This window comes from Lachnoanaerobaculum gingivalis (genome assembly GCF_003862475.1).
GTDB lineage: Bacteria > Bacillota > Clostridia > Lachnospirales > Lachnospiraceae > Lachnoanaerobaculum > Lachnoanaerobaculum gingivalis.
Window position 1 is genome coordinate 57,672 of the sequence record NZ_RRCO01000003.1, and the last position, 57,671, is coordinate 115,342.

Sequence of the window (57,671 nt, forward strand, 5' to 3'; positions counted from 1 at the left end):
ACAGTCAGGAACTATTCTATCCTTTGCAAAATCTCCGCCACCTATTACATTTCCGGCTCTTGCTGTAGATACAGGTAAGACATTTAAAAAACTCTTCTTATAACTATGTGTTACAAGTTCCGAGCAAGACTTTGAATTGGAATACGGATCATAACCGTCAAGGAAGTCGGTTTCAACATATCCCTTATCCTGTTCCTTGTTGTCATATACCTTGTCTGTTGTAACATTAAGGAAACTCTTTACACTTTTAGAGAGTCTTACACATTCCATAATATTTACAGTACCCATAACATTGGTTTCGTATGTATAAACAGGTCTCTCATAAGAATCTCTGACTATCGGCTGTGCCGCCATATGAATTACATATTCCGGCTCCACCTCATCAAATACCCTCTTTAAATGTTCAAGGTCCCTTATATCTCCGATAACAGAGTTCATTTCTGTTTCCAAACCTAAAATATCAAAAATATTTGTGTCTGTAGGCGGATTCAGCGCATAACCTGTTAGTTTAGCACCACACATTATAAGTATCTTAGAAAGCCAGGAGCCTTTAAAACCTGTATGTCCTGTAAGAAGTACCTTTTTACCGCCATAAAATTTTTTCAATTCTTCAAAATTCATTTATTCAGTCCACCTCATCCATGGAGCCTTTCCGCTTGCCCAAAGATTTTCCAATTTTTCTTTTTCTCTTTGTGTGTCCATACACTGCCAGAAACCGTCATGCTCAAATCCCATAAGTTCTCCGTCTGAAGCGAGCTTCAACATTGGTCCTTGTTCGAATATAGTAGCATCACCCTCTGTAATATAATCAAAGATATTTGGGTTCAATACCATAAATCCACCATTTATAATGGCAGAATCATCTTCACTCTTTTCTCTAAATGATGTAATAAGACCTGTTTCATTCTTTTGTAGTACGCCCTTTTGCTGCGCAAGGCTTACCGTGGTTATTGTAGCCGTCTTTCCATGACTTTTGTGGAACTTAAGAAGAGCATCTATATCAACATCAGCAACTCCGTCACCGTATGTAAGCATAAAAGGCTCATCTTTCAAATGCTCTTTTGCTCTTAAAATTCTTCCACCTGTCATTGTATTCAGTCCTGTATCAAGTACTGTAACTTTCCAATCTTCCGCATTCCTTCTATGTACTTCCATCTTGTTGTTCTTCATATCGAAAGTAACATCAGAGTTATATACAAAATAATTTGCAAAATATTCTTTTATCTTATTCTGCTTATATCCTGCCAAAATAACAAATTCATTAACTCCAAATGTCGAATAATACTTCATTATATGCCATAAAATCGGCTGACTGCCAATCTCAATCATTGGCTTCGGTTTCAAATGGCTTTCTTCAGAAATTCTTGTTCCAAGTCCGCCTGCTAATAATACAACTTTCATCTTGATCTCCACGTTTATCAATCTGTATTTTCTGTAAAAGTTATTTTCATTCAGCCATATCCTCTAACTCGTCTATTGTTTTAACAACAATTCTCCCCTCTTCAAGCTGTTTTATTGATGCATCTATCTTTGCCAGATACTCATTATTCTTTTCCGCTTTTTCAAGCTTGTTATATTCGCTCTCACTTAATATGACAATATTCTTATTACTTGGACATGAAATCAAAACCCTTTCACCTGTGCAAACAAGATTACTAATTTTTTTAAAGTTGTTTCTAATATCTGTTGTCTTCAATGCTATCATAACAAATACTCCCTTGTAAAATCCGTACACATTTATGTACTAATATTAATATCTAAATATGTCTGTGTCAATGTGCAAAAAATGGGTTGAAAAATCAACCCACTACAATATTTGACATATAACCAAGATCATAATAATTTAGATCACATCTAACCATATATTACAAATAATTAATATCCTCGATAATATAATTATGTGATTGGTGATACCTTCACTACTACTGTATCACCATCTATAAAAATACTACCTTCTTCAGGATAGCATGGTGCATCAATAAACTGCTGACTATGCCCAATCTCTCCAGCCCTATCTCTGCCATCAGCTTCAATTACAATACCTAATTCTTCCGATATAAGTCTATTCCATGTTTCTACACTAGATTTGTCGCTCCACATTGCACCTACCTTCATAAGATAATTTGCATTCTTTAAAAGATACTCCGGAACTTTATAATTTCCAAGTGTAGGTACACCTAAAATGTCCAATTTATATTCCTTTGGATAATTTCCTGCTTCATAATCTTTAATGATTCTTCTTCCAACTTCTATAGCTTGTTTATTTTGATACTGCATTGCAAAAGCATCTGCATTAGTTATTAATGTATTCTTAAAAGAGATAATAAACAAAATCGCAATAGATACACCCCAACAAATCCTAAATATTCTTTGGCTATTCCCCTCCAATCTAATTACTGTAAACTCAACAATTTTTATAAACAGCGGAAAAATTAGCATTAATCCATCTGATTGTAGTATTTCTACCGGTGTATTAACTATTAACTCCATAGAAGTAGCTGCAACCGGTAATAGCAGTATTGCCACTATTACAACAACTTTTCTCCAAGTCTCCTTCATTAAGCGCATTAATAAAATTAAACTTAATATTGTAATGATAGTAATACATACATTCCACTTAATAATACCAAAACTATTAGAATAAATATTATGTCCAAAGAAAAAGTTTAATCCATGTTCATAACAATTTACTACACTATGCGGTAAATTATAAATTATGTTTATAATACTGAAATTTTCAATTCCCTTATAATTACCAAGCGGTATATTAAAAATCTTTAATACAGACTTCATCATAATATAGTAAAGAATTACCGCCAGTATATCCATCATAATTATATTAGCAATTTTTTTTATCCACGCTATATCATTATTTATGCAATAAACTATTAACATTAATAGCGTTAATGCTGCCATTTCATTAATTCCTGATTGATATATTCCTAGAGATAGTGCTATTATAAATGCACAGCATAGTGTTTTTATCAATTGATTTCTTCGATTATCACAAGCTTTTCGCATAAAATAAAACATCAGCATGATAGCAAAGAAAGCTATTGAATACACGTCTGAGCAACTATAACATATTATCGTAGACATGACCTTAGGTGCTGCAACAGTCATTAAGATAATGGCAAAAGCAGTAACACTTCTCTCTATTTCTAATATCTCACATAATACCATACCACTTAACGCAAATACAAAAACAGCTACCATACTCAAAAATATAGGCATATTCATCCCATATCGCATTTTCTGAGTAATTGGCAGGAAAAATCTTCCAAGAGATAATTCCCATCCACCTCCAATTACATACTCACCAAAAAAATATTTATCAGGATTACCTATCTTATTTATAAATACATATCCATAAATACATGCTCCCAGCATGGTTGCTACAATAATCATAACCTTGTATTTATCATACAATTTTTTAAATTTCGTAGTCATAATACACTATTTCCTCCACTTATTATAACTAAACATTAAATCAGCTTTAAAATTATAGTTAAAAATAAGTTTTAAGCAAAAAATCTCTCCTCAAGCATCAAACATAACGCATGATATACAGGTAAATGTAACTCCTGAATCTTAAAAGTCTCCCTCTCAGGAACAATGATAATCTCATCACAAAATTCCTTCATCTTACCGCCGTCTCTTCCTGACAGCCCTATAGTCTTCATACCTTTTGCCTTGGCAGTTACCAAAGCATATAGAATATTTTCAGAATTACCTGAAGTAGATATACCAAGGAATACATCTCCCTCATTACCGAAGCCGTTCACCTGCTGTGCAAATGACAGTAATGGATTGCAGTCATTTAAGTATGCAGTTGAAAGCCCTACATGACCTGTAACTGCAATCGACGGCAATGCTCCCTGCAGATTGTCAGCTAAAACCGTACCGAGCTTTTCATCTACAGATTTTAACTTGTTTTGTAAATCATCTTGTAACTTTCTAGGCTTTATAAAAGCCTTCATAAGTTCACCAACAATATGCTCCGAATCAGCTGCACTTCCACCATTGCCGGCTACCAACAGCTTACCGTCCTTAGAGTAAGACTCTTCTAAAACCTTATATACCCCAATGATATTGTCTCTTTGTCCTGTAAGACTCGGATATCTTTCAATCAGTTCGTCCAATATCTTTAAAATACTTTCTTTCATATATTCTCCTATATCTAATACTTTATGATTATACTATGAAGTATAACTGTCCATACCACCGTCAGCCAGTTCTACACCTTTATCATACATTGCAACAAGTGTAGTATTTTCCAAATAATCAAAACTATGCATGACATATGGAAGTACTTCAAACATATCTCCATCTTTAAAATCATACTCTTCTACTACGCCGTCCTTTTCAGCAGTAAACTTAAAATGTCCGGAAATAATATAAAAGACTTCTCTATTTATCTTGTGATAATGTCCACCACGAAACACACCTTTTTTTGATGTCACAACATTTATCTGATTATATCCTTCATGTACCAATTGTACAAGAGTTCCTCTGTCATCGTTAAATGTAAAATCAGGCTTTAAAATATTAATTAACATATTTACACTTTCCATATGATAAAAGGTGCTTTCATTATCAGAATACACCTTTTATCTTATTCTTTTTTAAAAATAAAAAACTTACTTGCAATATAATTTATAATGATAACCAAAATATTTATAATTATCTTTGATAATGTATCGTCTAAGCTTATTACGCTAACAAAAAGCCACATCAAAACTGTATCTAAAATACCTGTTGCAAGTCTTGCTGATAAAAAGCCGACAAACTCTTTCATTGCTATTTGAGCTTCCCAGCTCTTGCTTTCAAATACAAAAAGCTTATTTGTAATAAAAGCAAAAATAAAAGCCAAAATCCACGCGATAATATTGGCTATCAAAAAATATTTCTTTCCAAATGTATTTGCTAAAATACGGTAAGATACTATATTGATAGCTGTAGCTCCTACACCAAATACACCATAAAAAAATAATTCTTTATATTTCAACCACAAATTTTTAATCATTAATCAACTCACTTCTCTTTTCAAATTTTACTTTGAAAGCAATCTTTAAATATTTAAAAGTTTGAAGAAGTGAATTTTGTGATTCACCTTCCTGTCTTGCTGCCCAATTGGAAGGAATCTCATGTATCTTAACCTTTAATCGTATAGGCTTTAATGCCGTTTCCAAAAAGAAAGGATGTTTTAACTCCTCCCATTTTATTCTCTGCATAAGCTTAGTAGGAGCAAGCCTATAACCAAATGTAATATCTGTAAGTTTTACACCATAAAAAACAGCAAACATCTTTTGAAAAAAGAAATTAAGGATAAGTTTTATCTTACTATACCCTGCAAAGCTTCCCTTATGTAACCACCTTGATGCTGTAACCATATCGTTTGGAAATCTTTTACCCATTGCAATAAAATCTTTTACATTATGAGGATCCGTTTCCAAATCAGGAGCCATCATAAGTATATGACTTCCTGTAGATTTCATGAATCCGTCAGCAACTGCACCTCCTGCAAAAGGCCTCTTCTGATATAGAATATGAAGTGGTAATCCGGCTTCTTCGCACACCTTTTGGGATTTCTTTATAGCCTCTATACTCTCAGGTAGCGTACGGTCACAAACTACTGCAATAAACTCTTTAATATCATTATGTTCACACTCTTCCAATATTATATCAACTGTTTGATTGAACGAAAAAGATTCATTCAATGTCGGAAGAATGATTGAGACATTTTTAAATTCTTTTGTTTCCACAATTCCTCCTAAATTTCCAAACTTATTTCTTCCAATTTGAATATAGACTTCAGCAACTTATTATCCATTATTGTTGAACTTGCTCTCTTTGCCACAAAAATCCCTTCCGAGTCCTCTACTTTTATAGCTCTAACCAAGTTCTTATCTACTCCAAGTTTCTCGGCAATTATTATACCTACATCATACTTTGACAGAGCCTTATCAGATGAAATATTAACTATCGGATGCTTATCTCCCATTTCAATCAAATCCACAAGATAATCTGCAGCCTGTTTAAATGAAATAGTGGAGCGGTATGAATCACTGAACATGTCCATTCCGTCTCCGAACTTTAAATTCTCCACGATAGAATCGTAAAAATGTTTTTTAGCTGACAACAGACTTGTTCCTATCAAAAAAGGATAACGAACCACTTGATATCCATATGTATTTACTATTTTTTCTGCCAAAGCTTTTTGCTTTCCATATGTATTTACAGGATTTGTTTTATCATCTTCTTTAAATACTTTTCCATCTATACTGTTGCCATAAACACTGTCAGATGACGGATAATAAAATGCACTAACATTTTCCATTGCATTAAGGAAGAAAGATAATGCGGTAACATTAGTATTCCAAGCTGTCCTTGGATTTTTTTCAACCAAGTCCGGATTATGATATGCTGCAAGATATACAATCTTTTTATCTTCACTTTTATACTCATTACAAAAACTATTCACAGCATCAAAATCACAAATATCTAAATTCTTCCATGTGATTCTTTCATCCTTTAATGTATCTCCTACTAAAGAAATATCTCTACAACAAGCTACAACTCTTTCCTGTGTTTTATTCAAAATGGATTTTAGGATATATGATCCTAAAAATCCATTTGCACCAATTATACAATACATAACAACCTCTACAGATCCTTAGTAAGTTCCATTGCATCAAGCATACATAGATCCATATTTTTATAATTCCATGTCGCCCATCTTCCAAGAAGATTAAATGTGGAATCACCCTTAAAGTACTCTTTAATTCCGTTTACATTTGTATCATATCCTTTATCATGAATAACATATGCATACTCGGAGAACTGATGATCGAGAATCTTTTCAAAACCAAGTTCCTTTGGAAGTGTATTGTCATTTACTATATCATCAGTCACCTTAAAACTTGTACCTATCACTTCGAGTGCACCACAGCCTCTGGTTGTATCCGGATTGGCATATGGTGTTAATGCACTTTGATATCCTACTCTATGGCACTTATAATCATGTGACGGTATATATAACCAAGTAATATCTGTCTTTGGACAATCAAACAGTACCGTTGTCAAGCTGTTGTATTTTAGTCCTTTAATCAAGTTTACTACCTTTTCCGGAAGTTCCATTACACCGGGTAGCTCCGGGAGCGGAATTGTACTGATAATCTTATCATATTCTCCTTCACCATTTACATTCCACTTGCCGTTTACCTTTTTAATTGATTTAATTGTAAAATCAGTATGTATATTTAGGCCCTCACCAATTGCATTTACCATAGACTGAATGCCACCGTGAAGCGGATAGTAGAATGATGAATGTGGCATCTTTCTTTCTTTCGGATCTTTCAAAATTACTGAACGAATAATTTCTTTTTTAGTTGGAAGGGGCATCTTCCCTCTCATCCATCCTGTTCCCATATCTTCAAGCGGGTAAGCCCATATCTTTTCGTTATAAGGAATCATATAGAAATCTGCAATGCTTTTTCCAAAGTTCCAAGTCAGCCAATCTTTAAAGTTATCAGGTTCAGGTCCCATCTGTGACAATACAAAGTCATGAACACAATCTACTGCATCATCTGCATCCAATTCGCAAAGTGAAAGTTCAAAAGGATATGATACATACTTACCTGAAAAGAAAATCTTAGCATTACGATCGGTATACTGCCAATTCTCCTTTGGATATATAGAAAAAACCCAATCCATCACTTCCTTATGTTTAGAATTTAAAATATGTCCTCCATGCGGATCATAGAGCATTCCATTTACATAACGGCTCCTTGCAAGACCACCTATAGTGGGATTCTTCTCGTATACAACGACCTCATGTCCTTTATCTTTTAACATTCTTGCAGCACTCAATCCTGATACACCGGCACCTAAAACAGCTATTTTCATTATTACTCCTATCTAGTTACGAAATCAATATTCTTATATTACTCTCTTTATGCAAACAAAGGAAATGTATCAGTACACTACCAATACATTTCCATATTTTTATCTTGTTAAGAATTCATGTCCACCTTTTACTCTATCTCTCCAATAGTTCAAAAGATCTTCCATAGTCTGCTCAAATGGAATCACCGGCTCCCAACCTGTATGAGCAGTAAACTTTCTACAATCCGGAACCTGTAAATCCGCATCAATAGGACGAAGTCTTTCCGGGTCTTCCTCAACTTTAATTTGATCTTTCATAGGTGACATATTAATAAGTGCCTCTAAAGTATCACCTACTTCACATGTATACCTTCCACCAATATTGTAATACTCTCCCGCAACAGGATTCTTTGTTACAAGTATATAGTAAGCTCTAACAGCATCTCTTACATCCGCATATGTACGAAGTGATTTTAGATTTCCAACTTTTACAACCGGTGGAAGCATACCTGCCTCAATCATAGCAATCTGCTTTGCAAATGTAGACTCATGGAAAACATCTCCTCTTCTAGGTCCCGTATGAGTAAACATTCTTGTAGTCATTACAGTCATGCCGAATGCTTCTGCATAATATCTTCCAACAAGATCTGTTCCTACCTTTGAAATGGCATATGGTGAAGCCGGATGGAAAGGACAATCCTCATTTATTCCATCCTCAGGTTTCTTATCTGCCGGAATCTTTCCAAAAACTTCTGAAGATGCACAAACATGAATCACCGGCTTATAACTCTCATCAGCAACCATTGCCGCATGTACGGCTTCAAGCAATCTGCATGTTCCAAGTATATTTGTATTTAATGTATCTATAGGAGCTGTAAAGCTGGTCTGTGGATAACTCTGTGCAGCCAGATGAAAAATATAATTTGGCTTGATTTCTGTAACAACACGATATAGTGACATCTGGTCATTTAAGTCTGCATACTCAAAGAATACTCTATCCTTCTTATTTACTCTATCCAACAGATGATCTACATTGTCAAGCGGACTTCTCCATCTACATACTCCATAAATCTCCCAGTCTGTCTCTTCCAAAAGGAAATCAGCAAGATGAGAGCCAACCATTCCTGTAATTCCTGTAATTAACGCTTTTGTAGACATACTACTCCTTTCTTATGAACCTTCCTTAACAGATTCCAAATCAAAATACTCAGGTCTAAAATACATAATTCTCGTTCCCTCATTTTCAAATTCAAAAGGGACATAGACCAAGTCCTCAAGTGCTTTTTTTACATTTTCTTGATATTCCGGTTCTACATAGAATAACAAGAAACCGCCACCACCGGCACCAAGTAACTTACCACCTGTTGCACCGGCATCTATTGCCTTTTTGTATAAAATATCAATATCATTATTACTGATATCTGATGTAATACCTCTTTTAAGTTTCCAAGTATAATCCAGTAACTTGCCGAATTCCTTCAAATCCGCTTTAGAAACAAGCAACTTTTGAACGTCATCAACCAATGCCTTCATCTCTAAAAGCTCAGCTGTCTTATCCTTTGTAGCTTTCACCTGATTCTTGGCGATATCACTTGAGAATCTTGAAAAACCTGTAAAGAATAACATCAACCTGTTATTCAAATCTTTCTTTCTGTCTGTAGAAAACACCAGTGGTGTAACAGTATATCCGTCATCTCTAAAATCTATTCTGTTAAAACCACCAAACGATGCCGCTATCTGATCTTGGATACCTCCTGCTTCATTACATAGAACTCTTTCTATATAAATTGCATCGTCTGCAAGCTTTCTTTTATCAGCATATTTCCCTTTTAATGCATAGCAGGCATTCAACATACCAACTGCAAATGAAGAACTTGTACCAAGTCCGGATCTTGCCGGAAGATCAGCCTCATACACTACTCTGAGTTCGTGCATATCCAAATATTTCATAATATTTCTAACAGCCGGATGCTGAATTTCATCAATTGTCTTAGTTCTTTCAATTATTCCATATGTTATTTGATTTGAATAATCAAAAAACCTTGGGAGATGACGAACAGTAGTGTAACAATACTTATCAAAAGTCGTTGAAATAACCGCTCCTCCGTGTTCCCTATAAAAGCCTTCGTAATCTGTTCCTCCACCGAAGAAGGACATTCTAAATGGTGTCTGCGCAATAATCATAGTCTCTCCTGCATAACAATATGCACTCCTTTTTTATTTTTTTAACTCCGTGTTCTAATATTAATCTTTACCAACAATAAACTATCATAAAAAACAATAATAATCAAGTTTAGCCAATAAATAATTGAGATTTTCAAGTTTTATTAGTTAGGAATATATGTCGTAACAGTTGATTTTTCATCTTTATATACTTGATGAAAATTATCTTCTAAAATTCTTCTATCACTATCATCTAGATGTATATGTATATCCAACAAATATATTTTTTATATAGCTATAATACTACTATATTTAAATAATACCAGATTTAACGCACTCAAAGAAAAACCTAATACTAAATAACATTCATTATTACTCTTCTCAATGATTTTAATTAAGCAACAACACTTTTAGTATAGCTAAAAGTAAATCTCAACTGTTGTAATTGCATAATTCGTAAACCTTACATTATCTTACAATCAATCCACCACTTGACTACCACACTAATAATGTTCTTACCTTAATCAACTCTGCACTTTCTTAGCAACAATATAAAAATCTTTTTCAGGATCATAACTCTCCGCAGGTAGCTCATAACAATGAGGAGGATTATATGTTCCCCTAGCCATATCATATGGAGAAAATTTCTCAGTAATAATTTCAAAACCAAATTTCTTAAACTTTTCTGACCACCACTCATATGGATGTAAATTTACATGCCAGTTTATACCTGTCTTTTCATCTATATCATCCCAATTTGCAATTGATCCGACAAAAATTCCGCCTATTTTTAAATGATCTCTTATGTTTTTCAAAAGAGTATCTAAGTCAATTTCTCTAATATGTTCCAGCATCTCCCATGCAGAAATGACATCGAATTCTTTCCTTATCCCATCCTTTTTCAAAGTAAAAGGTTTAGTAACATCACATGTAAATAAATTCTTTGGTATAACTCTCCAGTGTGCTCTCTGTTGCTTGAAAGACTCGTCACTACCCTCAAGTCCCACCGCCTCATGCCCACGTAAAAGAGCATCTAATACAATTCCTCCACTTGAGCATCCAAAGTCTGCAAATGCTAATTTATCAATATCTTTGAAATACATCTCACATGCATGAATAAACCTTGGGTATCGTGTATCATCTCTAATTGTACCATGTGGAACAATATGATCATTACTCTCATAGGCTACAGGATATTCAGTTTCCAACTTAATTGCTCCTGAAGTATTCTCTATATGTTTATCTAATAATACAAATATGTCTGAATAGCAAAAATCTATATGCTTATGTACCATAGTGAATCCGTCAACTACTTTATCTGTTATGTTACTTTCCGCTTTCCAAATTCTACCATCAAATATTTGACTCAGATTCTTTTCTGATTCATATGTCCTACTGTCAAATGTTTGGCTCAAATTCTTTTCTGCTTTCCAAATTCTACTATCAAATGATTGATTTATAATCTGTTCAGCCTTATAAATCCTACTATCAAATGTTTGACTTAGATTTTTTTCTATTTCATATATTCTACTTTCAATTATAGAATCAATAGCACTTCTTTGAGAATTTACACTATTCTTCAAAGTCTCAATCTGTTTGTCTAGTTTTTTGAAGGAATATTCAGCTTCCTCTAATAAATCAGTATTGTTATTTTCTTGAATCTGATACAAATACTGCTTTAGCCTGACCTCCAAATCTCTCATATGATTCAAGACATCATTTTTGCTGTCATTCAAATGACCATCTAAATCCCAAATCTGTTTTCTGATTCTATATTTCATCCCATGTTTGAATGGGGAATAAAGCAGTTTTAGAATTTTCTTAACACCTTCTTTGAAAGAAAATGACCTTGCATTTTTAACTTCTTCTATAGGATATTTTTTAAATAGTTCATCAACAGTTAAAATCTCTTCTAGATCGTGACCATATGAGTAATTTCCCAAAACCCATCTCCATCTTCTATTGATAGCCATTAATAAACTCGAGTCTTTATACGCTTTATACTCTATGTTATTCTTTACCATCTCTCTTAAAATGGACTCTTCTACCTTTAGCGCCGACTTTCTTTCATCACTATCCACTTCTTCAAACCTATTTTCCCATCCGGTTAAAAAAGGTATATGCATCTTAGGTACTTCGACGTGTAGATACCTTAATAAATTATTTGATGCAATTTCTGCAGACTCAGCTGATAGAGCATCAAACTTATTTTTCGTAATATTGTCGGCTCCAATTCTGTACTCTCCAAGGACTTCTTTCAAATTATGAAATTTAAATTTATTTATTGCCCTTGTCCATAATTCATAGTCTTCCGCTTTTTTTGTGTTGTCATAGAACAAATTATTATTAAGGAATAAATCTTTCCTAATCATGATAGTAGAATGGCAAACTTCACACCCATATATTAATGCAGCTTTAATGTCTTCATGTTCTATTGCAACCTCATGTACAAAATCATTATCTACCCCGAAATGATGTTGTCTGCTTCCACATAGCCCGTACTCTCTGTTTTTCTCTAAAAAATCTGCTTGTAGCTCAAAGCGATCTTCTCTAGCCAAATCATCTGCATCAATTCTTGCAATATATTTTCCTCTTGCAGTCCTTATACCTTCATTTAAGGATTCTGCTAACCCCAACCTTCTCTCATTTCTAACCAATCTTATTCGATCATCTTCAAATAAGCTGATCACTTCTGCAGTTTCAGGACTGCTCCCTGCTTCATCCATAATAAGCACTTCAAAGTCAGGACAGGTCTGATCAAATACAGACCATAATGTCTCAGCTATGTAGTTTTCACTGTTAAAAGTTGGCATCAATACGGTTATAAGAGGATTTTCTGAAGCAAATTTACTTTGTATGTAAAACTCTTCATGATGAAAAAGAGAATTCTTATATATTATATTTAATTTATTTCTTTCATAATCATTACTGCATGCCGGCAAAAGAAACTCATACTTTTTTTTCATCCTCTGATGACAATTTCTAAAAAATTCTCTTCCTTCATATTTTGATTTTCTCATTATTGAAAAGAAAAAACGCTTCATAATTAAATCCAAATCAACTAATGTCTGTAGGATTTCTTTATCTGATTTTCCAACACAATATGCCGAAAAAGACATAATCTCCCATTCTTCCGGTTTTACTTCCAAACCACTATCTTTAATTTGTCTAATTATCTTATCATCACTATTGTACATATCTCACTCCTAATGCATTTTAAGTACCAATCTTCTTACACTTCTGATAATATTTAAAACATATGCCGATGGTGCTATACCAACTTTTAAAAGTATTCTTTTTAAAATTCCTATATGTTTCATTGATAAATACATTTTCTTATTTTTAACAATATATTCTTTTGATTTGTTTTTATCTTCCATGTCAACATCATAAATCATAACAAATGATAAAATATATTGTAAACTTAATTTGTTTATCAAAATATCATTGTACAAGAAGTCTGCCTTTAATATTCTTCTTATACTAATACTTAGCATATTCATCAAGTCAACCACATGTTTTAATGTGACCCTATTGGCCAACGAACCTTCTCTACCAATCCTATAGTAATAATACGGTTTACCATAGAAAGCAAACCTCTTTGCCGTCAAAATGACTCCGGTGGCAAACTCAATGTCTTCACTGTAAGTTCCTTCCAAAAACAACAATTTATTTTCAAGAAGAAAATTTCTTCTTAAAACATACTGCCATGCATTCCAGTAGTTTCTCCTCTTTTTAAGGAATACCTCAAGATATCCGTTATCACATATTAGCTCTTCACCCTCAATAGTATCAACCTGTGAGATGTTATCGGAATTTCCAACTATATAATAATCTGAGATTACCACATCTAAAGGCATCCTACTCTCCAAGCTTTTCATAAGATTGGAAAACGCTGTAGCATCTATATAGTCATCACTGTCAAAAAAAGCCACATAATCACCAATTGCATATCTTAATCCGACATTTCTTGCATTTGAAAGTCCGTCTCCGTCTTGATTAACTATCCTTACCCTGTCACAATGCTCTCTTTGTATGTCATTTGCAATGTACTCACTTTTATCACATGAAGTTTTTACTACAAGTATTATTTCATAAGAAAAGCCATGACAATCAAGCATTGACTTGATGCAAGTTTTCAGATATTTCTCTACCTGATATACCGGCACAATAATACTTAACAGCATGGCTTTCTCCCTTCTAAAATAATTCTTTTATTTTCTTACAAACTTTTTTTAACTTTGCCTTTACTCCCTTGTTTTCTTTCCAAAAATAATAAAAGCGATTTATATATGGATTCGGATATTTTGTTCTAAAAATAGATTCAATACCACCATCAACATCAACCATTCTATTGAACGGCTCTCCTCCTCTTGCCCATGCCCATTTCGCACGAATAGACTTAAGCAATGCATAGTCATCAAAAAAATTTACTTCTCGATTTCTTTCATAAATTTTTATAAGCACATTTTTCAACAATCCATAGGCTTCTTTCTTCTTATTTTTATCTTTTATTTCAAAATAATCATTCTTCCAGTTATCAAAGAGTACACTCTCATTATCTGAAAGATCAAGCCCTATAGTTCGTTTCAGTGTCTTTGCTACTATTCTACCACTTTCAATGTGAAGTCTTGACTTCTTCTCTAAGGTGATATTATATTCACCTACACGATACTCTCCAAGTACTTCCGAAATATTTGCAATATCACCAAAGTCAATCACCCTGCTCCACAGTTCAAAGTCTTCTGCCAAATATGTATTATCATAATACAAGTCATTTTCTATGAAAGTACTCTTTCTTAACATCAATGTGGAATGACATAAATCACAAAAGAACACCATGTTACTTTTACACTGTTCTACATTTGTAGCAGGTGCATGTATCCAGTCTATATCTACTCCGAAGTGATGCTGATACGAACCTACTACAGCCACATTCATATGACTGTCAAGAAATTCAACCTCTTTTTGAAATCTGTCTTTTCTTGATATATCATCCGCATCCATTCTCGCTATATACTCACCTTTTGCCTCTCTCATACCAAGATTCAGTGACTCTGCCAGACCCAAACGCTTAGCATTTTGAATAACTCTTATCCTAGCGTCTTTTTTTTCATATTCTTTTACTATCTCTGTACATTTCTCACTTGAACCATATTCATTCAATATAAGCATATCCCAATCTGTAAAACTTTGTGCGATTATACTGTCTATACTTTCTCGAATATATTTCTCACTATTATATACAGGCAAAAGTACCGTAACCTTAGGCATGTTCACCTCTCATATATGCTTCATAGGCATCACACATCTCTTGTGTTTCACCATATCCCCTCATATGTCCTTTTTCCAGCCATAATACTTTTGTACACATTTCTCTGATCTGCTCTATAGCGTGTGATACCAAAATAGTAGTCACACCACTGTCAAAAAGTTCCTTCATTCTCTGTTCCGACTTTGCCCTAAAAGACATATCTCCTACTGACAATACTTCATCCAAGATAAGTATATCAGGTTTTACAAATGATGCCAAAGAAAATGCTATTTTTGACTTCATACCTGAACTGAGTTTTCTAAACGCTACATCCTCAAAATCTCTTATCTCTGCAAAATCTATGATTTCATCATATTTGTCTTCAATAAATTTCTTTGTGTAACCCAGAAGTGCACCACGTAGATAAACATTTTCCTTTACAGTCATTTCGTCATCAAACCCCGCTGTCAACTCAAGGAGCGGTGCCACCACACCGTTAACCTTCACACTACCTGATGAAGCCGGCATTATGTTTGAAAGAACTTTCAGTATAGTTGATTTTCCGGAACCGTTTGAACCTATAATACCAAGTAACTCACCCTTTTCTACATGAAAGGTTATATCATCTAGCGCTTTAAATTCTTTTGTAATTACTTCCCCATGCATCTTTCTGATAAAGAACTCTTTTAAGGAAAGCTCTTTAATATCTCCCAGAATATATGTAACAGATACATGATCTACTTCTATCATATTCATAATCTTACCTCTCTAAATGTAGTATAAGAACATGTAGTTGTATTTTTTATACATCCACATACCAATTCGTAGAATAAGCAGAGCATAAAAAATGCAATACAAATGATACGTTAAAGATGGAATATTATTATGTAATACAATCTCACGCAAGTAGTTTATATATACAAATACCGGATTCAAGTAAATAAGCTTTGCTACTATACTTCCTTCAAATATCTTCACATCGTAAAATATCGCTGTAAAGTACATCAAAGCAAGTGTAAATATATCATAAAGATACTGCACATCTTTAAAGAAGACAAACATTGCCGACAATATCAAACCGGTACCTACTATAAGAACAAACAAGCATATAATTGGAAAGATGATAAATATAAACTTCCAAGTTATTGTTACTCTATATGCTATTACAAATATAAAAAAAATCACAAGTGTAAGCAGGAAGTTGATTGAAGCAGCCATTATCTTTGATATAAGGAACAAGTACTTCGGTGCATTTACCTTTGTTATTATACCGGCATTTGATGTAATAGATTGCATGCCGTTGTCTGTAGCCTCTCTGAAGTAGTTGAACATCAGCTGTCCTGCAAACATATAAATAGTATAGTGCTCCATACTGTCTCCAAAGACTCTGTCAAACACAAAGCTCATAACAAGGAGCTGAAATAGTGGGGCAATCATACTCCAAAGTATACCAAGGACGGATCTTTTATATCTTTTATTGAAATCTCGCTTTACCAGTTCACTAAACATGAACTGGTATTGTTTTATTTTATTCATGAACATATTCATTAATTGCCACCAACAATACCTATGAGTATATTAAGAAATGGATACTTTTTTAAAAGTCCACTCTCATCACTAACATCAACCTCAAGGTTCATCCAGCTGTCAGACTCAGAATCTACATAACCATCAAACTCTTGTTTATCTTGTTTATCTTGCTTATATTGTTCCGATACAACTTCAGCTTTACCTTGCCATTTATTCTGTTTTAGGACAAACACAATTTTGTCAGTGCAATTAAAATCCGCTTGAATACTATCCTTCAAGTCATCAGGTTTATCATAATCTCTCCAAAGCAATCCGTCATCCTTTTCAATCCAACCCTTTGAAAAAATTTCTTTTGGCTTTTTACTCTTTCCATTTATAATGACTTCCTTCAAAAAAATTTCCTTACCCTCAGCTTTTTCATTTTTCTCTCCGGTTGCAATTATACTAACATCATTCTTAAGCTTTATATTTATGAAAAGAGCTGTACTAAATATTACAGCTAAAACTAGCAGCACCGGCAACGCCTTCTTTACTGTCTTAGAAATAGATTGAGGAATTGCCAATATGACAATTCCAACAATCAATAATAATGTTAAAAAAAGATTCCCCATCTTCTCTTCCTATACTCTTAAATGATCTTTACCCGCTAAAGTTTTATAAAAAATACTCATGATAAGATGATCGTATATCATATGTATATCTTCTGTTACCTGCATACTCATTACATCAGCACATAGTGAAACATCTGACATTTCCTTCAACTTACCACCGTCATAGCCTGTAATTCCTATTATCTTATTGCCACAAGACTTGGCATATTCTACTGCATTCAATACATTCTTAGAGTTACCGCTTCCGGAGATTGCCATAACAATATCTCCTTCTTTTATTACTCCCTCAAGCTGGAAACGGAATACTTCCTCAAATCCGATATCATTTGCAATAGCCATCATAGTGGCAACATTGTCATTAAGACAAAGAAGTTTAAACTTAGGCTCTCCCTTTTTAAACAGATACTCACTCACACCTTTATTAAAATCATTTTGATAATGTGATGCGGTAGCGGAACTTCCACCGTTACCGAATACAAAGATGGTTCCTTCTGCCTTTCTTGTATCATCCATCAAATTCATAGCCCTATTAATATCTTCTACATTTAATTTTTTTAATGTTTCTATTTCAAGTTCAATATAATCTTTAATACTTTTTGTATAATCCATTTTCACCTCTAATTCATCTTTAATACATTTTCTACAGTAAGTGCTACCGACTCATCCGACTCATGTTTTGCCTTCCAACCTGCTGCATGAATCTTAGAAAGGTCATACTGGAATTTAGGTACATCACCCTTCCATCCACCTTTTCCTCCTGTATATTCGTAAGGTATTCCTGTAAGCCCCATCTTATCTACAACTATATCAGCAATTGTCTTTACACTGCTTTGTGTACTTACTCCAAGATTATAAAGTGTGATTCCTGTGTCCTTCACATCTTTAAACTGCATTATTGCCTCTACCAAGTCAAGTACATAAATATAAGGTTTACACTGTGTTCCGTCTCCAAGTATTCTTAAATGACTTGGATCATCCTTAAGTCTCTTCACAAAGTCAAATATAACTCCGTGAGTGAGTCTTGGCCCTATAACATTTGGAAATCTGAATATCAGCGCCTTAATGTCATTCATATAGCTGTAGGCTGATATAAGCGCTTCTGAACCAAGCTTTGCTGCTCCGTAATATGATATAGGACGAAGATTCGGCTCATCCTCAGATACATTCTTTCCTTCTTTCTCTCCATAAACTGCAGAAGTTGAAGCAAAGAAAAATTTCTTTACATCATACTTTCTCATAGCTTGAAGAAGCTCAAATGTTGTTGAGTATGTATTTTCATACTCTATAGCAGGGTCATTTGCGCTTGCCTGAATATCAGAGTTTGCGGCCAAATGAAATACATACTCGAAGTTCTCTTTTTCAAATACAGCCTCAAGCTTTTCTCTGTCACAAAGATTTTGCTCATAGAATTTAAACTTCGGATTGTCCATCAAATGCTCAATATTCTTCTTTGTTCCAATAAAGAAGTTATCGATACATACTACATCATTACCCTCTGCAAGTAAACTGTCTATCAAGTGACTACCTATAAATCCTGCACCACCTGCAACTAATACTTTCATAGTTTCTCCTTTAATTCCAATACTTATCTCCAATGTAGATTACACTGGTTCCGTCTCTCTCAAATGAAAAATCCAGTTCTTTAAGTCCGATAGCTTTCTTAAGCTGCGCTTGTTTTTCTTCTTCACAGTAAAACAGAAGGAATCCTCCACCACCGGCACCCAAAAGCTTTCCGCCCAAAGCACCGTTTTTCATAGCAATTTCATACGCCTCATCTATTGCCGGATTTGCAATGCCTGATGCCAGCTCTTTCTTTAATTGCCATCCCTCATCCAGAATTTTTCCAAATGATGAAATATCATTACTTTCCAAAGCTGTTTTCATATCCTTTGCAAGACCACACATCTTCAGCAGATTTTTCGCCTTGTCCTCTGAAGTTATATTTTTTGTCTGCTCTGCCAATATAGTATTTGCAGAACGTGTTGTACCTGTGTAGAACATCAACAGGTTTTTCTGTAATTTTTTATATATCTTTCCATCCATCATTATAGGCTCATGTGAAACAGAACCGTCCTGATTGAATTTTATAAAGTTTAGTCCACCAAGTGCTGCACCGTATTGATCTTGCTTTCCTATCGGATTTCCAAGTTTTTCAATCTCTACTTCACAAGCCAAAGCTGCAAGCTTATTCTTTGAAACAAACTTTCCATTATAGCAATTAAGTGTATTCAAAAGTCCTACAGTAAAGGTACTTGACGACCCCAATCCGGTTCCTCCCGGGATATCTGCTGTAGATGTTATCTCCACTCCATGAACATTCATATCACCAAGAACCTGTCGGAAAATTCGATGTTTTATTTGAGAAATCTCATCCACAAGTTCATTTTCAGAATACTTAAGTAATGTTTGATTCTCATTAAAATATGGATGAATTGAAATATAGCAATATTTATTGATAGATGTACTAAGTACACATCCACCATATTTTTCATAAAAATTAGCCATATCGCTTCCACCACCACAAAAACTTACTCGAAATGGGGTCTTTGTAATAATCATACTTCTCTCCTTATATCAATCTCTTTGATCAATGTATATAATCGTCTGACATTATAGCATAGTTTACTTTTATATAAAAGCATTTTTACCGAAATGCTTTACCGTCTGTTCTAACTATCCTTTATTTTTTTCTTAAAATTTTATAAATACAACCTCTTATATTATTCGGTGGCAACGTAATCATTGCTGTAAATATCACTCCTGATATTAGTTCAAATATATTTGTATATCCCAGTTTATTCTGTATCTTCCTAAGTTTACAGTATGTAACGAAGTATTCCCATCCTCCCCTTCTATTTGCAAAGTTTCCAAGCCGTGCATTAACTAATACTTGATCTATATTACCGATTTTATATCCTTTTGCAAGCATTCTACTCCAGAGATAGTAATCTTCCAACCCCTTCATAGGCTTATATCCTCCGGCATCAAGCACATCTTTTTTCCTAAAGAAAACTGTCATATGATTTAAAGGATTTCTGTATTTACCGTACTTATAAAGTTCTTCATAATTTAGCGGCATTGTCTTTGTTCTTATTACTTTACCTTCCTTAACAAACTCATTTATATATCCGCCTACCACCGATACTTGAGAATTATTTTTTATATAATTCACCTGTTTTTCAAGTCTGTCACTTACTGCTATATCATCGCTGTCCATTCTGGCAATATAGTCGCAATCACATTTTTCCAGTCCTGTTTGTAGGGCTGTTCCAAGTCCCATATTTTTTTCTAACTGTATACATGTGAAATCTATATTGCTTTCATTAAACTTTCTTATCTCTTTGGATATTATAGTTTCAAGTTCTTCGGTCAATAATCCGTCTTTTACCAATATTACTTCCCTTGGTTTTAACGTCTGATTATATATACTTTCCAATGCTCTTTCCAGGAATTCGGGTTTTTCCTTTATATAAACAGATATTAACACTGAATATTCCAAATTCACTTCCTCTTTCATAATCATTTAAGCTTCTCTTTAAACTTGCCTAAATCTTTTATTAATTCTCATCATTCTCACCGACCATATCGCTATCCCGGTTCCTATAACACTAAGCAGGATATTTACACTCAAAAGCGCTCTCATTCCCATATAGTCAAGTATTCCTCCACCAAACAGTGATCCGAGCACTGTACCGGCCGACATCATTCCCGACATAAACGCCTGTCCTGTTGCATGGTCTTCTTCTCTCACTGCCGTACCTGTAAAATATACTGAGGCCGCAGCCATTATTGCAAAGCTGCATATCTGTGAAAGTTGAGTAATATATATCATTCCGATATTAATTGAAACAAAATAAAGTACCGCCCTTAATATATATCCTGCACATGCAATAATCATAAGATTTCCCACTTTTATCTTCTTCATAATAAAGGAAAATGTAAACAAAACAGGAATCTCCACTACCGCCTGAATAAACATCGCTGTTCCGAGATTACCGCTGTTACCACCAAGAGATTGTACAATTTGCAAAAGATATGTTCCTATAATATTGTGTGAGAAGAAAATAAAAAGCACTGCCAAAAGCATTATAGAAAAATATGGATATTTTCTTATAAAACTGATTACATTTGTTTGCCTATATTCATCACTCTCAAATACGGATTTCTTTGTATGTGGCATTGTACTTACAACACATAATAATAAGACCATAATTATAAGGCCTGAAGCAGGTATTATTTTTGTTCCGAATCTAAGTGCCATATTACCGATAAGCAGCGCCATAATTGCATACATTGCAGAGCCTGTACCTCTGGCAACTCCGAAATTAAGTTTTACCCCTTCCCTCTCATAGGCAAACAATGCCGTATTTATCATCGGCAAATATATACTTGCTATTATATACATCAAGCCGAAAAGAACTGCAATCAGCCACCTTTCTTTTACAATAAACAGCATAATACATATAAGTATATATGGTAATCCTAATAAAATAATCATTCTTTTCCATGTCAGAATTTTTATCCTGTCACATAAATTCCCCGCCAAAGGTTGTAATATTGCTGCGACCAAACAAAATACAGCTGTAATAATTCCTATCAAGCTGTTACCAAATCCGTTGCCCTGCAAATAAAAGGATATAAACCCGGCACTTGGGCAAAACATCATCCAATATAGGCCTTGCAATAAAATATATTGTATATTTATCTTTTTATCTTTCATCTTATACTTACGCTTCCTTGTTTTCCTTGCTTATCCAGTCTATTACTTCATCAAGGTCGTCCTTTACATCATCAACCTTTTTTCTTATCTCATCTGTCGGTTCTATAGTATCAGGAACCATTATTACCCTCGCACCTGCTGTAATTCCGGCATTTAACCCATTTATAGAGTCTTCCAGTACCAGACTTTGTCCTATATCTGTTTTTACTTTATCTGCCGCTTTTAAAAATATATCCGGTGCCGGCTTACCGTTTTTTATCTCATCACCGCATGTAAAATCATCAAAATAGTCATATACATCTGCCATTTTAAGATATTTTATTGCTACCTCTCTCTTTGTAGAAGTTGCAAGACAGGTCTTAATATTGTTTTCCTTCAAATATTTAAGCAAATTATCAAGTCCCTTTTTCTTTGTGATTCCATACTCTCTTATATGAGAAACAATATATTCCTCTCTGGCATCTCTACCATTTTCTATATCAAATTCATCGCCTGCGTCAGCTCTTAAAATCTCATATACCAAAGCTCTGTTGGCACCCTTTATCTTAAGTATAGCTTCATCACTAATTCTGCATCCCTGAAGTATGGCTGCATTCTGCCATGCTTTTCCATAAAGCCTTTCCGTATCAAACATCAGACCGTCCATATCAAATAAAACCGCTTTTATCATTATTACATCCGCCTTTTATTACTTTATATTAAGATAACATTTTTTTATATTAAAAGCCATAAATTATATTCTCTATTATATGACCCTTAAAGATTTTCCCATCCAAGTACTCTTTCTCTCATTCCGTCTATATCCAATACTCCATAGGCAAAACCCTTTCTTACAAGCTCTTCCGGAACAAATTCATCATATTTTTCAAATACAGGCACTTCCTTATCATAAACCAAAGACATGGGGTCTATTTCATCGGCTGCTTTTTCACTTACTGTCTTATAGAATTCTTTTTCACCTACATTCATAGTGAATTGTATAAAATACGGTCTTGAAGGATTTAAACCTTTAAGCCCAAGTTCTTTTGCACAATGTACCTTTAAAAATCTCTCAAGTGCCAAAAATGCATAGCTTCCAAGCCATGGAAATAAAGCCCACATATTTCCACCAAGATGTATAAGCGGCTTATTTGACAACTCAGCCTTTTTAAAGCAATCTCTGGCTTGTTCCAGTCTGCCTCTACCATGACTCATCAAATACATATATGTATCTGATGAGCTGAGTACATCTTTCATTTTCTCCAGTACGTGGGTATGTATATCTCCCGGCACGTCTCCAAAATAAGCCGGAATATTTCCCTTTACCAAGCTTACATATATAGCTCTTCTTTTATGATCTACTTCCTCCACAATCCACACTCTGCCTGCAATTGCAACCTTACCTCCTCTTTCCGGCGGTCTCACAATAGTTCCAAGTTCTTGTGACTCTGTTCGTACGGAATATTCTATGTTCTCCTGAAAAACAGCATAAAATTTATAGTTATTTACCACTCTTTCACCAGAAATCCCCACTATAAGTCCACCGTTTTCAGTCCTGTTTATATGATCCGTTTTAAGTAAATGAAGCAATAAAAACCTAAAATCATCATGACTTATTCTTCTAAAAGCGGAAAGGGTAAGAACTCTTGATGCCAACTCGGCAGGTGTCATTTCTCCCATTGAAGCCAATGTGCTCATTGTCTGATGGTAGAGCAAGCTGTATGGAAGCCTGTCAAGCCTTGGAGGCTCCACAAACTTTTCTTCAATGTAGAGCTGTACCAAAGCTATTCCCTGTATCAAATACCATGGTATCATTTCAGGCATCATTGCCCTTGGCTCAGGATGGTCCTCCCTCATCACAAACCACATCTCAGAAGGTGTGCCTCTCCTCCCGGTTCTTCCAAGTCTTTGTAAAAATCCTGATACGGTAAAAGGAGCATCTATTTGAAATGCTCTCTCAAGTCTGCCGATATCTATTCCAAGTTCAAGTGTCGCAGTAGCACATATGGATATCAAGGAATCATCATCCTTCATCTCCTCTTCCGCACTCTCTCTATATGATGCGGAGAGATTGCCGTGATGGATAAGAAATCTGTCAGGCTCACGATTGGCCTCACAGTATTGTCTAAGTTGTTGGCATACAATCTCACATTCTTCTCTTGAGTTTGTAAATACGAGACACTTTTTTCCCTTTGTATGTTCAAATATATAGGCAAGTCCCGGATTTGCACCTTTCGGTGCGTATCCGGTATTTAGCTCCCTTGCTGTATCTTCATAACAGGCAGCCTGTGGCTCGGTATTAAAGAAATGTTCCATTGATAATCTCCAGGTTTCCTTGCCTCTGTCAAACTTCGGTATCAATGTTTTTCTCTTGCTTCCGGAGGAAAGAAAGTCTCCGGCAAGCTTCGGATTTCCTATGGTAGCGGAAAGTCCCACTCTTCTTGGATCACAGCCTGCCATTTTACAAAGTCTTTCTATAAGGCAAAATGTCTGTAAGCCTCTATCGGCTCTAAGTAAAGAATGTATTTCATCAATTACTATAAATCTCAGATCATGAAAAAGAGATGATATTTCCATATGCTTATTTATCATCAATGATTCCAATGACTCAGGTGTTATCTGTAAAATACCCGAGGGCTTTTTTAACAGTTTTCTCTTGCCGGTCTGAGTAACATCCCCATGCCATCTTGTCACTTTGATATTTGCTTCTTCACATATAAAATTTAACCTTGAAAACTGATCATTTATAAGAGCTTTTAGTGGTGCTATATAAAGTACTCCTACACTGCTTGAAGGATTTTCATCAATCAAAGTCAATATCGGAAAGAATGCCGCCTCTGTTTTTCCCGAAGCTGTAGATGCTGTTAAGAGCAGATTTTCATCAGTATTAAATAAAACATCTGCAGCAGCATTTTGCACACCTCTAAGCATCTGCCATCCCGAATTATAAATATATTCCCTTATAAAAGAGGCATATCTTTCATACGTGTTCATAATGTAAACTCCACAAAATTTTCACCGCTGTTATCTGATACCGCCTCCGACTTTGCAAAAGAGAAATCGGAAGATTCCAAAAGTTCATTTATTCTTAAAGCCGGATTTTGATACAGAAGATCCAAAAGCTCAATAAAATCCCTTATCACTTCTCTTGGTGTAATATTTTCTGTTGCTCCTATTCTGGAATACTCCAAGCTTATAAAATCTCCAATATCACTGTCACTTAGAGTATTTTTGTATCCATACAATCCTGCATGCATATCTGACAGTTTTTCACATAGTACAAGCATCTCCTCCGGTGTCAGTGCTTCCAGCCTTATTACAGGTGAGAGCAAATCTCTCATACCCGGCTTTGAAAATTTGCCTTCCGAAAGTCTTGAACGAAGAGCCTCATAGCTGTATATTCCCCTTCTCTTATCTTCTAATGTCTGTGGCGTTGCACCCATTATAATTCCGAGATATTTTGCCTTACCCTGCAATGTGTCATTATACATAGTAAGCATCTTTTCATAATTATATTGTCTGGTAACAGCATTAGGTATCTTATATATATTTACAAGTTCATCTACCATGATCATCATTCCGCTATATCCCGCAAGCCTGAAAAACATGGCAAACAGCTTTAAATACTCATACCAGTCCTCATCCGTGATAATGATATTTACTCCAAGCGCTTCTTTTGCATCAGTCTTTCTGCTGTATTCGCCTCTAAACCAACGAACAATTTTCATCTTTGTTTCATCATCCCCGTCTATATAGGCATGATAGTATTTAGACAGTAGTGATCCGAACTCGAATCCATGAACCATCTCTGAAAGTCCTGCTATTACAGTATATATTTTTTTATCTACCTCATCTAAAAGTTCTTTACTTCCCGGTAATACTCCATTTTTTTCTATACAGTCCGTCTGAATATTATTTATCCATCTGTCTAAAAGTAATGTTATTGCTCCGCCTTCAGGCTTTGTTTTTGTAGACAGATTTCCTATAAGCTCTCTATATGTGGCAAGCCCCTGTCCTTTAGTCCCCTGCAACCTGCGTTCAGGTGAAAGATCCGCATCAGCAACTATAAAGCCCTTATCCATTACATAATTTCTTATGGTCTGTAATAAAAAACTCTTTCCGCTGCCGTATTTACCTACAATAAATCTAAATGAAGCACCACCTTCCGCCACTATGTCCACATCATGCAGCAATGCCTCTATCTCGTTTTTTCTGCCAACCGTAATATATGGTAAACCTGTTCTTGGAACCACTCCTCCCTTTAGTGAATTAATCAAGGTTTGAGCAATTCTCTTAGGTGCTTTTTTATCTTCATTCATATATCTCTCCTATAATATTCAAAATATCTTCTCTGTAATCCTCTACCAAATATATTTCATCGCCTTCACATTCCAATATATTGTCTCCTATCTCTTCAAAGAAAGCCTCATTGATATTGTCTGTAATAATTGATGTAAACATATTATTTAACCTTATCAGTTGTTTATAATCCTTTCCTGCAACAATATACTTTAAAATATTTAAATTTATATCGTCTGATTTCTCCGATATTTTATTAAAATCCGAGTTTTCTGTTTTGCTCTTATTACCGTCATCATATTCTATATAATGCTTTTCTATAGTATTTTGTATATCATCCTTTTCATCTATATCTTCATCTACAAGCAAATTCGTCTTAGTAATTTCTGCATCATTTCGAATCTTTTTCAATACTGAAAAGTCTACATTTATCCGTTTTCTTTCATTATGTTTTATTTCCTTAACAGCTTCGTTAAATGCGACTGCAATGAGGTCAGCAATCCGGGTATCTTCCATGTTTGGTTTCAAGTAATATCCAAGCTTAAATTCATCTCTGATCAATCTGTCAATTTCATGAACTATAGATACAAGTTTCTTCTTATTAAAACATGCCCTTATATAAGACTTCTCCTTCCACCTGCCCGATTTACAATGATAAGACCTCACTCCGTTCACTATATAATCGATATCCGAGATCACTTTATCATCCCTGTAAACTGCGTTTAATAACGGATATATGCTTCTGTTTTGCAGTCTCCCGAAGCAATGTGTAAATATACTTTTGCCGTCAATATTTCCGGCTTTTAAAATAAATTTCCACACATACGCATATATAATTATACTTTTCTCTCTTTCTTTTTTTAAACTTACAGAATTTAAAAATCTCTTACCTGCAAAAAAACTTATGGCCTCAAATATTTCCATATCATTATAATTTCCAGATTTTTTCAGAATTTCAAGTGCATGATCTCTGTCCAAGACATCTTTTTCAATATATTTTTTTACTTCATCTACGGAAAAACCCTTAACAAGCGAATACTCCAAATACCATCTATGTAAATTCCTTTTTATCTGAGTGCTATCTTCTAAAAAACCGCCTTCTATAAATTTTTCTTCAAACTCTTTAAGCTTATTCAAACTGTCAACAGGTGAAGAACTGCCTATACCACAGAGAAGCTCATAGATATATAGGTAAATAAAAGATGTAAAGGTTTTGTTATATACTCCATTCCTCACTTCAGTTCTCCATGTAAAATAAGCCCTCAATTGTTTATCACTCAAATCATGGTATGTGGTAAAATAACCTGAAATATCACATACCTGCCCATGATAATCATCCTCATAATCTTCCATAAACTTGGCCTGCCTATAGAAGTTTTTTGCACTTAATTGTCCGGAGCAATCATCATATCTATATAGCTTTCTCATTTCAGTAATTTTCTCCGGAATATATTCCTTTTTCTTTAGAAAATCACTCCCTTTTGCAAATGGTAAAGGTGTATCCGTATATACAGTATTACTTTTTCGGTTATCTGATAAAGCTGTGTCTTTAGACGGATTCCCTTGTAATACTGCCTTATCAAATAATTCAAATATATGATCTCTATCAGTTTTATCATTAAATGATATGCCTACCCAGCTACTTCCATGCATACGCAAAGGGGCAACTATATACTCTTTCATCCTGTCAAATAAACTTGCATCATATTTCAAATCACAATGTTCTGCCCATCTTCCGGTATTGGAATTCCACTCCTTTATAAGAAGTGCCATCATCTTTCCCGTTAAAGGATGGTACAGTCTTGACATAGTTAAAAAGCTGTCCCATCTGTCGTGCTCTTCAATATTATGTTTTTCTTTTATATAATCTAACAACTCCTTTAATTCCATTTATCCGTCCTTCTTTGGTCGCAAAAAGGTCTGACTCCTCTTACAAGAAAACTTGTATCAGGTTTCAAACCTATAGGCATCACTAATATTATGCAACAGCAAAACTTGACAAATCAAACAGACTACCGAGAGATGTTCCGAAATCTGTAGGCCTCATAGCTTCCGCTATCTTACTGAGTGTAGTATCAAACAGTTCACGGTCTTTAAAAACATGGAAAAGCTTTGCTGTATTTCTTGCATCATCCAGTGCACTATGCTCTCTTCCAAGAAAATTAATACCTGCCATATCAAGTGCAAGACTTAATGAAACCTGTTTATCAAATCCAAGTTCGGTATCGAATTCTTCCTGAAAATCATTCCACTCATTTGAAAATATCTTCGACTCAGTAGTGCTTATATCATATTTTTTCAGTATTAACTCCTTTGAAACTTGCTTATAATCATTATTGCTCCATGCATATATCTTAATATCATCATCTACACCAAGACACCAGTTTGAAAACATCTTTAACGCCTCGTTAAACTTAGGTGCATTTATAACCATATCGTAGGTAATTCCTGTCAAATCTCTCACTATTGATGTAATTCTTGTATTGTACTCAGGTTTTACATAGGTTCTAAAAGATGATATCTCCTGAAAGTTTTCATCCAACATTATAGCACCTATTTCAATAGTCTCCATAGTACATCCAATATTTCTATGCTCTTTTCCAATTTTGTTCATTTCCAAATCAACTACGATATGCTTCATAACAGCCTCCCAAATATTTTATACTTATATAATATATAAAATGCTGTCCTATAAAAATACCTTGAAAAGGTAATCTTAATATTTTAACCAATAATTATAATACTATACTTATACTGTATGAACAAGAAAACAAGGCATATGGTCTGGCCGGGTCTTCAACAGTTTGTTACATGCAAACAGCCTCTAAAGCCTTATAAATAAAGGGTTTTCTGTGTCAAATTTCTTTTATTTTATTGTTGTATTTTGTTGTATTATATGATATAATGAAGTATGAAACTTTGGTATGACAAAAAATCGAAGGATCCTACTTATTTTATTCAAAGAGGAATCCGAAACGGAAAAAAGACTACTACTAAAAATGTGGTTCGCATAGGAAAACATTCCGAACTTCTAAAAACTACCGCTGACCCTCTGGCTTACGCTCTTGATGAGGTCAAAAGATATAATGAGGAGTTAAAAAACAATAAATCGGTAGCTTTAGATTTTAAGTTTGACTTTAATGAAAAAATCACCTATCAAGATGATTTAGTATCTAAGTCTAAACTTTTAAACATAGGATATTTTTTCCTTCAGCAAATTTACCATGATCTCAAGATTGGAGCCTTCTTCAAAAATATAATAAAAGATACTAGAATACAGTTTGACCCAAATCTGGTAAATAGATTCCTCACTTATTCTCGTATACTTAATCCTGACTCCAAGCTAGGTACTCATCAGAATCTTGTTAGCTTTTATGAGCAACCCACATTTGGTTACGAACACATTCTTCGTACACTTGACATTATGTATGATCATTATGATGAGTATATTTCTCATCTATATGATGCAAGTACGAAATTAATAAAGAGAGATACCTCGGTATGTTTTTTTGACTGCTCAAACTATTACTTTGAAATAGAATCAAATGACGAAGATTATATTGATCCTGTAACCGGTGAAGTGACTAAAGGTCTACGAAAATATGGTGTGAGTAAAGAACATAGACCAAATCCTATTGTACAAATGGGACTATTTATGGACAAAGACGGTATACCACTATCTATGTGCATTACTTCCGGTTCTGATAATGAGCAAACTACTGCTATTCCTTTAGAACAAAAGCTAATAACTATGTTTAAGGGCAAAAAGTTTATTTATTGTGCTGATGCCGGTCTTGGGTCTTTAAATATCAGAAATTTTAATTCTATGGGTGGCAGAGCTTTTATTGTTACTCAATCCATAAAGATGCTTTCTAATACGTTAAAAGAAGCTATTTTTAGTGATATTGATTATCGCCTATTATCTAATGATAAACCTGCAACTATTCAGCAAATGAAAGATTTTGATAGGTTTGATAAAGTTAATGCAGAACTGTACGATGATAGGATATACAAGATAATCCCTGCTGATAAGGCATTTGACCTTGGACTTTATGAAGAAAAGGCATGTAAGAATGGTACTATTAAGAAAGTTAAGTCAAAGGCCGTAGTTCCACAAAAAATCATTGTCTCATTCTCAAGAAAAATGATGGAATATCAAAGATTTATACGAAATCGCCAGATAGAAAGGGCTAAGAAGCTCCTTACTAAGCTGGACCCCGAAACCTATAAAAAAGGGGCAAATGATATAACTCGTTTTATAAAACGAACCACATCAACATCCTCCGGTGAAAAAGCTGTAGATACCTACGAACTTAACCAAGAAGCCATAAATGAAGAAGAAAAGTATGATGGATTCTATGCAGTGGCAACAAATCTTGAAGATTCAGCTAAGTATATCTTAGAAATTAGCTCAAACAGATACAAGATAGAAGATTGCTTTAGAATAATGAAAACCAATTTTTCAGCCAGACCTGTATTTCATCAAAATAGAGAGCGAATAGTAGCACACTTTATGGTCTGTTACACAGCTCTTTTAATATATAGGATTCTGGAAAAGAAGCTGGATATGTATGGAACGCATTTCACTGTAGAGAATGTTATAGAAACTTTGAATAACATGCAGGTAGCTAATTTAGAAGATGTATGCTATATGTCAACATATGATAATTCACAAGTACTAACGTCATTAAATGCTATCTTTAATCTTGAATTGGACAAGAAATACTATCAGCCAAAAGATTTAAATAAAAAAATAAAAAAGATTTCAACTTGAACTTTCCATACAACATTTTTTAGATACTTAAAAAAGTGGCTAAAGCCTTGTAAATACAGGGTTTCAAGCCACTTTTCTATTCCCAAACTGTTGAAGATGGGATATATAAAATGCTGTACTATAAAAATACCTTGTAAAGGTAATCTTAATATTTTAACCAATGATTATAATACTATACTTATACTGTATGAACAAGAAAACAAGGCATATGGTCTGGCCATATGCCTTAAGTTCTATAATACCGGAATAATAATTTCTACACGTCGATTCAATTGCTTTCCTTCAGCTGTCTCATTTGTCGCTACCGGTCTGCTTTCTCCGTATCCGTTTGTGGTAATGTTTGCTGTAACACCTGCAGATTGTAAATAATTCTTTACAGAATTTGCACGATTCTCTGAAAGTGTCAGGTTATGTGCATCATCCGCATCAGAGTCGGTATGTCCGTCTATTTCAAAGTCAGTTATATTTGCCTCTATTAAAATCTTTGCAAGATTGTTCAAAGTTTCCTCAGCATCAGGTCTTATATTATATTTGTCAACATCAAACAACACTCCCGAATCCAGAGTGATCATTATACTGTTTGCCTCTATTGCAGGCACTGCAGGAACCGCACTGAGTAACGGTAGTTTATATGAGAAAACCAACGGCTTTGCATCAACTTCCTTTTCTTCACCCTTAAATGTAATAACGGCCTTTCCCTTACCGTCATTCTCTATTCCGAGACCTGTTTTCTTATTCTTATAGCTTCCGGATCCGTCACCGTTTACTTCAATATCCATATTTTGATCTCTATATATTACATGCTGAGCATCTACAGATATACTTAAATCGGTTTCCGACTTGGTATACAAACCTGTTCCGTCTGCATCTACCATTAAATTAATACCATATCTGTCATCTGAATAATTTCCGGACCCGTCTGCTTCCACTTGTAATGTAATTCCTTTATTAGAATCCAGATATTGTCCCGATCCGTCGGTTTCCCTTTGTATAGTAATTCCTTTTTCGCTGTCAATGTATTGCCCCGATCCGTCTCCTTCAGTCTGAACTGTAGTATTTCCGTCCGCATACTGTCCGGACCCGTTTTCACCCACCTGCACTGAGGTTGTACCTCTTATAATTTGGTCATTTTCAACTTTAACAGGTGTTACTGTAATACCGGGCACTGATGAAAGGCTTTTTGTAGCGTCCATCTTTATTTTTGCATCAGCATTCTCATCTATCCCAAGAGGAGGTAATACTACAACCGGAACCTCAGGAATCTCTCCAAGTGCATATCCCGGAGCTTTTAATTCATCCTCATTTATCTTACTCTCAGCTTTTGTAGTCTCTTCAGTAGTTTCTTCCTTTGATGACTCAACTACAGCGCTGCTGCTCTCTTTGTTTTCTGTTTTATCGGCGCCTTTTCCACATCCGACAGCTAAAACACTGACAGCTAAGACACTTGCCAAAATAATTGATTTTTTCATAAACAAACCTCCATATCAATTTGAATTTTTAGTTTTAAACTTTAGAGATATTCAGATTTTCTCAACAATGCAATTGTACAATGTTTCATTTGCAAAATGAATTTACAAATTTTATAGGACGCCTTAATAATTTGATAATATTTCGGGATTTTAAAAATAAAAATGAGTTGAAAATACAACCGGATATAACTCCTTTACCGTTAAATACCCGGCTATGTGTGGAAAATAGTCGGTGCACCGACATGTCATGATATTTAGAAATTTGTAGAATTTTTATATTACATCATTTAATTTTAATATTTTCCGTAATCATTTAAAAGATTATATTTCTTCAAAAACTCATTGCGATATTTCTTATCTGTGTTTGCCTTTATTATTTTGTCCAGATCACCTTCCTTAGCAAGTATTGTATTTAACCTGCTTATTAAATCAGCACCTTCTTCTCTGCCTTTTTCTATTCCCTTTTCTATTCCTTTTTCTATCCCTCTGGCCTCAACTATATCCAATACTTCACACATATTCACAACCTCCTTTGTATTTGCTTCATCTATGATTTCTTCAAACCTTTTATCGCCTGTCATTGCAGACATTAGCATTAGTAATTCCTCTATATGGCATATTGCCTTCTTATCTGCAACATAGTTCCTATTTACTCGCATTTGATGCAAATAATCTGCAAGTATCCAAAAGTCGCTTGTAAAAGAGTCTATTATTTCTCTGTCCAAATATGCTATCTCAAACAAATTAATCTTATAGTCATTTACATATGGTTTCAATTTCTCATCAACATCTATTATTCCAAGCAGATTTTTGGGATATTTCAGAAGTATTAAATATAGCCGGGTATAATGCCCTTAATATTAAATACCCGGCTTTGTGTGGAAAATAGTCGGTGCACCGACATGTCATGATGTTTAGAACTTTGTAGAATTTTTAGAATACACAGATTAGAAAGTTTACTTTCTATAAGAAAGAAGATATCAAACCAAACATCATGTAAAAAGTTTGATGATTCCATTATACTAACTATTACTATATTGGCAATACCCGATACCACGTTCCGTTGTATTTGAATTAATTTTAGCATTTTAAATAAATTCATTTTGTAAAACTGTGCATATAGACTATTTTCTTATGTTGATATTGCCATAAAAACAGCATTGAATTTTTACACTACATCATTTAATTTTAATATTTTCCTTAATCATTTAAAAGATTATATTTCTCTAAAAGCTCTTTGCGATATTTCTTATCTGTATTTGCCTTTATTATCTTGTCCAGATCGCCTTCCTTAGCAAGTATTGTATTTAATCTGCTTATTAAATCAGCACCTTCTTCTCTGCCTTTTTCTATCCCTTTTTCTATTCCTCTGGCCTCAACTATATCCAATACTTCGCACATATTCATAACCTCCTTCGTATTTGCTTCATCTATAACCTCTTCAAACCTTTTATCGCCTGTCATTGCAGACATCAGCATTAGTAATTCCTCTATATGACCTATTGACTTCTTATCTGCAACATAGTTTCTGTTTACCTGCATTTGATACAAATAATCTGCAAGTATCCAAAAGTCGCTTGTAAAAGAGTCTATTATTTCTCTGTCCAAGTATGCTATCTCAAACAAATTAATCTTATAGTCATTTACATATGGTTTCAATTCTTCATCTATATCTAATACTCCAAATAGATTCTTAGGGTATGTCCATTTTTTATCATAACCAAGATATAATACTAAGGTAATTACAGGATATTTACTTTCACCATTACATTCTTTTCTGACCTGCCTTGTATACTCCAATCCGTCATATCCCACTACTCTAAGCGGCATAAATTTATCCGGATTTGTCTGGTTCTCAATCCCAAACAGTGCTATATTAATCTGACTGTCTTTCCAGTATTTTGCAACATCCCTGTCTTGAATTCGTGCTCTTCCATCTATCTTTAATACACTGTCTGTAACGGTATCAAAAAGTGATTCTTCTTCCACTACTTTTTTCCCGCCAAACAACAATACATTTACTATATCTGAAAAAACATCATTGTGTCTTTCAAGCATTTTTTGGGTTATATCTTTTTCTTGCATATCTGCTCCTTTATTATATCAGAGAATTATTTTTGATTCCATTGTCTTTAGAAGTTTTCAGAATTGATTTCAGAGGTATTAAATATAGCCGGGTATAATGCCCTTAATATAATACCCGGCTTTGTGTGGAAAATAGTCGGTGCACCGACATGTCATGATGTTTAGAAATTTGTAGAATTTTTAGAATACACAGATTAGAAAGTTTACTTTCTATAAGAAAGAAGATATCAAACCAAACATCATGTAAAAAGTTTGATGATTCCATTATACTAACTATTACTATATTGGCAATATCTGATACCACGTTCCGTTGTATTTGGATTAATTTTAGCATTTTAAATAAATATCTTTTATAAAACTGTGCATATAGACTATTTTCTTATGTTGATATTGCCATAAAAACAGCACCGAATTTTTACACTACATCATTTAATTTTAATATTTCCCGTAATCATTTAAAAGATTATATTTCTCTAAAAGTTCTTTGCGATATTTCTTATCTGTATTTGCCTTTATTATCTTATCCAGATTGCCCTCCTTAGCAAGTATTGTATTTAATCTGCTTATTAAATCAGCACCTTCTTCTCTGCCTTTTTCTATCCCTTTTTCTATTCCTTTTTCTATTCCTTTTTCTATTCCTTTTTCTATTCCTCTGGCCTCAACTATATCCAATACTTCACACATATTCATAACCTCCTTCTTATTTGCTTCATCTATAACCTCTTCAAACCTTTTATCGCCTGTCATTGCAGACATCAGCATTAGTAATTCCTCTATATGAGCTATTGACCTCTTATCTGCAACATAGTTTCTGTTTACCCGCATTTGATACAAATAATCTGCAAGTATCCAAAAATCACTTGTAAAAGAGTCTATTATTTCTCTGTCCAAGTATGCTATCTCAAACAAATTGATCCTATAGTCATTTACATATGGTTTTAATTTCTCATCAACATCTATTATTCCAAGCAGATTTTTGGGGTACAACCATTTCTGTTCAAAACCCAGATATAATACTAAAGAAATTACAGGATATTTTTTCTTATCAATATTTTCATTTCTTGACTGTTTACCATATTCTGTACCATCATAACTTATGACTCTAAACGGCATTAATTTATTAGGGGTTGTTTGATTCTCTATTCCAAGCAGCGCTATATTAATCTGACTGTCTTTCCAATATTTTGCAATATCCCTATCTTGAATTCGTGCTCTTCCATCTATCTTTAATACACTGTCTGTAACGGTATCAAAAAGTGCTTCTTCTTCCACCACTTTCTTCCCGCCAAACAACAATACATTTACTATATCAGAAAAAACATCATTGTGTCTTTCAAGCATCTTTTGGGTTATATCTTTTTCTTGCATATCCGCTCCTTTATTATATCAGAGAATTATTTTTGATTCCATTGTCTTTAGAAGTTTTCAGAATCGATTTCAGAAGTATTAAATATAGCCGGGTATAATGCCCTTAATATAATACCCGGCTTTGTGTGGAAAATAGTCGGTGCACCGACATGTCATGATGTTTAGAAATTTGTAGAATTTTTAGAATACACAGATTAGAAAGTTTCCTTTCTATAAGAAAGAAGATATCAAACCAAACATCATGTAAAAAGTTTGACGATTCCATTATACTAACTATTACTATATTGGCAATACCTGATACCACGTTCCGTTGTATTTGAATTAATTTTAGCATTTTAAATAAATATCTCTTATAAAACTATGCATATCAGCGATTATCATGTAGTAATCTTGCCATAAAAATAGCTTTAAATTTCTACAGTACATCATTGAAATTTAATATTCCCCTCTCATTTACCATTATCTTTTCAATCCTCATCCAGAATTGATAAAAATTCCAATAATTTCTTTAATTTGTGACTGTTTAACCTTTTAACTCTGGCTATTATATTCGCTTTTATTTCATTACTTGCATTTTTTCTACTACCGGTGCTTATATAATGGTCTATCTTATCTTCAAGCAGTTCTTCTACCGGTATATCAAATTTATCGCTTATCTTTTGCAGTACACTCAAACTTACATTTGAATTTTTACCTTCATACTTACATACCGTTTGCTGCTTGACTCCGATAATATCACCAAATTCCTTTTGTGTCATTCCCCTGTGTAGCCTCAATTTACGTATACTATTCATAGTCACTCCTCCTGTCTTCATGTACGTCTCTTCGGTATTTCGTTGAACAACTTATATAAAGTATACTATAATGTATAAATTATCACAATATTATAACAAGAATTAATAATAAAGTTTATATTAACATTTTAATTTTTTTGTAAGGTATATATATTTTGCTGTAATATTTTTAAATATTTTATTACATAAAAAAGACCCAAGTTCTCACCCGGGTCTATTATAAATAGATTATTCCATTGCACTTTCAAGCGCTTTTCCTACAGCTTTAATTATTCCTTTAGAACTGTGTGTAGCACCACTTACAGTATCCACATCCAATGATTGTTTTTCTATGATTTCAGGAATCACATCCCTTGCATCTATTAAATACTCCTCATCATCCCCTGTATCAACTATATTTATTTCAGTGATTTCTCCATTAGCAATAGTTACAGATACCGTCATCTTTCCACTGTGACCTGTAGCACTTCCTTCATAAGTTCCGTCTTTGTATGAGGCATCTGATGAAACTGTGTTTTGAGTATTTTGCTCTTCCACAGCTTCTTCTCCATTCTTTCTTGCCGCTCTAAATCCGAATACAGCAAGGACTGCGTAAATAATACAAATAAACACAACAAAGACTATACAAACAACTCTTTGTTTCTTATACTTTATAGCTCTCAAAACAAGGTAAACTACATATATAACAGCATAAACCGTTAAATCAAACAGTGTATCCAAATGACCATAAAATATGGATATGCTGAATATCATTGCTATATGCAAAAACAGTAATCCATAGAATACATAGGACAGTTTTTGTAACGATTTCCACTTTTTAGGATTCATTCTTTTTCTTATAACCATAAATGAAGTTATTGTCAAAGGTATCAAAAGAATAATCATTATAAGTGAAAGTACTGCCGCAAGTATTTTCGGCGTATCCAATTCAGATGTTTTAGTAAAGAGTTTTACAAAATAATACTGCCCATATGCTATATTGTGAACCAAAGTGAATAAAGCCGCAATAATTGCCATTTCACCTCTTGTACGTAGCAGTAATCCTCTCATTTTTGCAGCCGGACATACAGTTGCCACCATAACAAGGATAAAGAGAGCACCTGCCAATGTACCTCTCGCCAATATATTGTTTACAATATAATCAACTATAAAAGGCAAGCCTTTCTCAGGTGCAATTATAGTTAATATACTTATTATAATAGTTACAATATAAAAATATGTTGCATGTTTTTTTATAGGCTTTTCTAAAAGTGCAAAAAAAGCCAATGCCAAAATAAGACATGCGACCAATCTCATTACTTCGTTACCTCAACTGTTAAATCAGGATATCCGTCAGCCTTAAGAACTACTGTATATGTTCCCGCATCTGCAAATACAGGCTCATCCTTACCGTCCGAACTGTATTTTGCATCCAAATTTATACTTCCATCTTCATTAAATGCAACTTTGCCAAACTTTCTGCCCTTGCCACCCTTGTACTCTGTATCATTCACCTTTGCATAAGTAATAGCACTTATATAATCCTTTACAGTAAGTCCTGCCTCATTTTCATCAAGTTTAAGAGCATTGTTCTCAAAGTGGAACTGTTCTGCATTCAAATTTGAATTTATAACTGCTGTAAAACTCAAATCAGCGTATTTATCATTTGTAAATATAAACTGATACTTGCCCGGTACAAGTTCCTTTGGAAGATTCAAAGTACCGTTATCTTCCTTTACGTTTGCTATATCAACATCTTTCTTCTTAGAAACTATTCTTCCGATACTGTACTTAGTATCATCTGAGGTTATTTCAAACTTAATCTGTGAACCGTCTTTAGTGTAGTTAGCACTCTCATCACCCTTAATGCTGTAGTTCTCAGGTGCCAAAAGCTTGCAGAACAAATCTGTATCTACCTCTATATCATCGGCATCCTTAAGTAAGTATGTAATCTTTGAAATTGTCTGTCCCGGTAAATCCTGATAACGTATATATGCCTGTGCATTTCCATGATTCTCTGTAAACGGTGCTGCTGCAAATGCAAGCTCTGCAGGTGAAAGCCAGATATTCTCCAAATGTTCCATACCGTACTTCTTACCTTCTTTTGTTTCTATAACAACACCTTGAACATTGTCAACTTCAACTTCCAAGTCCTTTATATCAATTTCATAATTTCCATAGTTTGAAGTAGTTGTAATTGTTGATTCCAAATTATTTTTAACAGTATTTCCGACTGTCTTTGAGAATGTACCGTCTGAGTTCAACACTTTATACTCTGCAGGTGTTTGATCTGTAGTTTCTTTAATTTCAGCTACAAATGTAAGAAGAGGGTTAGTTGACTCTTTTTTCTCCTCTATTGCCTTCTTAGCATCTTCATAAAGTGACTTTGAAATAGCGATATTTACATCTTTTACTCCTGAAATTATTGAGCCGTCACCAACAACTTCCGATACCGCTGTTGTAAACTTTTCAACCTTTTTATTGGTTACTGAACTTACAGCATCATAATTTCCGTCACTTCTTATGTCTGCCGCCGCATCCGGAGCATCAAGCTTTGCAGTAAGCTTCTCAGGATCGGCTTCAGGCTCTACATTATTTATCTCTCCATAGTAGTAGTCAGCATATGGAATGCTTATCTTTGCATAAACATAATTTTCATTTCCGATATCAGTCTTACTTTCCTTGCTTACTTCTGACTGACTTTCATTTTGTACTGAGCTACTCTCAGCTGTAGTAGCTGTATCAGCTGCTTTCCCACAACCTGTTACCATCAATGCAAATGCTGCCGGTGCCAATATAGATAGATATCTTTTTTTCATATGTCCTCCATGAATATAAAATAAAATTAATTGTTTATAACGCTTTTTGTTAGTGCTACCTAACTCAATTACACAGTATTACATAAAAAAATATATCTGTCAATTAGTTTTTATAAAAATTGATTCGGATAAATATCCGAACCAATTTATACTACATACTATCCAAGTAATTCACCTTTATATTTTCCATTCTTAATTTTAAAAAAGAACTCACTATATCTGTCAGAATCAAATATCTCCATCAAATCTTTCATATTCCAAATCAAATTTATACTGTCTAATTCTGACCTGTCAACCCAAAATACTCTTCCTTCATTTGATGACTTCAGTTCTCCACTAAACTTATCAGTCTTATATAAAAGCACCAAATATCTTGTTCCGTCTTCCTGTATCCAGTCCTTAAAACCGCAGGCTATAGGATTTTCAATAGTAAGTCCCGTCTCCTCTTTTATCTCCCTGATAACGGACTCAAGGAGTGACTCATCTTCTTCCACATGACCTCCCGGGAATACCAAACCACCTGTTCCTGTTTTTTCCTGAACCAAAACCTTGCTTCCGTCACAGATTAAGCACATATTTGTTAACTCTATCTCCGTTTTTCTACTCAATTTTTCAATTCCCATACATACCTCTCTTTTAAGCTATTCTAATATCTTGCATATACACAGTCAATTAAAATCGGTATATACCCGGGTTTATGCACTTATTTGTGTATTTGTTTCTACTATGATAATCTCATCCAGAGAAACCTGAAATACTGCTGACAGTACTATCAAATTATCTATAGTTGGCATTGCTGTGCCATGTTGCCATTTGTAAATCGCCTGTGGGGTGGCAAAGCCAAATATTTCCTGCAAATTTCTCACACTAAGTCCTGACTCTTCTCTAAGTCTCAAAATATTTTTTCCTGTAGCTACCAAATCAATGGTAGGAAAAATAAACATAACTCTTCCTTTCCGCTTCCGGATAGGAAAGAGTTACTCTTTTCTATTCAGAAGCCTTAAAATTATAAATTGGTTTCATTACCTCGATGATATCTACAGAGTCTTTTATAACATCTATGATATCCTCAAGTCTTTTATATGCCATTGGAGCCTCATCCAATGTGTTTTCATTTATAGAAGTGGAATAGATCCCCTTCATTGTCTCTTTGTACTCATCTAAACTTAAATTCTTTTTTGCGGCAGTTCTTGACATAAGTCTTCCGGCTCCATGAGGTGCTGAATAATTCCAATCAGGATTACCCTTACCCACTGCCAAAACACTTCCGTCCCTCATATTTATAGGGATCAAGACCTTCTCACCGCTATGTGCCGCTATAGCACCTTTTCGTAAGATCATCTCACTCACGTCAATATAATTGTGAATAGTATGGAATGACTCAAGATTTTTCATTCCGGTTCTTTCTAAGATAATTTCTGCCATCAACTCACGATTTCTTTTTGCAAAGTTTTGACAAATCTCAACATCATTTAAATACTCCTCCAGATATTTTCCTGAAACATAGCATAAGTCATCAGGCATGCTTGTTTCCGACTCATATACATTCCAATGAAGATCTTTTAGAGCAGTCTGTATTTCACTTTTTCTCCCCTGCTCCTTATAAGTTCTTATTATCTCATCTCTTTTTTTAAAATAAGTATCATACCCTCTATCTAAGTTTGCCGCCAATCTCTGATAGTACTGTGCAACCTGCTTTCCAAGATTTCTTGATCCTGAATGTACTATTAAGTATTTGCATCCGTCACTTGCCTCATCGATCTCAATAAAGTGATTTCCACCTCCCAATGTACCAAGTGAACGCTCAAGTCTTCTTGAATCTCTCAAATATCTGAAACAATTTAGCTTTGTTAAATCAAAGCGCTCCTGTCTGCCCTCCCATACATTCATTCCAGATGGAATATAATGATTAGCCTCATCTACCTTTTCAAAATCTATTTCAACATTTCCAAGTTTTACCGTATACATTCCGCATCCGATATCTACTCCGACTATATTGGGAACTGCCATTTCCTGTATAGTCATTGTAGTACCTATAGTGCATCCCTTTCCGGCATGAACATCAGGCATTATACGGATTTTTGATCCTTCCGTTATTACATAATCGCACATTCTTCTTATCTGCTCTATTGCCTCATCCTCTACAACCTTTGCATAGCACACAGCTGTATTTACTCTACCTTTTATTTCAATTCTATCCATATCTTCTCCTTTACATAAAAAAACCGCCTACCCATTTAGAGTAAGCGGCCTCAAAAACATTTATCTAATATTAGTATAGTATCTACCTATGCCTATAATTATACAAACAATTTTCTCGTACTTGACCTATCTCTAATGAGTACACCAAAACAAAGCCCTTCCTAGACGGCATACTAAGGAGCGCGTAATCACGGCGTTCAATATTTAAATAGTCAAAACGATTCATTGTTCTCATGTCTTTTCCTTTCCGGGCATAATCAGCCCAAATTTCTTTATTGATAGAATAACATAGTAAAAGTTATTTGTCATTATACTTGGAGTATAAAAAATGCTCTATATCTTACAATTTAATTACCGGTTTATAGCCCTTATGTATGAAAATACTTCAGGTTCAACTCCGATATTTTCTCTAATCCAAACTTCCCGCATTCAAAATAGGATCTGTATGTTAAAAAATTAATACTTTGGCCAACAAAATAATGGTTTATCGGGGAGTTGTCAGCATAAACAATGGTTAAATTAAACAGCAATAATTAGATGGCAACAATTGAACAGAAACATTAGCTCGCAAGGAATAGCTGTATAAAAAGTTTGGTGTATATAAATAGCTATTGTTTATATTGCTAAGGGGAAGGTGAGTTGGGGAGAAGCAACTTTTATCTCAAATCTTAAAAATAGTCGTTCCTATAGGGGATGTGGCATTAAGTAAAAGTGTACCCACACCTCTCCACCTCCACCGGTACATTAAGCACATAAACCATCATTTTATTATCTGCAATATCGAAGCTTCAACATACTGATCCAATTTGATGAATAGGAGGTTTGAATCAATTATGATAATATGATTACAAAATATTTCAATAAATAATATCACCCTACAACTCATCTTAACAAACAACTCTTAAATGAATTTCAATATTTTTTTATTGAATAACAATATATTTTTATTGTCAAACATTAAATTATGTGTTATCATGCTCCTAGCATTAATATTTTTTGCAGTTTGTAAATATCTATATGTAAAGTAGGAGGTTGTGATGAATTGGACACAAAATAAAAGTATAGCTTTATCTAAGGTATGTGTATTTGTTTTTGCCATACTGGGTATACTGCTTAATATTTACATACACCATGATATAAAATTTATTATCCTAAGGCGCATTTATATTCCTCTTTCCAATGAAGAACTTATCGGAAAGTATATCATTTTCAGTATGATTACAGTCTACATACTTGACATACTTGCCTATGCCGCCCTATTTCTCCTATATAAGCTCTTATGTAACATACATAAGTCCAAAGTATTTATAGCAGAAAATGTCAAGTATCTTAGACTACTTTCATGGTGCTGTTTTATTGTCTCATTTGTATGCTTCATTTTAACATTTTTCTATCTGCCTTTTGTATTACTAGTTACAGGCTCTGCATTTATGGCTCTTATACTGAGAGTAGTTAAGAATGTTTTTACAGAGGCTATAGAAATAAAGCAAGAAAATGAGTATACCATATAAGGAGAAAAGTTATGATTATGGTAAATATAGATGTGGTAATGGCAAAAAGGAAGATGTCTGCCGGAGAGCTTGCAGAGCGAATAGGTATCACAGCTGCCAATTTGTCCATTCTAAAAAATAATAAAGCCAAGGCGGTACGATTCTCCACTTTGGAGGCTATATGCAGAGAACTTAACTGTCAAGTTGCGGATATACTGGAATATGTACCTGACGAAAACTAAAGGAGGTTTTTAACATGAACGAAAATTTATCAGATAATTCTACAGTTATAAATTCAAATAATGCCGAAACTATAAATTCAGACAATAATGTAACTGTAAATGCAAACAATAATGTAGCTGACAATTCAAACAATACTGTAAACACAAGTGCAAACAATAATGTAGCTGACGGTTTAAACAACACTACAAGTGCAAGTACTTCCATCGCCGGTGTTAATATGGAGTCCGCAACTTCAAACAAGGCTCCGATAAAAAAAGAGCCTAAATATAAGTTTGAAACGATAGATATAATAATGCTGCCCGTTGTATTTATACTCGCATTTTTATGCACAAAATATTATAACTTAAATACAGATATAGTAACTTTAGGTTTGGGAGCTACCGCATACATAGTACTTTATGTTATCTCCGTGCTTGTATATGCTAAATTAAAGGCAGTTAAGCTCAATAGTGAAAGTATTATTTTATCGGTACTTATGATACTTTTAGCCATAAGCTTTACTGTTTTTTATAACTATTCCCTTAGTATATTTATGCAAATCGCTATGGATTTTATGCTTATCTACCTTCCTGTAACGGTATTTAACAAGCTTATAAAAAGTGAAACTTCAGCACTTATATTATACGACTATATCAATGCACTTGTACTTATTCCTATACATAACGCTACTTCTTTTTGGCTTTGCATGTTTTCAAAGAGGGGAAAAAGTTCTTCAAGTACAAAGACTAAGTACTTTTTGCATATTTTTCTCGGACTTTTGATTGGCACTCCATTTATAATAATTGTCGTTTTCCTGCTTTCAAGTGCAGATGCTACTTTTAAAAATATTTTTGACAATTTATTTAACTTCAATATCAGTATTCCTAAAAATATCGGAACTCTTATATGGTCACTACCTATGGCAACCTACCTGTACGCACTTATCTACGGAAGCTCCATAGAGGATAATTCAAAGTCCTTTAATATAGATAAGTTTAATAAAACTATGGATAATGCCGCCTCCATACCAAGACTTAGTTTATACACAGTTAATGTCGTTATTTGCTGCTTTTATATTCTTTTTATAGGCATACAGGCTATATATTTTATAGATATTTTAGGCGGTTCTTTACCGACTGATTTTACTTATTCAGACTATGCAAGAAGAGGATTTTTTGAACTTCTGGCTGTTGCCTTAATCAATATAGTATTTATTGCGGTAGCTAAGATTTTATCAGTTAAAAATGAAAATAATAAGTATATGCGTATTCATATAATCCTAAATTCAATATTAACATTGGTACTTATATCTGTTGCCTTTGCCAAGATGTATCTGTATATAAGAACTTATGGACTTACAACACTGCGCATAATTCCAAGTGTATTTATGATTTTCTTATGTTTTGTATTTGCCTTTATCATAATGGGAGAATTTAAGAAGAACTTTCCTGTTACCAAATTAAGTTTCTATGCAGGAAATATACTTTTTGTACTTCTTTGCCTTGCCAATATAGACGCAGTGGTTGCCCGGTATAACCTTAATGCCTATATGAACGGTAATCTGCCACACTATGATATATATGATCTTAAGGAAAGTGATATGGCTGCAATGCCTATCATTTACAAGGCTTGGAAAAACAGTTCCGATAAAGAGCTTAAAGAAAAGCTCCATTCTTCTGCAGAAAGTATAATGAGGTATTATTCTTTTGATACAGATGAACCTATCAGCTATAATTACACCATAAATAAAGCTTTAGTAATAGAAAAGAATATGAAGCTCCATTAAATATAAAGTAAAAGGCTTCAAACAGCAAAATTACACTGTTTGATAGCCTTTTTGCTTAAGTTATTTATTAATAAGGGTTACAAAAAATTCTCCGTCTTCTAAAAACTCTATGTTTATATAATTATCACCGTCAAAATACAGTATATCTCCCGGTGTTAAATCATGGATCTCTTCATCATTAATAAATGCCCTTACCGCTCCCTTTACCACAGTAAATATTATATATGCCTCAGCATGGTTGTGCTTTGGAATCAAATCTCCTTTAACCCCTGCCTTCTTTACAACATTAAACCTAAATTATTCATAGCATAGCTATATCTGCGTCTGAAAGCCACATAATTACTGCATTTACAAAACTTTCTTACTTTCACCTAAAAAGTGAATAGAAAAGGACCTCTTTCTTAGTAAAATTAAGGTGTCAAATCAAAACAATGCCAAGGAAAGGAAGTCCTCTTATGCCAATTTTATACACTATTTCACTTGAAAGCAACAAGAAAATTAAAATAAATTTTAACGGTGGAAATCTCTCTTCTGATGGAGGGCTAATCCTCATCAAAGAATTCGCTGCAAAGGTAGGTCTTATAAAGCTTGTGAAAAAGCTCTTCAAAACCAATGACTATACAAAAAGCCGTATTCATACAGATCCTGATAACCTTATGCAGATGCTCTACCAAATTATAGCAGCCTATTTTGAAGATGATTGTGCAGATGAACTGACTAATGATCCGGTATTAACATCTATTTTGGAAAAAGAGGCCTTGGCTTCTCAATCTACACTATCTCGTTTTTGGAATAGAATGGACAACGACACTCTTACACAGCTGGATTCTATAAATGCAAAAATGCGAGATATTGTCTATTCTATTAAGGCGCCGGAGCACATGTTGTTTGACCTTGATTCTACACTGCTTAACACCTACGGCAAGCAGGAAGGAGAAGGTTTTAACTTTCATTATCAGGCTCACAGTTATCATCAACTACTTTGCTATGACGGAATTACAGGTGATCTTTTAAAGGCTGAACTTCGTAACGGCACACAGTATTGTAGCAATGATGCTGACAAATTCATGATTCCACTGTTACAGGAATATCGTGCAAAATATCCATCGCTCCCTCTTTATCTTCGTGGTGATAGTGGTTTTGCTTCTCCTGATTTATACAAAGCTTGCGAAGATAACGACTGTAAGTATGCAATCCACTTGAAGCAAAACCAAACATTGATAAAATACGTTGCAGATGCTGATGCAGCGTTATTTAGAGCAGCCCGTGAAAATCAAACGGATTATATGGTGGAATGCGGTGAGTTCTATTATCAGGCAGGAAGTTGGTCGCATCCAAGGAGAGTTGCTTTTAAAGTAGAAAAACCCTATAATCAGTCTATTCACCTATATACTTTTATTGTCACTACAATGGAATCAGAACCACACAAAGTAATTCAATTTTATTGTGGTCGTGGCAAGATGGAGAACTTCATAAAAGAAGGAAAATCAGGGTTTGATTTTTCTTCAGTAAGCAGTCGTACCAAGGTAGTCAATGCAAATCGTTTACAGGTACATGTTCTTGCATACAACCTGTTTAATTGGTTTAGGCGACTGGTGCTCTCTGCAAATATGAGAAAGCAGCAAGTCAATACTATTCGCTTAAAGTTGCTAAAAGTAGTAAATAAGGCAAGATATATAGTACTCAAATTGTGTAGCAGTTGCCCCTATAAGAAAGAATTCTATGAAACGATTTCAAATATTAGGAAACTACCGCCACAGTTGGAATAGTAGTAACTTATGAGCCTTGATAATCCAATATTAAATGACTATTTTTGATGCATAGGGATAGTGCGCCTTTTTTTCAGGTGATTTTCCAACTTACGAACGAGATAGCTTTATAAAACAATTATCTTGTAGGCTTTTTAAGACAAATCTACTGTGATAAATAATTCAGGTTTAAATTATATATTATACATTGTGTTTCTAGCAAACAATATTAAAATTTTCTATTTGGACAAAGTGGTTTAAATCTTCTACTTTTTTCCAAAAGAAAATAAGTAAAAGTATTTACTGCAAATTATAAATTTAGAAAAAAGCGGATGTATTTAGATTTTACTTAAAAATAGACATTGTGTAAATATCTTTGAAGAAAGTGAGTAAGCAGATATGAGAATCATATGTATTTTTTGTGTGATACTTATAATGTCAGGGTGTAGGAGTGTTACACATAAAAAAGAAGTACAAAATCATGATGTATTAGAAACAAGTGATATTTCAACAGATAATTTTGAGCACACATTAAAGTCGGATGATTTTGATTTTCCGGTTCCGGAAATTTCATGTAAGATTATCAGCAGTACAAAATATAAGATTAGTTTAATAACAACAGATAGCGAAAACCTTGAGAAATATTATAAAAAACTAAAAGAAGGCAATTGGCAGGTACTAAGACCGGCAACATCAGGTTCTCCTGTTTCTATGTATTTTAACGGATTTGACGGTCTTGTAATAACAGACAGTAAAATAGATGATGTGGGGAACCGAGAAGTTGTCATTGATTATTATAATGGGAAAAGAGATAATTCATTTGAATATATCAAAAAATATGAAGATATTATAAGAGATTTTTTTTCGGATGATGTAATATATGCTATTTCTGAATATGATATTTCTGAGGCCACTACAAAATTAGGTCTGCGAGGCTTTTATGTTTACACAGATAAAATTAAACCAGCAAAGCTTATAATTGATAAATACAACAATATTATATTAGTTAACTATGATCAATTTGTAATCTCTGATATAGATTCTGATGGCGAAGATGAATTAATTACACGTCTAGGCTATGGTTTTGGTCGCTATATCATAACATTATCTGCTTTTAAGTATAATCCAAAAGAGATGGTGATGTTATGCAAAACTCAATATGAACAGATGGGGTCACTAGATATGTTTATAAGAGAGAACAATGGTAACGTGGAAGTGATCGCAGGGAAACAAAAAAACGGAGAAATTGATGTATTGGGATCATATGGAAATTTAGAAATTAATAATGGTGTTCTGAGACCAAAGAAAAAAGATATTCCATTTAAGATATTGGAAGAAAATTGATTAGTTCTTGTGCAAATGTTACTGTACACGGGTAGTATATTTCTATTGTAAAAAATGCCGGAAATTATTTTTTTATTTTATTATGATTGATTCGGTCAGTAGAGTTTCTGTGGGTAACTCTGCAAACCGAATTTTTTGTATTTAAGTTATCAACATATTTTATCTATATTCTTCCTATACAAAATGATTTCACTACCGTTTGTGGATAGTTCTACCCAATCCTTGCTTGAACCTCGATTTTTTTAAAGAGTTATGCACATGGCAAAATAACGAAGGGACTTTGTTGTCAAATTCGCATAAATACAACATTGCTGATATAATCATACTATGAGGTGAGTATATGAACCATATTTCCGGTAAGCTCGAACAGCTTTTAGCCTTACACAAAACGTTATGTAAGGAATACGAAAAGGAAAACAAAATACTCAAAAAGGAAGTTGCCGATTTTAAATCAGGTGAGCGTTTTAAGCAGATTCGAAGGGAACATCAGAAGTTGGTTGATGAGTATCGTAGGCAGATAAAGCAACTGAATCTTGTGATTGAAGGGCTTCATAAGGATGTAAAAAATGCATGGAAATGGTGTGAAGAAGCATATGAAGATGCACTTAAAGAACTACGTGCATCAATGAAGGAGATGAAACGTGCATTAAAGGAAAAGAAGTGGTTGTTATCAGAACGTGACAGGGAACAGGCATTGTCTAAGATTACTGACCTTTGCCGTGAAAACAGCGAATTAAAAACTCAGCTGTATGATGAACAAGGTAGAAATAAAAAACTTTTGGCACAGCTAAACCGTGACTATGAGAATAGCACATCCCTTATATTAGTAATATAAAACTATGAAATATCATAAAAGAGTGGGTTGAAAATCAACCCACCCCAACATTTGACAAAGAACCTAAAAAAAGGACAGCTACAAATCTCTCGACTTATAACTGCCCTGACGCTGTTATTATATTATAAATTTTAGTTTATCCAACATTCTATACCAGCCCAGCTTAACTGATTTTTCCCACTATTCTTCATATCTCGCTGTGCTTTGACCAACGCTTCTCCGAAACGCATTTTCTTATTTAAAAGATTATCATATATTTTATCCATCATACTAATCGTATCTCTTGTCGGAACACTCCACCTACATGTCATAATGTTACCATTAAAACGTTCAAAAATACTTGTCCATGTTCCAGAAGATATTTCTGGATTATTACTATTTGGAGTGCCCCCAACGCAACTAATTAATATAAAATTACTAATACAAACCTCTTTTAGTACCTCTCTAATTTGAATCATACTTTTTGCACCTTCTATTGATTGAGCCCCTTCAGTAAGTTCAGAAGCAGGCTCCCTTACCCCATGACCATATACAATCAACGTATTCTTCCCTTTTTTACACTCCATTGAAACTGCTTGTAAATCATCTGAACAATCTGTAATACTAACCACATTATCCATTATATGTTCTTCTAACCACTTATTGATATGGTGAATTGACGTTTCTTCCCTTTTCCCAAAAACTTTGTTTACAATTTTTATATCATCCAACTCAGTATTTAAAGAATTAATTAATTGTACATAATCGATAAAATTTACAATTTCTTCAACCTCATCAATCAAATATATTCCTTTATATTGAACAGCTGCAATCGGAAAGATACTCTTAGAAATATCAGGAATTACATAAACACTCTTTGTCTTATGGTTAAATACATACTCACACAAGTGTTCCGCAACAACATCGGTAATCACAGAAGAATAATATTTTATCTCATCATCACTAGACATATTACTCTCAATTATCTGCCCATATTTTTTCATACCGCTATAAGGAGTATCCCCTTCAGCAGAAAAAAATTTTGTTCTTATATCAATCCATTTATCTGTTACCAATATGCTTACCATTGCCGTTTCCGTCAATACATACTGGTACACCACTTCATCTGGTTTCAAATTTTTTTTCAATTCTTCCCAATTTGTTCCTTCAAATTTATTTAGAGGCATATAATATGGATGCTTATTTATTAATTCTTTTGATAAAAATTCTATTTCCCTTGCTATTGTCTGAACATCATTATCCTCTACTCTATTACCTTTTAGCATAATTGCATATTCTCTTTTTAATTGCTGTAATCTGCAATGCTTTTTATCCAATTCGTCTGATATTTCATTCTTCAAATAATAATTCTTCTGTTCTATTACAGACAGTGGAAGACATATTGACATCTTTTCAAGAATTTCTTTTCTCAATTTTCGCTTAGTCTCTTCTTCAATATCTTTAACAGCATAATATATGCCGCTAAAGCAAAGATACTCCCTTATTATTTGGTCATATTCCTGAGCTAAAGCAGCTCTTTCTTCCTGATGATAAACTTGCCTTCTTTTTTGTAATTGAATAATAGCATTGTCAAGCATTTCTAATCCTAATAAAAAATTTTCAATACTTCCACCAGTCTTAATTAACAAATCACCCCACAAATAATATAACTTTGCAGCTATATCTCTACGTTGATTTAGCAATTCGTGTATCGAATTATAATTATCCGTAATATATTTTACTGCTTTATCATACTCTTTATTTTTCACTTTTCCCGCAATAAGGTTACTTAAATCAAAAAGCCAGTGGCTATCTTTTTTCTCGTGATTTTCTACCCTTCCTTCATAATTTTGAATAATCTCAGTTACATCGTCCGAATACTTATAATGAAGTGGTTCTAAAGACTCATTATATTTTTTTAGCACTTCAATACTTTCAACAACATCATTTTTCTCATTTTCTGAATAAAGTTCATCATACATTCCCAAATATTTTGATAAAATATTTAATCCTTCTTCAAGAACTGGCGTAACTTCTTTCAAAACCAACAACTGTTTAATTGAAACAATTGCACACGCAACACCTTCAATAGTATTCCCCAAACGAAACTGTACATTTGCCCATGCCATTAAATATAAAGCTACAAGTAACTTTTGTTCACTAGAATCTACCGTTTTTCCATACTCTAATATACTTAATGAAAAGGATGTTGCTTCCTGCGGATTTTCACTCAAAAAAGATGCTCCAATAGAACAATAGTACCTAAGCCAAATTCTTTGAATAGTTGTCCCTTCGTCTTCTATTAACCCCCAACTTCCTTTTACAAGTTCTTCTCTTGTGCATCCAAATTTTTCTGGCGACATTTCTCCACAATTACTTTTTCTCAAACAAATAATTGCTGTATCACAATTTAAATGTTCTTCAGATAATTGCAAATTGCTGATATATGAATCAGGCAACATTCTATCAAAATCAATTTTTCCTAATTCTTTAATACAGCCAAGTACACGTTTTTTTAAAGATATATTCCATATATCAACTTGCTGACACTCCAATAGTTTTCGCCAATGATAATATCCATTTTCAATGTTAGCAAAAAAATTTATACATTCTAATAAAAGGGAACATCGCTTTTCCAATAAAATCGCATAATCTTTTTCTTTTCGAAAAGGCTTTAATTTCCCTAATGCTTTACAGGCTCTTTCAGAGTCTTTTAAAATATCTATCTTGTGTTCCAATATATCTTGTGTAGTATCATCTACTTCATGCAAATCAGCCTCTTGGAGTAAATTATATGCATTATAATAATGTCCTTTCGATTTCGCATATAATGCCACTTTGAGTAATGCTATATTTTTTAAATCCGGATTTTTTTCAACAATTTCAAAAATATACGACTTTACAATTTTAATATCAGTCTGTTCTTCCGCCAATAAATCATTTATCCTAGCTATCAATTCAAAATACGGTTTATCTATTTTTCTAAACCAGCTAGCTGCTTCCTTATGATTTTCTTGATCTACGAGAAAATTCGCATATCTTTCAATAAGAAATATATTTTCTGGCTGATAGATAATTCCTTCTTCTAAAATATCCCTATATCTTTTCTCATCCTTCTTATAAATATCTAATCCTAATTCAAATAATCCTCTTTCCCATCTATCTTCACTATACACTTCTTCAAATATTTTTTTTGCTTCCTCTTTAGAATTCTGCAAAATATACATTTCTGCCAGAAAAAGCTTTTGTTCATTTGACAATGTCTTATATATTGATTTTAATAACTCAATTGTTTTAGTAATACCCCCATTACTATGATATGCAATCGCTTTACACATAATAATGTGTTCTGAATCCATTGTAGCTGCATTCGTTTTAATTATCTCTAACGCTTCTTGCAACGATTTATTCTTTATTTCTCTTAAAACTTTCGTTGCATTATCAGAACTTTCACAATTATATCCAAGAATTTCTGTCTTACTTATACTCATATTATTTGAAGATTCCAATTCTTTGTTTATCCTATCAGCAATAGTATTATTAACATTACAAATGAGTACTAACCCACTAATATCTGACTGATACTTTCCGTATAATTTATCAATATTTTTTGAAAAATCAGTCCAATCTTCGTCCTCTTGTAAATGCAATTTTGAATACTTATCTTCAAATTTTAATGCTGATATAGCCTTTTCGACACAACAACATGCCAATCGTTCTCCTCCAACAATAACAATTGCATCCTCTTTATTTTGCTCTCCAATATACTTTCCAATTGCTTCATAAGATTTAACCATTCCAAATATCCATACAAATTTGTTACCAGTATACTTTTTTTGTATTTCTTGCTTTATTGCTCTATATGACAGAATGTGGACTTTACCTTGAACATGTTTTTCCAAATAATCTAGCCAAAATATTATATTTGCATCGGGGTAATAATCTACAACCTCCAAGCATATCATATATTGATCTAATTTCATTTCATCGACCATATGCATTTTTCCAATCCTTTCCACTACCTAATGTGATTAATTGTATAAATCACATATAAATTAGCAACCATTCTTACACCATCCCATTTTACATCATCCAACAACAACGCTTGAAACAAAATATCCCCCACATTCTTCAGCCCGACTATCCCATACTCTTTTTCCATAAAGCCTTCAATCTGTATATAATACATAGCAGCCTCTTTCCTCGCCACTAGACAATGCGTATACAATGCCATGATATACTTGTCCGACATCAGGAAGGCGTATGTTTCATTCCCTTGATATGTATATCGGCACTTTTCCAGATTTTCTTGCGGTATATCGAAATAACATCTGACCGTTTCCAAATATACATCTCCATTATACTGCGGCTTTAGCTTCTTTGCATACCTCCTGATTGTTGCAAATATATTATTTCTCTCTATGGCTGTCTTGGATCTTAAATACAGGCTTTTTCCCTCTCAGGTACATATAAACATTATTTAGGATAGTCTTTCCGGCATACTGCTTGAAATCACCTATCTACAACAAATACAATAACAACTCCAGCAATTTCTCTCTTGACGTAATCTCCTGATACGAATAATCTCCAAATTCAATATAATCCAGCTTCAAAGGGCTGCTCCCCTTCGCTATCTCACACTCCATTACCCTGTTAATATCTCTCATTGATTCCATCTATATATCTCTCCTTCCCACTTCTGGACATCGTGTCCAAAAGCACAAAAAAGCAGCTACAAGTATTTCACTAATAACTGCCCTGACGCTGTTACCTGATTATTCTATTCCTGCCGTTTTTGCAAATCCGGCTTTTCTATTCATAAGTTCCTCTTGTTTCTCCTTTGGCAGACACCGGAATATCTAATTATATCCCATTCCTGCCATCGGTGTTCCTTTTGCTAGAAGAAAAAGCTGCGTGTCAAGCCATTCCTCCCACAAGTTTTCAAACATGCTCCGACTATCCGTAGATGTAATTGCATCTTCAAAACCTTGCGGCGGTCTATAATACTGTAACTTGACAAAACCGTATCTTCCAGCATCCACAACAAGTATATTTTCAATCTCATACGGCTCTGCAAAAGCATCTGCAACTTTTCTGTATTTCTCCCTTTCACCGTATGTAATGTGTTTTTCTTTCACAATTAACCATCCTCCTGTTTCAAAACCACACTACCTGCATATATATCCTCATTCTTCAAAAATCAATATCGTCTTTACCATTTGCATATTTTATGGTGCTTACACTCACCATATTATTATAAGTTTCCTGCCATTAAAATACAAGGTAGGAAAGGAGTTGCCTGTATGATTAAATACAATGTTACTGTACACGGGTAGTATATTTCTATTGTAAAAAATGCTGAAAATTATTTTTTTATTTTATTATGATTGATTCGGTCAGTGGAGTTTCTGTAGGTAACTCTGAAAACCAAATTTTTTGTATTTAAGTTATCAACAGATTTTATCTATATTCTTCCTCTCCATATAATCAAGTGTTTTTTTAATAAATTCAATACTTTTTGATACCTGTCATTGAATAGAACTAAGGTTATGGAGTGATCTTTACCTCATACAGGGCAGATATATAGTAATAATGGGTGCACCAAATAAAACGTCATCACTATTCGTTCTAAATGGCCTCGATGTGTACCCATCCCTATATGGCAGCTCACCTCTCATGTCCAACAGGATTATCCTCCTTACGGTGGGTCCTCACTTCCTTCGTTCTGCCTGTCCATAACCAGGGTGCCAGCTTAGCTATTCATCAGGGTCATGCCCTTTGGAGAAAATTCCTGCCGGCTACCAGCTCATTCTTTGTACTTTCATCACTGATCCAAACACTACGATTACAGCACCTTTCGGTGGACGCTTCCTATAATCATTATGGTTGTTCTTTATTGCTCGGTTATGCAGCCTTTAACTGCTCTCCCGGACGTCGAATATCTTTCAACATCTTTGATGCATCATAACTGATTCCCTTGGTAAGGATCACATGGAATACTCTTATCAGCTTACATGCTACTGCTATCAGCGACTGCATCTTTTTCAATGGATTCTTTTCCCTGGTAGTATAATATCTGTGGATTTCTTTGAATTCTTCATTCTTTCCCACCACCGATATCGCTGCCTCAAAAAGTAGATATCTGAGACGCTTGCGTCCTCTTTTGCTTATCTTTGTTTTTCCGTCGTGCTTACCGGAACTATCTGCCACCAGTTCCAATCCTGCAAGTTTCTGAAGTTCTTTCGTGCTATCAAAGCGCGTGATATCACCAACTTCTGCTATGAAACCAGCTACGGTTGTTATTCCTATACCTTTTATTTCAAGCAGCTTATCCGCATACCTGACCTGTTGGCACAGTTCTTTGATCAGGTCATTGACCCGTTCAAGGCGTTTTGTCTGGAGTTCATAATCCTCTATCAGATCCTGTATCTCCATCCGAGCTTCTGTAAGACCTGCTTTTAATCCTATGCTTTTCATGGCTGCATTCAGGATCAGCATAGCCTTCTTATGCCCATTTCCTCGGAGTTTAGCGTCTTTCCATATCTTTATGATACCTTCCACTCCTAGTCTTACTATCTCCTCAAGAGTTGGTGCCTGCTTTAACACCAGCAGCCCTCCCTTGGCATCTATGTGTGTATAAATCCCCTTATATTCCGGGAAATACACTGCAACCCACTTCTGCAGACGGTTCTTCGCCCTTGTCTGTTCTTCTACAAGCACAAACCGGCGGTTTGACGCATTCCGCAGTTCTGCATATACACCTGTCGGCATATATGAATAAAAATATCGTCCATCCCTTACAAGCCCTGCAATAACACGAGGATCTTTTCTGTCATTTTTAGATGGACTATTGTCATCTAATTCTTTGGTCTTATGCACATGGTGCGGATTTACCATCACAAACTTTATGTTCTTTTCACCCATGAACTGCCCAAGATCAAACCAGTAGTGACCGGTTGGCTCTATTCCTACCAGTGCATCTTTAAGTTCATTTTTCTGCATCAGTTCCACAACCGAATTGTAAAAGCTGTTGAATCCCTCCATAGAGTTTGAAAACGCTACAGGCTTTCTGGTAAGTTCTATGCCTCTCCAGTTAAAAGCTCTGAAATAATGCTTTTCACTGCCAACATCAATGCCGACAATCATTGTTGTTTCTTTTACTTGTTCAATCTTCTTATTTTGTGTAGAATTCATTTGTAGATACCTTCCTTATTCCGCTCATTTGCTAACTGGCCGGTCAGCAATGACAGTTTAACTTAGGTATCTATTTTTGTAAAATCATTTACTTTCTACACTTTGAATTATACAGGAAGCTATACAAAATGATTTCACCACCATTTGTGGATAGTTCTACCCAATCCGTGCTTGAACATGGTTTTTTTAAAGAGTCATGCACATGGCAAAATAACGAAGGGACTTTGTTGTCAAATTCGCATAAATACAACATTTCTGATATAATCATACTATGAGGTGAGTATATGAACCATATTTCCGGTAAGCTCGAACAGCTTTTAGCCTTACACAAAACGTTATGTAAGGAATACGAAAAGGAAAACAAGGTACTTTTGGAAACAATTGAAGCTCAGAAAGAGCAAATAGATCTTCTTGAGCGGATTGTTAAGAATCAGAATAAAATAATCAAGGAACCGGAGAAGTCATAATGAGAATTCCCTTTGAATATATTGGTGCTTTATAACAGGAAAACAAAATACTCAAAAAGGAAGTTGCCGATTTTAAATCAGGTGAGCGTTTTAAGCAGATTCGAAGGGAACATCAGAAGTTGGTTGATGAGTATCGTAGGCAGATAAAGCAACTGAATCTTGTGATTGAAGGTCTTCATAAGGATGTAAAAAATGCATGGAAATGGTGTGAAGAAGCATATGAAGACGCACTTAAAGAACTACATGAATCAATGAAGGAGATGAAACGTGCATTAAAGGAGAAAGAAACAGATACCGACTCAGGTCGTTTGCCTTCCGGCACCAAAAGAGGTGGCAAAAGATCCGGGTTTTAAGAAGACAAATAAGACTATTGTCAAGCAGCTCATTTCTGTTGAGTTGATTATGAATGTAACAGAATATCAAGCGGATGTATACTACAATTCTACGACCGGAGAGCGAATCCATGCGGCTTTTCCAAGTGGTGTTGTTGACGACGTGAACTATGATGGCAGCATCAAAGCACTTTTGTTTTTGTTAAACACAGACTGTGCTGTTTCCATTAACAAAACCAGACGCTTTCTGTCAGATCTTACCGGTGGAAAACTGAAAATATCAGGAGGCATGATAAATAAACTCTGCCGAGAGTTTTCAAGTAAGACACAAGCAGAGCAAA

At 34.1% G+C, this 57,671-nt stretch carries 50 protein-coding genes and 3 pseudogenes (2 of these 53 cut by a window edge); 9 read left to right on the forward strand and 44 right to left on the reverse strand.

Annotation, left to right across the window (positions count from 1 at the left end):
- From rfbG to EHV10_RS07310, 28 genes are all read right to left on the reverse strand, one after another.
- Positions 1-621: the 5' portion of a CDP-glucose 4,6-dehydratase gene (gene rfbG / locus EHV10_RS07175; RefSeq protein WP_128674059.1), read on the reverse strand. Its footprint begins 438 nt before the window's first position; only the first 621 of its 1,059 coding nucleotides appear in the window; its start codon is at positions 619-621; the stop codon falls past the left edge of the window.
- A complete protein-coding gene (rfbF, locus tag EHV10_RS07180; RefSeq protein WP_128674060.1) occupies positions 622-1,401 on the reverse strand; it encodes a glucose-1-phosphate cytidylyltransferase in 780 nt (259 codons plus the stop codon). It abuts the gene before it with no gap.
- A 46-nt stretch (positions 1,402-1,447) separates the two neighbouring features.
- Positions 1,448-1,705 carry a type II toxin-antitoxin system Phd/YefM family antitoxin gene (locus tag EHV10_RS07185; RefSeq protein ID WP_128674061.1) on the reverse strand — a complete coding sequence of 86 codons (258 nt, stop codon included), beginning with the start codon at positions 1,703-1,705 and terminating at the stop codon, positions 1,448-1,450.
- A 191-nt stretch (positions 1,706-1,896) separates the two neighbouring features.
- Positions 1,897-3,450: a glucosyltransferase domain-containing protein gene (locus tag EHV10_RS07190; RefSeq protein WP_128674062.1), complete on the reverse strand. Its 1,554-nt coding sequence runs from the start codon at positions 3,448-3,450 to the stop codon at positions 1,897-1,899.
- 71 nt (positions 3,451-3,521) lie between these two features.
- On the reverse strand, positions 3,522-4,166 hold the full coding sequence (locus tag EHV10_RS07195) for a D-sedoheptulose-7-phosphate isomerase (RefSeq protein ID WP_128674063.1): 645 nt from the start codon (positions 4,164-4,166) through the stop codon (positions 3,522-3,524).
- Between the two features lie 33 nt (positions 4,167-4,199).
- Positions 4,200-4,559, reverse strand: coding sequence for a polysaccharide biosynthesis C-terminal domain-containing protein (locus EHV10_RS07200; protein ID WP_128674064.1), 360 nt, complete (start codon positions 4,557-4,559; stop codon positions 4,200-4,202).
- 56 nt (positions 4,560-4,615) lie between these two features.
- On the reverse strand, positions 4,616-5,026 hold the full coding sequence (locus EHV10_RS07205) for a GtrA family protein (protein WP_128674065.1): 411 nt from the start codon (positions 5,024-5,026) through the stop codon (positions 4,616-4,618).
- A complete protein-coding gene (locus EHV10_RS07210; RefSeq protein ID WP_128674066.1) occupies positions 5,019-5,765 on the reverse strand; it encodes a glycosyltransferase family 2 protein in 747 nt (248 codons plus the stop codon). Before EHV10_RS07210 ends, EHV10_RS07205 begins: the two co-directional genes overlap by 8 nt.
- Before the next feature lie 8 nt (positions 5,766-5,773).
- Complete coding sequence (locus EHV10_RS07215; RefSeq protein WP_128674067.1) at positions 5,774-6,658, reverse strand: sugar nucleotide-binding protein; 885 nt, start codon at positions 6,656-6,658, stop codon at positions 5,774-5,776.
- Positions 6,659-6,666: 8 nt separating this feature from the next.
- Positions 6,667-7,908, reverse strand: a complete 1,242-nt coding sequence (locus tag EHV10_RS07220) for a protoporphyrinogen/coproporphyrinogen oxidase (protein WP_128674068.1) — start codon at positions 7,906-7,908, stop codon at positions 6,667-6,669.
- 99 nt (positions 7,909-8,007) lie between these two features.
- On the reverse strand, positions 8,008-9,045 hold the full coding sequence (locus tag EHV10_RS07225; RefSeq protein WP_128674069.1) for a GDP-mannose 4,6-dehydratase: 1,038 nt from the start codon (positions 9,043-9,045) through the stop codon (positions 8,008-8,010).
- A 12-nt stretch (positions 9,046-9,057) separates the two neighbouring features.
- Positions 9,058-10,071 carry a GHMP family kinase ATP-binding protein gene (locus EHV10_RS07230; protein ID WP_128674070.1) on the reverse strand — a complete coding sequence of 338 codons (1,014 nt, stop codon included), beginning with the start codon at positions 10,069-10,071 and terminating at the stop codon, positions 9,058-9,060.
- Positions 10,072-10,574: 503 nt separating this feature from the next.
- Positions 10,575-13,247, reverse strand: a complete 2,673-nt coding sequence (locus tag EHV10_RS07235; RefSeq protein WP_128674071.1) for a glycosyltransferase — start codon at positions 13,245-13,247, stop codon at positions 10,575-10,577.
- Positions 13,248-13,256: 9 nt separating this feature from the next.
- Positions 13,257-14,237, reverse strand: a complete 981-nt coding sequence (locus EHV10_RS07240; protein WP_128674072.1) for a glycosyltransferase — start codon at positions 14,235-14,237, stop codon at positions 13,257-13,259.
- A 13-nt stretch (positions 14,238-14,250) separates the two neighbouring features.
- Positions 14,251-15,324, reverse strand: a complete 1,074-nt coding sequence (locus EHV10_RS07245; RefSeq protein ID WP_128674073.1) for a glycosyltransferase family 2 protein — start codon at positions 15,322-15,324, stop codon at positions 14,251-14,253.
- Positions 15,317-16,060: an ABC transporter ATP-binding protein gene (locus EHV10_RS07250; protein ID WP_128674074.1), complete on the reverse strand. Its 744-nt coding sequence runs from the start codon at positions 16,058-16,060 to the stop codon at positions 15,317-15,319. The genes EHV10_RS07245 and EHV10_RS07250 overlap by 8 nt, the downstream gene beginning before the upstream one ends.
- Before the next feature lie 12 nt (positions 16,061-16,072).
- Entirely contained in the window at positions 16,073-16,852 is a 780-nt protein-coding gene (locus tag EHV10_RS07255; RefSeq protein WP_128674075.1) for an ABC transporter permease, read from the reverse strand.
- Entirely contained in the window at positions 16,852-17,445 is a 594-nt protein-coding gene (locus EHV10_RS07260; RefSeq protein ID WP_128674076.1) for a hypothetical protein, read from the reverse strand. Before EHV10_RS07260 ends, EHV10_RS07255 begins: the two co-directional genes overlap by 1 nt.
- 9 nt (positions 17,446-17,454) lie before the next feature.
- Positions 17,455-18,054: a D-sedoheptulose-7-phosphate isomerase gene (locus EHV10_RS07265; RefSeq protein WP_128674077.1), complete on the reverse strand. Its 600-nt coding sequence runs from the start codon at positions 18,052-18,054 to the stop codon at positions 17,455-17,457.
- A gap of 8 nt (positions 18,055-18,062) precedes the next feature.
- A complete protein-coding gene (locus tag EHV10_RS07270; protein ID WP_128674078.1) occupies positions 18,063-19,007 on the reverse strand; it encodes an NAD-dependent epimerase/dehydratase family protein in 945 nt (314 codons plus the stop codon).
- A gap of 10 nt (positions 19,008-19,017) precedes the next feature.
- Positions 19,018-20,004, reverse strand: a complete 987-nt coding sequence (locus tag EHV10_RS07275) for a GHMP family kinase ATP-binding protein (RefSeq protein ID WP_128674079.1) — start codon at positions 20,002-20,004, stop codon at positions 19,018-19,020.
- A gap of 121 nt (positions 20,005-20,125) precedes the next feature.
- Positions 20,126-20,968 carry a glycosyltransferase gene (locus EHV10_RS07280; RefSeq protein ID WP_243116095.1) on the reverse strand — a complete coding sequence of 281 codons (843 nt, stop codon included), beginning with the start codon at positions 20,966-20,968 and terminating at the stop codon, positions 20,126-20,128.
- Positions 20,969-20,980: 12 nt separating this feature from the next.
- Positions 20,981-22,165: an MFS transporter gene (locus EHV10_RS07285; RefSeq protein WP_128674080.1), complete on the reverse strand. Its 1,185-nt coding sequence runs from the start codon at positions 22,163-22,165 to the stop codon at positions 20,981-20,983.
- A 7-nt stretch (positions 22,166-22,172) separates the two neighbouring features.
- Positions 22,173-22,835, reverse strand: a complete 663-nt coding sequence (locus tag EHV10_RS07290) for an HAD family hydrolase (RefSeq protein ID WP_128674081.1) — start codon at positions 22,833-22,835, stop codon at positions 22,173-22,175.
- Between the two features lie 86 nt (positions 22,836-22,921).
- Entirely contained in the window at positions 22,922-25,138 is a 2,217-nt protein-coding gene (locus EHV10_RS07295; RefSeq protein WP_128674082.1) for a DEAD/DEAH box helicase, read from the reverse strand.
- Positions 25,135-26,463, reverse strand: a complete 1,329-nt coding sequence (locus tag EHV10_RS07300) for an ATP-binding protein (protein WP_128674083.1) — start codon at positions 26,461-26,463, stop codon at positions 25,135-25,137. Before EHV10_RS07300 ends, EHV10_RS07295 begins: the two co-directional genes overlap by 4 nt.
- Positions 26,456-28,333, reverse strand: a complete 1,878-nt coding sequence (locus EHV10_RS07305) for a TerB N-terminal domain-containing protein (protein WP_128674084.1) — start codon at positions 28,331-28,333, stop codon at positions 26,456-26,458. Before EHV10_RS07305 ends, EHV10_RS07300 begins: the two co-directional genes overlap by 8 nt.
- An 88-nt stretch (positions 28,334-28,421) precedes the next feature.
- Positions 28,422-29,084: a 3'-5' exonuclease gene (locus EHV10_RS07310; RefSeq protein ID WP_128674085.1), complete on the reverse strand. Its 663-nt coding sequence runs from the start codon at positions 29,082-29,084 to the stop codon at positions 28,422-28,424.
- 270 nt (positions 29,085-29,354) lie between these two features.
- Between EHV10_RS07310 and EHV10_RS07315 the strand changes: the two genes are divergently transcribed.
- Positions 29,355-31,217: an IS1634 family transposase gene (locus EHV10_RS07315; protein ID WP_128673213.1), complete on the forward strand. Its 1,863-nt coding sequence runs from the start codon at positions 29,355-29,357 to the stop codon at positions 31,215-31,217.
- A gap of 233 nt (positions 31,218-31,450) precedes the next feature.
- Here the strand turns inward: EHV10_RS07315 and EHV10_RS07320 are convergent, their stop codons facing one another.
- The 10 genes and pseudogenes from EHV10_RS07320 to EHV10_RS07365 all read right to left on the reverse strand — a co-directional run bounded on the left by EHV10_RS07320 (position 31,451) and on the right by EHV10_RS07365 (position 41,933).
- Positions 31,451-32,686, reverse strand: a complete 1,236-nt coding sequence (locus tag EHV10_RS07320) for an OmpA family protein (protein WP_128674086.1) — start codon at positions 32,684-32,686, stop codon at positions 31,451-31,453.
- 293 nt (positions 32,687-32,979) lie between these two features.
- Positions 32,980-33,504: pseudogene (locus EHV10_RS07325) on the reverse strand (Rpn family recombination-promoting nuclease/putative transposase); the annotation flags it as partial.
- Positions 33,505-33,886: 382 nt separating this feature from the next.
- Positions 33,887-34,771, reverse strand: a complete 885-nt coding sequence (locus tag EHV10_RS07330) for an Rpn family recombination-promoting nuclease/putative transposase (RefSeq protein ID WP_128674087.1) — start codon at positions 34,769-34,771, stop codon at positions 33,887-33,889.
- 435 nt (positions 34,772-35,206) lie between these two features.
- Positions 35,207-36,139, reverse strand: a complete 933-nt coding sequence (locus tag EHV10_RS07335) for an Rpn family recombination-promoting nuclease/putative transposase (protein WP_128674088.1) — start codon at positions 36,137-36,139, stop codon at positions 35,207-35,209.
- Positions 36,140-36,606: 467 nt separating this feature from the next.
- Complete coding sequence (locus tag EHV10_RS07340) at positions 36,607-36,933, reverse strand: helix-turn-helix domain-containing protein (RefSeq protein ID WP_128674089.1); 327 nt, start codon at positions 36,931-36,933, stop codon at positions 36,607-36,609.
- A 228-nt stretch (positions 36,934-37,161) separates the two neighbouring features.
- Complete coding sequence (locus tag EHV10_RS07345; protein WP_128674090.1) at positions 37,162-38,229, reverse strand: FMN-binding protein; 1,068 nt, start codon at positions 38,227-38,229, stop codon at positions 37,162-37,164.
- A complete protein-coding gene (locus EHV10_RS07350) occupies positions 38,229-39,731 on the reverse strand; it encodes a hemoblobin-interacting domain-containing protein (RefSeq protein WP_128674091.1) in 1,503 nt (500 codons plus the stop codon). The genes EHV10_RS07345 and EHV10_RS07350 overlap by 1 nt, the downstream gene beginning before the upstream one ends.
- Positions 39,732-39,889: 158 nt before the next feature.
- Complete coding sequence (locus tag EHV10_RS07355; protein ID WP_128674092.1) at positions 39,890-40,354, reverse strand: 8-oxo-dGTP diphosphatase; 465 nt, start codon at positions 40,352-40,354, stop codon at positions 39,890-39,892.
- A 72-nt stretch (positions 40,355-40,426) separates the two neighbouring features.
- Entirely contained in the window at positions 40,427-40,675 is a 249-nt protein-coding gene (locus EHV10_RS07360) for a helix-turn-helix domain-containing protein (RefSeq protein WP_128674093.1), read from the reverse strand.
- A 43-nt stretch (positions 40,676-40,718) separates the two neighbouring features.
- The gene (locus tag EHV10_RS07365) at positions 40,719-41,933 is read right to left on the reverse strand and encodes an RtcB family protein (RefSeq protein ID WP_128674094.1); all 1,215 of its coding nucleotides are present in this window, start codon (positions 41,931-41,933) and stop codon (positions 40,719-40,721) included.
- A gap of 1,037 nt (positions 41,934-42,970) precedes the next feature.
- On the opposite strand from EHV10_RS07365, the gene EHV10_RS07370 reads away from it, so the two are divergent.
- From EHV10_RS07370 to EHV10_RS07380, 3 genes are read left to right on the forward strand one after another with little or no spacing between them, the layout of a single operon-like run.
- Positions 42,971-43,444 (forward strand): DUF2975 domain-containing protein, encoded by a 474-nt coding sequence (locus EHV10_RS07370; RefSeq protein WP_128674095.1) that lies wholly within the window; start codon positions 42,971-42,973, stop codon positions 43,442-43,444.
- 11 nt (positions 43,445-43,455) lie between these two features.
- Positions 43,456-43,665 (forward strand): helix-turn-helix domain-containing protein, encoded by a 210-nt coding sequence (locus EHV10_RS07375; RefSeq protein ID WP_008750796.1) that lies wholly within the window; start codon positions 43,456-43,458, stop codon positions 43,663-43,665.
- Between the two features lie 14 nt (positions 43,666-43,679).
- Positions 43,680-45,431 carry a DUF4153 domain-containing protein gene (locus tag EHV10_RS07380; RefSeq protein WP_128674096.1) on the forward strand — a complete coding sequence of 584 codons (1,752 nt, stop codon included), beginning with the start codon at positions 43,680-43,682 and terminating at the stop codon, positions 45,429-45,431.
- 60 nt (positions 45,432-45,491) lie between these two features.
- Here EHV10_RS07380 and EHV10_RS07385 read toward each other — a convergent pair whose 3' ends face one another.
- Positions 45,492-45,686 (reverse strand): cupin domain-containing protein, encoded by a 195-nt coding sequence (locus tag EHV10_RS07385; protein WP_243116096.1) that lies wholly within the window; start codon positions 45,684-45,686, stop codon positions 45,492-45,494.
- 200 nt (positions 45,687-45,886) lie between these two features.
- Between EHV10_RS07385 and EHV10_RS07390 the strand changes: the two genes are divergently transcribed.
- From EHV10_RS07390 to EHV10_RS14950, 3 genes and pseudogenes are all read left to right on the forward strand, one after another.
- A complete protein-coding gene (locus EHV10_RS07390; RefSeq protein WP_128674097.1) occupies positions 45,887-47,200 on the forward strand; it encodes an IS1380 family transposase in 1,314 nt (437 codons plus the stop codon).
- A gap of 414 nt (positions 47,201-47,614) precedes the next feature.
- Positions 47,615-48,523, forward strand: a complete 909-nt coding sequence (locus tag EHV10_RS07395) for a hypothetical protein (RefSeq protein ID WP_243116097.1) — start codon at positions 47,615-47,617, stop codon at positions 48,521-48,523.
- A gap of 349 nt (positions 48,524-48,872) precedes the next feature.
- Positions 48,873-49,337 (forward strand): annotated as a pseudogene (locus EHV10_RS14950) (hypothetical protein); the annotation flags it as partial.
- Positions 49,338-49,489: 152 nt separating this feature from the next.
- Here EHV10_RS14950 and EHV10_RS07405 read toward each other — a convergent pair.
- The 5 genes from EHV10_RS07405 to EHV10_RS07420 all read right to left on the reverse strand — a co-directional run bounded on the left by EHV10_RS07405 (position 49,490) and on the right by EHV10_RS07420 (position 56,531).
- Positions 49,490-53,332 (reverse strand): tetratricopeptide repeat protein, encoded by a 3,843-nt coding sequence (locus EHV10_RS07405; protein ID WP_128674099.1) that lies wholly within the window; start codon positions 53,330-53,332, stop codon positions 49,490-49,492.
- A gap of 23 nt (positions 53,333-53,355) precedes the next feature.
- Positions 53,356-53,682, reverse strand: coding sequence for a hypothetical protein (locus tag EHV10_RS14955; RefSeq protein ID WP_243116099.1), 327 nt, complete (start codon positions 53,680-53,682; stop codon positions 53,356-53,358).
- Between the two features lie 175 nt (positions 53,683-53,857).
- On the reverse strand, positions 53,858-54,013 hold the full coding sequence (locus EHV10_RS14960) for a hypothetical protein (protein WP_243116100.1): 156 nt from the start codon (positions 54,011-54,013) through the stop codon (positions 53,858-53,860).
- A 183-nt stretch (positions 54,014-54,196) separates the two neighbouring features.
- Positions 54,197-54,475, reverse strand: a complete 279-nt coding sequence (locus tag EHV10_RS07415) for a hypothetical protein (RefSeq protein ID WP_330508500.1) — start codon at positions 54,473-54,475, stop codon at positions 54,197-54,199.
- A gap of 766 nt (positions 54,476-55,241) precedes the next feature.
- Positions 55,242-56,531, reverse strand: a complete 1,290-nt coding sequence (locus EHV10_RS07420; RefSeq protein WP_128673762.1) for an IS110 family RNA-guided transposase — start codon at positions 56,529-56,531, stop codon at positions 55,242-55,244.
- A 284-nt stretch (positions 56,532-56,815) separates the two neighbouring features.
- On the opposite strand from EHV10_RS07420, the gene EHV10_RS07425 reads away from it, so the two are divergent.
- Both EHV10_RS07425 and EHV10_RS07430 read left to right on the forward strand, forming a co-directional pair.
- Positions 56,816-56,998: a hypothetical protein gene (locus tag EHV10_RS07425; RefSeq protein ID WP_128674100.1), complete on the forward strand. Its 183-nt coding sequence runs from the start codon at positions 56,816-56,818 to the stop codon at positions 56,996-56,998.
- Positions 56,999-57,045: 47 nt separating this feature from the next.
- A pseudogene (locus EHV10_RS07430) lies at positions 57,046-57,671 on the forward strand (IS66 family transposase); it runs 737 nt beyond the window's last position.

What these genes read in the sequence shown, in the direction of transcription:
- EHV10_RS07365 (WP_128674094.1), bottom strand. Translation starts at nt 41,933, where the DNA reads ATGGATAGAATTGAAATAAAAGGTAGAGTAAATACAGCTGTGTGCTAT.
- EHV10_RS07390 (WP_128674097.1), top strand. Translation starts at nt 45,887, where the DNA reads ATGCCAATTTTATACACTATTTCACTTGAAAGCAACAAGAAAATTAAA.
- EHV10_RS07250 (WP_128674074.1), bottom strand. Translation starts at nt 16,060, where the DNA reads ATGAATATGATAGAAGTAGATCATGTATCTGTTACATATATTCTGGGA.
- EHV10_RS07330 (WP_128674087.1), bottom strand. Translation starts at nt 34,771, where the DNA reads ATGCAAGAAAAAGATATAACCCAAAAAATGCTTGAAAGACACAATGAT.
- EHV10_RS07200 (WP_128674064.1), bottom strand. Translation starts at nt 4,559, where the DNA reads ATGTTAATTAATATTTTAAAGCCTGATTTTACATTTAACGATGACAGA.
- EHV10_RS07315 (WP_128673213.1), top strand. Translation starts at nt 29,355, where the DNA reads ATGAAACTTTGGTATGACAAAAAATCGAAGGATCCTACTTATTTTATT.
- EHV10_RS07405 (WP_128674099.1), bottom strand. Translation starts at nt 53,332, where the DNA reads ATGGTCGATGAAATGAAATTAGATCAATATATGATATGCTTGGAGGTT.
- EHV10_RS07235 (WP_128674071.1), bottom strand. Translation starts at nt 13,247, where the DNA reads ATGTACAATAGTGATGATAAGATAATTAGACAAATTAAAGATAGTGGT.
- EHV10_RS07375 (WP_008750796.1), top strand. Translation starts at nt 43,456, where the DNA reads ATGATTATGGTAAATATAGATGTGGTAATGGCAAAAAGGAAGATGTCT.
- EHV10_RS07225 (WP_128674069.1), bottom strand. Translation starts at nt 9,045, where the DNA reads ATGTCTACAAAAGCGTTAATTACAGGAATTACAGGAATGGTTGGCTCT.
- EHV10_RS07425 (WP_128674100.1), top strand. Translation starts at nt 56,816, where the DNA reads ATGAACCATATTTCCGGTAAGCTCGAACAGCTTTTAGCCTTACACAAA.
- EHV10_RS07275 (WP_128674079.1), bottom strand. Translation starts at nt 20,004, where the DNA reads ATGATTATTACAAAGACCCCATTTCGAGTAAGTTTTTGTGGTGGTGGA.
- EHV10_RS07185 (WP_128674061.1), bottom strand. Translation starts at nt 1,705, where the DNA reads ATGATAGCATTGAAGACAACAGATATTAGAAACAACTTTAAAAAAATT.
- EHV10_RS07230 (WP_128674070.1), bottom strand. Translation starts at nt 10,071, where the DNA reads ATGATTATTGCGCAGACACCATTTAGAATGTCCTTCTTCGGTGGAGGA.
- EHV10_RS07255 (WP_128674075.1), bottom strand. Translation starts at nt 16,852, where the DNA reads ATGAATATGTTCATGAATAAAATAAAACAATACCAGTTCATGTTTAGT.
- rfbF (WP_128674060.1), bottom strand. Translation starts at nt 1,401, where the DNA reads ATGAAAGTTGTATTATTAGCAGGCGGACTTGGAACAAGAATTTCTGAA.
- EHV10_RS07355 (WP_128674092.1), bottom strand. Translation starts at nt 40,354, where the DNA reads ATGGGAATTGAAAAATTGAGTAGAAAAACGGAGATAGAGTTAACAAAT.
- EHV10_RS07245 (WP_128674073.1), bottom strand. Translation starts at nt 15,324, where the DNA reads ATGCCTAAGGTTACGGTACTTTTGCCTGTATATAATAGTGAGAAATAT.
- EHV10_RS07195 (WP_128674063.1), bottom strand. Translation starts at nt 4,166, where the DNA reads ATGAAAGAAAGTATTTTAAAGATATTGGACGAACTGATTGAAAGATAT.
- EHV10_RS07320 (WP_128674086.1), bottom strand. Translation starts at nt 32,686, where the DNA reads ATGAAAAAATCAATTATTTTGGCAAGTGTCTTAGCTGTCAGTGTTTTA.
- EHV10_RS07240 (WP_128674072.1), bottom strand. Translation starts at nt 14,237, where the DNA reads ATGCTGTTAAGTATTATTGTGCCGGTATATCAGGTAGAGAAATATCTG.
- EHV10_RS07205 (WP_128674065.1), bottom strand. Translation starts at nt 5,026, where the DNA reads ATGATTAAAAATTTGTGGTTGAAATATAAAGAATTATTTTTTTATGGT.
- EHV10_RS07300 (WP_128674083.1), bottom strand. Translation starts at nt 26,463, where the DNA reads ATGAATGAAGATAAAAAAGCACCTAAGAGAATTGCTCAAACCTTGATT.
- EHV10_RS07265 (WP_128674077.1), bottom strand. Translation starts at nt 18,054, where the DNA reads ATGGATTATACAAAAAGTATTAAAGATTATATTGAACTTGAAATAGAA.
- EHV10_RS07345 (WP_128674090.1), bottom strand. Translation starts at nt 38,229, where the DNA reads ATGAGATTGGTCGCATGTCTTATTTTGGCATTGGCTTTTTTTGCACTT.
- EHV10_RS07280 (WP_243116095.1), bottom strand. Translation starts at nt 20,968, where the DNA reads ATGATTATGAAAGAGGAAGTGAATTTGGAATATTCAGTGTTAATATCT.
- EHV10_RS07370 (WP_128674095.1), top strand. Translation starts at nt 42,971, where the DNA reads ATGAATTGGACACAAAATAAAAGTATAGCTTTATCTAAGGTATGTGTA.
- EHV10_RS07270 (WP_128674078.1), bottom strand. Translation starts at nt 19,007, where the DNA reads ATGAAAGTATTAGTTGCAGGTGGTGCAGGATTTATAGGTAGTCACTTG.
- EHV10_RS07380 (WP_128674096.1), top strand. Translation starts at nt 43,680, where the DNA reads ATGAACGAAAATTTATCAGATAATTCTACAGTTATAAATTCAAATAAT.
- EHV10_RS07420 (WP_128673762.1), bottom strand. Translation starts at nt 56,531, where the DNA reads ATGAATTCTACACAAAATAAGAAGATTGAACAAGTAAAAGAAACAACA.
- EHV10_RS07350 (WP_128674091.1), bottom strand. Translation starts at nt 39,731, where the DNA reads ATGAAAAAAAGATATCTATCTATATTGGCACCGGCAGCATTTGCATTG.
- EHV10_RS14960 (WP_243116100.1), bottom strand. Translation starts at nt 54,013, where the DNA reads ATGGAATCAATGAGAGATATTAACAGGGTAATGGAGTGTGAGATAGCG.
- EHV10_RS07290 (WP_128674081.1), bottom strand. Translation starts at nt 22,835, where the DNA reads ATGATAAAAGCGGTTTTATTTGATATGGACGGTCTGATGTTTGATACG.
- EHV10_RS07395 (WP_243116097.1), top strand. Translation starts at nt 47,615, where the DNA reads ATGTCAGGGTGTAGGAGTGTTACACATAAAAAAGAAGTACAAAATCAT.
- EHV10_RS07260 (WP_128674076.1), bottom strand. Translation starts at nt 17,445, where the DNA reads ATGGGGAATCTTTTTTTAACATTATTATTGATTGTTGGAATTGTCATA.
- EHV10_RS07340 (WP_128674089.1), bottom strand. Translation starts at nt 36,933, where the DNA reads ATGAATAGTATACGTAAATTGAGGCTACACAGGGGAATGACACAAAAG.
- EHV10_RS07220 (WP_128674068.1), bottom strand. Translation starts at nt 7,908, where the DNA reads ATGAAAATAGCTGTTTTAGGTGCCGGTGTATCAGGATTGAGTGCTGCA.
- EHV10_RS07310 (WP_128674085.1), bottom strand. Translation starts at nt 29,084, where the DNA reads ATGAAGCATATCGTAGTTGATTTGGAAATGAACAAAATTGGAAAAGAG.
- EHV10_RS07285 (WP_128674080.1), bottom strand. Translation starts at nt 22,165, where the DNA reads ATGAAAGATAAAAAGATAAATATACAATATATTTTATTGCAAGGCCTA.
- EHV10_RS07335 (WP_128674088.1), bottom strand. Translation starts at nt 36,139, where the DNA reads ATGCAAGAAAAAGATATAACCCAAAAGATGCTTGAAAGACACAATGAT.
- EHV10_RS07360 (WP_128674093.1), bottom strand. Translation starts at nt 40,675, where the DNA reads ATGTTTATTTTTCCTACCATTGATTTGGTAGCTACAGGAAAAAATATT.
- EHV10_RS07190 (WP_128674062.1), bottom strand. Translation starts at nt 3,450, where the DNA reads ATGACTACGAAATTTAAAAAATTGTATGATAAATACAAGGTTATGATT.
- EHV10_RS07215 (WP_128674067.1), bottom strand. Translation starts at nt 6,658, where the DNA reads ATGTATTGTATAATTGGTGCAAATGGATTTTTAGGATCATATATCCTA.
- EHV10_RS07295 (WP_128674082.1), bottom strand. Translation starts at nt 25,138, where the DNA reads ATGAACACGTATGAAAGATATGCCTCTTTTATAAGGGAATATATTTAT.
- EHV10_RS07305 (WP_128674084.1), bottom strand. Translation starts at nt 28,333, where the DNA reads ATGGAATTAAAGGAGTTGTTAGATTATATAAAAGAAAAACATAATATT.